Genomic DNA, 55153 nt, shown 5'->3' on the forward strand with positions numbered 1-55153 from the left:
ACATTGGTCTCGACATCGGTGTTGTTATAGGCCGTGTTCACGGCCTTGTTGAAGGCGTCGTTGGTCGCATCATTGCGCGCGTCATTGTTCGCGTCGTTATGCGCATCGTTGCTGGCGTCGTTGTCGGCCTTGTTCTTGGCCGCATTGCCAGCCAGGTTGCCGGCCGCATTGGCGGCGGCGTTATAGGCATGCGTCTCGGATGCGCTGCTGTTCGAGTTCGCATTGGCATTCGCGTTGTCGTTCGCGTTGCTCTGGCTTTGGTGCTGGCCCTGTCCCTGATCCTGGCCCTGGTCTTGGCCTTGATCCTGACCCTGGTCCTGACCCTGGGCCTGCTTGTTCAGCTGCCCCTGGCCTTGCCCCTGGCCCTGGCCTTGCCCCTGGCCCTGACCTTGGCCCTGCTCTTGCTCCTGGTCCTGATTGTCGATCGGCCAGGCGAATAGATTCATGTTACGGCTGCCAGCCATCGTCGTTACCTCCTGTCAGAGGCGGGTGAAATGCGGCCAGATCATTCACAAGCACGCTTGCCCGCCCGGTTCCGGTGGATGAAGGCAAGCCGGGGCCGCTCGCCGGGCTAGCGCCCACCGTCGCGACGGCACGACCGTCCTCGTCTTGCTGCTGATCGCGGATGACCGCACGCCACCTCGGGCGGCACCCGTTCGGCCGGCGCGGGACTGCCCGAGACCGACCTTCAGGAAGGCTACGCCCGGGTCACCGATTCGGCCTAGCTGCACGAAGAGGCTAGGTCTGGGCAGTCCGAATTCAGGGGGATTCCGCCTCGGGGCTGTAGCCAGGCGGCCCCGGCCGCTCCGGAGATCCCCCAAAAGGATTAATCCCTTCCGTCAGGGAAACCGGCGCCGCTCCCGCCGCTCCGGCGCCCAAGGGGCAGGCCCGGTCACGGTTCTCTACCCTAGATGGTGCGAGCCGGTAATATTACAACTAAGCCACGGTGATTCTTGAACTTATCTTGCTCTCTCGCCTTTCAGGCTCGGCGAAATTTTGCTAGGCTGAGCCCGATCGATCGGTTTGGGAGGACCGATCGGGACGAGGGGGAAGTCCATACGCAAGAAGGTAGCAATGACATGAACATGGCATTTTGCGATGGCGTATCACATGAGATTCATACGTTGTCAGACCGGCCCGCACGCGGAACGGCAGAGGTTCTCTTTGTCGGTACGCAGTGCAATTTTTCGCATAGCCTGATCTCGGTAACCAGTCAGGAGTTGGGACATATCACCGTCGCCGCTGCGCCGTCCTTCGACGATTTCCGCAGCCTGTCCGAATTGACCAATGAAAGGCCGACGCTGCTGGTTCTGGACGAACCGACCATGCGCGGCCTGACAAAAGAGGATCGCGCCTATCTGCTGGAACTGACCGATGTGGCGCTGGCCGTTGCCTTCTGCACCGGCGCCTTCGGCCGCGCCTGCTATGACGATGAGGAACTGCGGCAGCGCGGGATCAGCATCGTGCCGCTGAATATCCGGCTCGACGTCTGGCTTTCCGTCATCAAGCTGGTCGCGCATGGCGGCAATTACATCTTCCCCGAGATCATTTCGCCGGCCGGGATCGCGATACCCCCTCCCCTGGTCCCGGACGAGCTTGGCCTGACCCAGCGGCAACAAGACGTGCTGCGCCTGGTCGCCGATGGCCAGTCGAACAAGCGGATCGCGTCGACGCTGGGTCTGTCGGTCCATACGGTCAAGCTGCATCTTCGCAATGCCAGCCTGCGCCTGGGGGCCCATAACCGCACCGAGGCGGCGATGCGCTATCGCGCCTTGCGGTCGTGACCGACCCGCCGCCGATATCGGGGGCCGCCGCGCTCGAACCCGACCTGGATGCGGTACTGCTGCGCGTGGGGCGTCTGAACTATGCCTGGAGCAACACGGAAAGCCTGCTGATCCACATGCTCGCCGGGCTGACCGGAATGGACAAGGGGGCCGCCGTGGTGGTCTTCCTGTCGGTCTCCTCGACTCGCGGCCGGATCGAGATGGTCGAGCGTCTCGCGAAACTGCGCCTGCCGGCCGGGCAGGAGCAACAGGAACTGCTGGAGCTGACGGCCCGTTTCGCCAAGCTGTCCGCCGTCCGGCACCGCTACAATCACAGCATCTGGTCCTTTCAGGAGGATGGCTCGGTCTCGACCATCCTGATGCGGATCGCCGACCGGCGCGACCGCATCCATATGGGCCGGAAGCAAACCCTCGGCAGCGACGAAATGCAGCGGCTGGATCAGGACCTTGACATGCTGTCCCAGCTCAACCGCAATATCTGGCGTTTCCTGCTGCAATACGGCTATCCGGTCGAGTGAAAGAGGCCGGCAATCCATGCCGGCCTTCCGATCCGCCCGGAATCCGACCTGACAACCCCGAGCCCGAAGGCTGCGGACGGTCGTTGCGTTCCCGGCCCCCGGCGCAGCGGCCGTGGGCCCGGGAGGCGTCCTCGTCCCCCATCCCCATATGACGGCGGCGGCTCAGACCTCGATGAACTCGCGCACGAAGGGCGTCGCCGGCCGGGCACGGATGTCCTGCGGGCGGCCGACCTGCTCGATCCGGCCCATGGACATCACCACCACCAGGTCCGCGAGCTCCATCGCCTCGTCCTGGTCATGGGTGACGAAGACCGTGGTCAGGCCGGTGGTGTCATGGATCTCGCGCAGGCCCTGGCGCAGCTCCTTGCGCACCCGGGCATCGAGCGCGCCGAAAGGCTCGTCCAGCAGCAGCATGCGGGGCTCGATGGCCAGCGCCCGGGCCAGGGCCACGCGCTGGCGCTGGCCGCCCGACAGCTGGCTGGGGAAGCGCTTGGCGATCTGCGGCAGCTGGATCAGCTCCAGCAGCTTTGTCACCCGGCGCTCGATCTCGGCCTGCGGCGGGCGGGTGCGGCGCGGGCGGGCGCGCAGCCCATAGGCGATGTTCTCGAACACGGTCATGTGCCGGAACAGCGCATAGCTCTGGAACACGAAACCGGCGCGGCGTTCCTGCACGGAAAGCCCCGTCGCGTCCTGCCCGTCGAACAGCACCCGGCCCGAGGTCGGGAATTCCAGCCCGCCCAGGATGCGCAGCAGCGTGGTCTTGCCCGAGCCGGACGGCCCCAGCAGCGCCACCAGCGCCCCCGAGGGGATGGCCAGGCTGACCGGGTGCAGCGCGGTGGTCGACCCGAAACTCTTGGCGATTTCGTCGATTTCGATATGCATGATGGACCTCGATTGTTCAGTGCCGGCGGCCGGCGGCCAGCTGGTCGGCATGGCGCCATTCCAGCACGGTCTTCAGCGTCAGCGTCAGCAGCCCGAGCAGGGCCAGCACCCCGGCCAGGCTGAAGGCGGCGACCGAGAGATATTCGTTGTAGAGCATCTCGATGGTGATCGGCATGGTGGCGGTCTGGCCACGGATCTTGCCCGAGACCACGGCCACGGCGCCGAACTCTCCCATGGCCCGGGCGTTGCACAGCAGCACGCCATAAAGCAGCGCCCATTTGATGTTGGGCAGCGTCACGGTCAGGAAGGCGCGCCAGCCCGAGGCGCCCAGCGTCAGCGCCGCCTCCTCCTCGGCCCGGCCCTGCTCGATCATCACCGGGATCAGCTCGCGCGCGACGAAGGGAAAGGTGACGAAGATCGAGGCCAGCACGATCCCCGGCAGGGCGAAGATGATCGGGAAGCCGCTGACGACCAACCAGCCGCCGATCAGGCTGTTGGTGCCGAACAGGAGCACCAGCGCCAGGCCCGCCACCACCGGCGAGATGGAAAAAGGCAGGTCGATCAGCGTGATCAGGAAAGCCTTGCCGCGGAAGTCGAACTTGGTGATCGTCCAGGCGGCGGCGATGCCGAAGACGGCATTCACCGGCACCGAGATCGCCGCGACGATCAGCGTCAGCCGGATGGCCGAGGTCGCCTCGGGCCGGGCCAACGAGGCGAGCGCCTGGCCGGCGCCCCGAGCCAGCGCCTCGGCAAAGACCACCACAAGCGGCGCGAGCACCAGGATGGCGAGCCCGCCCAGCGCCAGGGCGATCAGGACCAGCCGGGTGAGCCGGCTTTCCTCGGTCACCGGGCGCCATTTCGCGGGTTTTTCGGCCGCGGCTGCGTTCAGCGTGCTGTCAAACATGGCCGATCCTCCGCCGGCTCCAGATCTGGATCAGGTTGATCGCCAGCAGCATGCTGAAGGAAATCAGCAGCATGGCGATACCGATGGCCGCCGCGCCGTCATAGTCGAACTCCTCGAGCTTGATGACGATCAGCAAGGGCGCGATCTCGGTTTTCAGCGGCAGGTTGCCGGCGATGAAGATGACCGAGCCGTATTCGCCGACCGCGCGCGCCAGCGACAGCGCAAAGCCGGTCAGCGCCGCCGGCAGCAGCATGGGCAGGATCACCCGGCGCAGGGTGTAGAACCGCCCTGCCCCCAGGGTGGCCGAGGCCTCCTCCACCTCCTGCTCGATCTCGGCGATCACCGGCTGCACGGTGCGGGTGACGAAGGGCAGGCCGACGAAGATCAGCGCGATCAGGATGCCCCATTGCGTATAGGCGATCTTGCCGCCCAGATCCCGAACGATGCTGCCGAAGACGCCGTTCGGCGCGTAAAGCGCGGTCAGCGCGATGCCCGCCACCGCCGTCGGCAGGGCGAAGGGCAGATCGACCAGCGCATCGACCAGCCGCCGGCCCGGAAAGTCATAGCGCGCCAGCACCCAGGCCAGCAGCGTGCCAAAGACCAGGTTGAACAGCGCGGCCAGAAAGGCCAGCCGGAAGGACAGATACAGCGCCGCCCAGACCCGCGGGGTGTTGATGGCAGTCCAGACCGCCTCGGGGCCATAGCTGATGCCGCGCGCCAGCAGCGCGCCGACCGGCAGGATGACGATCAGCGACAGCATGGCCAAGGTGATGCCCATGCCGAGCCCGAAGCCCGGCATGGGAGATTTCTGCAAGCGGAATGCCAGCGCCATCGGTCATTGCCCCGAATAGATCTGGTCGAACGTGCCGCCGTCGCCGAAATGCTCGGGCTGGGCCTGTTTCCAGCCGCCGAAATCGGCGATGGTCACCAGATCGAGTTGCGGAAAGCGCGCCACGTCCTCGGGATTGGCGGCGCTGTCGTCCCAGGCGCGATAATAGTGCTTGTAGGCCAGCGCCTGGCCTTCCGGCGAATAGAGGAAGGCCAGATAGGCATCGGCCAGCGCCTTCTGCTCGTCATCGGCGATGTTCTTGTCCACGATGGCGACCGGGGGCTCGGCCAGGATCGAGACCGAGGGCACGACGATGTCGAACCGATCCTCGCCCAGCTCGTTCAGCGCCAGATAGGCCTCGTTCTCCCAGGCCAGCAGCACGTCGCCGATCTCGCGCTGGGTGAAGGTGGTGGTCGAACCGCGCGCGCCGCTGTCAAGCACCGGGACATGCTTGAACAGCTCGCCCACGAAGGCCTTGGGGTCCTGGCCGTTCTTCTGCGCCCAGGCCCAAGCGGCGAGATAGTTCCAGCGCGCCCCGCCGCTGGTCTTGGGGTTCGGGGTGATCACCTCGACGCCTTCCTTGACCAGGTCGCCCCAGTCCTGGATGCCCTTGGGATTGCCCTCGCGCACCAGGAAGACGATGGTCGAGGTATAGGGTGAGCTGTTATGCGGCAAGCGCGACTGCCAGTCCTCGGGCAAAAGGCCGCGGGACGCGATCTGGTCGATATCCGAGGCCAGCGCCAGCGTCACCACCTGCGCCTTGAGCCCGTCGATCACCGAGCGCGCCTGCGCGCCCGAGCCGCCATGCGAGGTCTCGATGGTCGGCGCCTTGTGGCCCTCGGCCTGCCATTTCGCAGCGAAGGCGGCGTTGACCTCGCGGTAAAGCTCGCGCGTCGGGTCGTAGCTGACATTCAGCAGGGTGTTGTCGGCATGGGCCTGACCAGCCAGGCCAAGACCGGCCACGGTCACCATCATCGCCACGGCGCGCCGCATCGAGAAGCCCAGGCAGCGGTCCCAGAATCCGGGATTCAGCGGATAGCCGGTCATGCGCTTGGTGCCGTCCTCGACCGTGACGCGACCGTCGAGATGGCGGCGAATCACCCGGCCATGGGCCAGCTGGCTGTCGGTCACGCGAATGCTGCGGATCATGATGCCTTGTCCTCCTTACTCTGCCTTGAGGGACTCTTCCCATATCCATAATTACGACAGAGTTTATCGTTTATTTCAAGAGAAAGACGTGTTCACCCATCGTTTTTTATATTATTGTTTGTCAATGGCTTGAGAAGCTCCTGCGATCTACGGCCGTTCGTCCGCATGACTCGGCCACCGAAAACCTTGCCGGTTTGGGTCGGCGGCAGGGCCTTGCGAAGCGTGACCGATGTCCCGCTTTGCACCCGGCGGCATGCAGCATTCCGGCATGCCCGGAGCAACGGCGCCAACGGCCGCACATGCGGGACGAATGCGCCCCCGGGGGACGGAATCGCGGACCGCTTGCCGGGCGCGCTCCTCGACGCGCATCGATGGGGCGCAATAGCACATCCGTGCTAGAAGCGGCCGCCCCCGGCCGACGCTAGACTGGGCGCATGAACGAGCAGACGCCCTTCTTCCGCCGCGAGGTCGAGGCGGCCCGCCGATCCGACTGGCTGGGCCGGCCGATGCTGGTGAACGGGCCTTCCGCCGGGGCGGTGGCGCTGTTTTCGGCCGTTTTCGTGATCGCGGCGCTCTGCTTCGTCATCTTCGGGGACTATACCCGGCGAGTGCGTGCCTCGGGGGTGATCCTGCCGGCCGGCGGGCTGACGCGGCTGGTCGCGCCGCAGCCCGGCTGGGTCAGCGAACTGGCCGTGAACGAGGGCGACCGCGTGCGTCGCGGACAGATGCTTTACGCGCTGGACATCGACACCGCGACCGCGCGCGGCAATACGCAGGACGCGGTGACGGATATCCTGGAACGCAAGCGGACCGAATTGCACCGCGCGCTGGCGGCGCAGCGGGAATTCGACCAGGCCGCCCGCCAGCGGTTGCAGGACCAGCTGGCCAGCCTTGGGCGCGAACTGCCGCAGCTGCGCGCCCAGATCCAGACGGCCGAGGATTTCGCCGGCCAGCTTGAGGATTTCGCCGAGCGCCAGCGCCGCAACCTCGACCGCGGCATGGGGCTGGCGAGCGATTACGAATCGCGCCTGCAAGCCTTGCAGGCGCAGCGCGCCGAACTGGCCCGGCTGCGGCGCGAAGAGGTGCAGCTGGCCGGCCAGCGCGACGCCCTGACCAGCGAGCTTGCCGGCTTCGACCCCGAGGCCGAGGCGCGGCTGGCGGCGCTGCAAGCCCAGCTTCTGGACGTCGAACAGCAGCTTTCCGAGGCCGAGGCCCGCCGCGCCTTGCGCATCACCGCGCCGCGCGACGGCATGGTGACGGCGATCATCACCCGCGCCGGGCAGACCGTGGCAGAGGGCACGCCGCTGCTGACCATCGTGCCGGACGACCAGCCGCTGGTTGCGCAGCTGGTGGCGCCCGGCGGCTCGGTCGGGTTCCTGCGCGAGGGGGCGGACGTGCTGCTGCGCTATCCGGCCTTTCCCTATCAGAAATTCGGACAATATCCGGGACGGATCAGCGTGATCTCACGCGCGAACCTGCGCGGCGACGAGGTCGCCGACCTGGCCCCCGCCGCCGATCCCGACAAGGGGCCCAGCCTGTTTCGCGTCACCGTCGCGCCCGACCGGCCCTTCGTCATGGCCTATGGCAAGCCCGAGCCCCTGCAGGCCGGCATGCAGGTCGAGGCGCATCTGCTGCTGGACAGCCGCCCGATCTGGCAATGGATCCTGGAACCGCTGTTCGGCCTGAAGGGCGCCTTTGCCCAGGCCGCGCCGGAGCATGCGCATGAGCCGTGAGCTGCTGTCCCGCCTGTCGTCGCGCATCACCAGCCGGACGCCGGTGATCCTTCAGGGCGAGGCGGCGGAATGCGGCCTAGCCTGCATGGCGATGATCGCCGGGCATCACGGCCACCGGCTGGACCTGCCGGCGATCCGCCGCCGCATCGCGCTGGCGATGGGCGGCGCGACGCTGAAGGATCTGGTGCAACTGGGCGGCCGGCTGGGGCTGGCCACGCGGGCGCTGCGGCTGGGCATGGACGACCTGCGCCGGCTGCGCCTGCCCTGCATCCTGCATTGGAACCGCCGGCATTTCGTGGTGCTGACCCGGGTGACGGGGCGCCATGCCCATATCCACGACCCCGCCATCGGCCTGCGCCGGCTGCCGCTGGACGAGGTCTCGGCCGCCTTCACCGGCATCGCGCTGGAGGCCTGGCCGACGGGCGAGTTCCGGCGCTGCGACGAACGCGCCCGCATCCGCCTGACCGATCTGGTGCTGCGCACCGCCGGCATCGGCCGGGCGGCGGTGCGGGTGCTGGCGATCTCGGCGTTGATCGAACTGGTGACCATCGCGCTGCCCATCGGCTTCCAGCTGGTGCTGGACGAGGTGATCGTGGCGGCCGACCGTGACCTCTTGACGCTGATCGCCATCGCGCTGGCCATGCTGCTGGTCTTGCAGGTCGGCGCCAACCTGGCGCGGACCTGGATCGCCATGCTGGTCGGCTCCAGCCTGATCCTGCAATGGCGGGTGGCGCTGTTCGACCGGCTGATGCGTCTGCCGCTGGGCTTTTTCGAGAAACGCCATGTCGGCGACATCGTCTCGCGGTTTTCCTCGGTGGACAGCGTGCAGCAGGTGCTGACCACCAATGCCATCCAGTCGCTGCTGGACGGGGTCATGTCGGTGCTGCTGGTGGCGATGATGTGGCTATACGGCGGCTGGCTGGCCGCCGTCGCGCTGGCCGGCACGCTGGCCTATGCGCTGTTCCGGCTGGCCTCGTATCGCGCCTTCCGCCGCATGTGCGAAGAAGGGATCATCCACGCGGCCCAGGAAAGCACGCATTTCATGGAATCGGTGCGCGGCATCGCCAGCGTCAAGGTGCTGGGCCTGGAACCGCGGCGGCGCGGCACCTGGATCAATCATCTGGTCGAGCGCATCAACGCCGAATTGCGCGTGCAGCGGCTGGAGACCTGGTATCAGGCCGCCGGGGGCTTGCTGTTCGGGCTGGACCGGGTGCTGATCATCTGGCTGGGCGTGCGGGCGGTGATCGAGGGGCCGCTGTCGGTCGGCATGTTCGTGGCCTTCCTGGCCTACAAGGACCAGTTCGCCACCCGCATCGTCGCGCTGATCGACACCGGGCTGCAATTCCGCATGCTGTCGCTGCATGGCGAGCGGATCTCGGACATCGCGCTGGCCGAGCCGGAGGAGCCGGACGAAAGGCACGCCCTGCCCGCGCCCCCCGTCGCGGCCGGCGGCGCTGCGGCGCTGGAAGTGCGCGACCTCAGCTATCGTTATGCCGAGACCGAGCCGATGCTGCTGCGCGAGCTGAACCTGACCGTGGCGCGGGGGGAATGCCTGGGCATCGCCGGACCCTCGGGCGTGGGCAAGACGACGCTGCTGAAACTGCTCTCGGGGCTGGCCGCGCCCTTGCAGGGGCAGATCCTGATCGACGGCGTTCCGGTGGGCAGCATGGGGCTGGCGGCCTATCGCGCCCGCATCGGCTGCGTGTTGCAGGACGACCGGCTGTTCGCCGGCTCGATCCGCGACAACATCGCCGGCTTCGACAGCGCCGTGCCGCAGGACTGGCTGCACGAATGCGCCCGCATGGCTGCGATCCACGACGACATCATGGCGCTGCCCATGGGCTATGAGACGCTGGTCGGCGACATGGGCAGCACGCTGTCGGGCGGGCAGAGGCAGCGGGTGGTGCTGGCGCGCGCGCTGTGCCGGCGGCCGGCGGTGCTGTTCCTGGACGAGGCGACCAGCCATCTCGACAGCGCCAACGAACAGGCGATCAATGCCGCGGTCAGGCGCCTGCCGATGACGCGGATCATCGTGGCGCATCGCGACACGACGCTGGCGACGGCCGACCGGGTGCTGCGGCTGGACGGCTCGGGCGGGCTGGTCGCGGTGCCGCATGGCCCGCGCCTGCCGCTGCGCAGCGCCGATGCGCCGGTTTCGGCCGAGGGCTGAGCGACTAGTGCATCTGTGCTAATGGCCAGGCCGGGGGGCGCCTGCCAGTCTGATCCTTGGGCCGAAGGCTGCACGACACCGCCGCCTTCGTCCGGCGAACCGCCGGGAAAGTCCCGGCCAGACCCAGCCAAGGAGAGAGGAGACCCACATGAGCCTTCGCAAAACCCTCGCCAATCGCGTGTCCCGGCAGAACGACCAGCCCGATGCGCCGCCGGCCGACCTGCAATTCCTGACCGATGACGAGATGGCCCTCGTTGCGGGCGGGCAGGTCTGCTTCGGCCGCTCCGAGTTCCTGCGCGGCAACGGCCATTCCAAGACCACGACCACGGGCGAATGCCAGCAATGATCTGAACCGCGCCCGGCCGGCATGAACGTCACCAAGGAGGATCGTCGATGGAAAGCCGCGAAGCGAAATCTCTGGACCTGATCGTCAAGGTGGCCGAGCGCTGCAACATTGCCTGCACCTATTGCTATTTCTTTTTCGGCGGCGATGAGAGTCACAAGTTCCATCCGCCCTATGTCAACGAGGACACCGCCGCCGAAATCGAAGCCTTCCTGGACCGCATCACCGCCGACGGCGCGGTCGAGAACCTGATGATCTATTTCCACGGCGGCGAACCGATGATGGCCCCCAAGCCGGTGATCGCCCGCATCGCCCGCGCCGCGCGCCGCCTGTCCGAAAGCGGCCGGGTGGCCGAGCTGGGCCTGTCGATGCAGACCAACGGCATGCTGGTCAACGACGCCTGGATCCGCTTTTGCGCGGATCTGGGGATCGGGGTCGGCGTCAGCCTGGACGGCGACGAGGCCGCGAACGACCGCTTTCGCATCGACAAGAAGGGGCGCGGCACCTATCACCGCGCGGTGCAGGGCTTTCGCCGCCTCGCGGGCGAGAACGGGGCCGGCATCGACCTGCATCCCGGCCTGCTCAGCGTGATCGACCCCGAGGGCGACGGCGGCCAGCGCCTGGAGCATTTCTCGGGCGAGATCGGCGCGCAGCGGATGAACTTCCTGCATCCCGACGGCGGCCACGACCAGGGCATTGCGCCGGCGCAGGTGGCGGGGGTCGAGAGTTTCATGATCGGCGTGTTCCGCGCCTGGGTGCGACGGCGCGACAGCGGGCTGCGCGTGCGCTTCATCAAGGATCTGCTCGACACCCTGCTCAGCGACGAGGGGGCCCGCACCTGCACGGATTCGGCGCGCCGGCTGTCGCGCATCCTGACGATTTCCTCGAACGGGATGCTGGGCGCCGAGGATACCGCGCGCACGCTCGACGCGCGTTTCCGCGACATCGGCCATGTGCGCGATTTCGACAGCGTGGCGCAGATCTTCGCCACGCCGGCGCTGCTCGAGATGCAGCAGGCCGCCGCCACGCCGCCGGCAGCCTGCGCCGCCTGCCCCTGGTGGGGCACCTGCCGGGGCGGCACCTTCACCAACCGCTATTCGGCGCAAAACGGCTTCGACAATCCCAGCGTCTATTGCAACGCGCTCCAGGCGTTCTTCGAAGAGGTCGCCGCCTGGCTGGTGCGCGGCGGCATCCCGCTCGAGGATATCGAGCGGCGGCTGATCCTGGCCGGCTCGGCCTCCGAGGCGGTTCTGGACACCCCCCGGGCCGAGCCGGAACCCCTGCGGGCCTGACCAGCGCATTGCCCTTGCACCGCAGGGGCGACTAGGCTGGATGTCGTGAACGATGGCGGGGGCAAGGCGAATGGGGATGCTGACGGCTGCACGCCTGCGCCGCGCCATATCCGGCACCCGCCGGCCCGACAGCAGCTATGACGCCGAGGCCGGGCAGTCGCTGGTCCGGGTGGTGCTGACCGTCGTGGTCGCGGCCTATGCCATGATCGGCAACCTGCTGGAACTGGTGGACGAAACCGCCGATCTGGTCTTTCAGATCTACATGCCGGTCTTCATGACCGTCACCTGCCTGCTGTTCGCCGCGATCCGCCTGTGGCCCGGCGTCTATCACTGGCGCCGGATCTTCTGCATGGTGCTGGACTTCGGCACGCTGACGCTGCTGATGACGCTGGGCGGGCCGTTCATGGCGCCGATGGCCTCGCTGCTGCTTTGGGTGACTGTCGGCTTCGGCATGCGCTACGGCACGCGCTATCTGGTCGGCGCGACCGTCGCGGCGCTGGTCAGCCTGATGCTGATCGCCGTCTTCAGCCCGTTCTGGCGCGCCCAGCCCTATCTGGTGGCGACCTTCGTGCTGACCTCGCTGATCGTGCCGTTCTATGCCAACCTGCTGCTGGCCGACACGCGCGAGGCCTATCGCTCGGCCGATGCGGCCAACCTGGCCAAGTCGCGCTTTCTGGCCCAGGCCAGCCACGACCTGCGCCAGCCGATCCACGCCATCAGCCTGTTCACCAATTGCCTGCGCGAGGCGGGACTGGCCCCGTCCGAGCGGCAGATGGTCGAGAATATCGAGCATTCGCTGCAAAGCGTCCGGCGCATGTTCCGGTCGCTTCTGGACATCGCGACGCTGGACAGCGGCGGCGTCGTGCCGCGCATGCAGGCGGTGCCGCTGGGCGCGATCCTGCGCGACGTCGTCACCCAGCACCAGGAGGCCGCCCGCCGCGCCGGGGTCGAGCTGCGGCTGGTCGAAACCGGGCTGACGGTGGAAAGCGATCCGGGCCTGCTGACGGTGATGCTGCAAAACCTGGTCTCGAACGCGGTGAAATATGCGCCCGGGGCCCGGGTGCTGATCGGCTGCCGCAGGCGCGGGCCCGGAATCGACGTGCTGGTGATCGACCGCGGCATCGGCGTCGCACCCGAGCACCAGCCGCATCTGTTCGAGGAGTTCTATCGCGTCCAGCCGCCCGGCCGCGATGTCGAGGGCGTGGGGCTGGGCCTTGCCATCGTGCAGCGCATGGCCCAGCTGATCAGCGCGGGGGTCGAGCTGCGCTCGGTCCCCGGACGCGGGACCACGGTGGCGCTGACCGGGCTGTGCGTGACCGAACCGCCGCCCGCGCCGTCCCGACCCGACGGCCGCCCGCGCAGCAACCCGCCGCAAAGCCTGCTGCAAGGGCTGCGCGTCCTGCTGATCGAGGACGATCCGGCGGTGCTCCTGTCCACGCAGATGCTGATGGAACGCTGGGGCTGCACGGTCCACGCCCATCAGCAGCCGCCCGAACAGGTGCCGCCCTGCGACATGATCGTCGCCGATTTCGACCTGAACGGCCCGCTGACCGGCGGCGACGCCATCGCCATCGCCCGCGCCGCCCTTGGCGCGCCGATCCCCGCCATCGTCATCACCGCCCATGACGAGGCCCGCGTGCGCGAACGGTTGGGCGACCCCGGCCTGCCGATCCTGCCCAAGCCCATGCGCCCGGCCGAGCTGCGGGCGCTGATGCTGTCGCTGCGGCTGGCGCGCGGCGGCTAAAGCACCCCCTGCGCCGCCCGTGCCGCCGCGGCCGCCCGCGTCGGCACCTCCAGGACGCGCAGTATGGCCGAGACATGGATGCGCACGGTGAAGGGCGAGATGTCCAGCGCGCGCGCGATCTCCTTGTTCGAGGCACCGCGGGCGATCAGCCGCAGCACTTCCTTTTGCCGCGGGCTCAGCGCCTCGATCCCATCGTCGGGCGCGGCCGGCAGCGGGCCGCCGCTGCTTTGCCGGATCACCACCTCGCCCTCGCGGATCAGCCGGATGGCCTGGGCCACGTCCTCGGGGGTGACGGCCTTGCCGATGAAGCCGTCGGCGCCGGCCTGCATGACGCGGGCCACCGTGCGGTCGTCATCGACCATCGAGATCACGATGATCGTCGCGCGCGGATAGCCGCGGCGCAGGGCGGCGATGCCGTGCTCGGGGTCGAAGCCGGGAAACAACAGATCCAGCAGAAAGGCCGCAGGCGCCTCGCCCGCCGTGGCCAGGGCCTCGACCTCGGCGAAACTGGCGGCCTCGGACAACTCGGCCCCCGGCACGACCCGGGCCACGATGCGCCGCAACCCGTCCCGAAACACCGGGTGGTCGTCCGCAAGGATGATGCGTTCCGCCGTCACGTCCTGTCGTCTCCGCCTGTCATCGGATCAGCGGGCGGCGATCCCGCCGCCCCGTCCCAGGCCAACGTGGCAGGCCGGACGCGCGTTCCCCCGTCCCGGCAAGCCGGCCTAGCTTTCGCGGGTCGCCCCCACCGGCGGCGTGATCGTTCTGCGTCTCAGCTTCGCCTCGCGCCAGGTGATGTAGCTGATGGCGCCGATCATGATGGCACCGCCCACCAGCACCCACAGATCGACCGGCTCGGCAAAAATCACCGCGCCCAGCAGGCTGGCCCAGATCAGTTGCAGGAAGGTGACCGGCTGCGTCACCGTCAGCGGCGCCGCAGCAAAGGCCCGCGTCATGGCGTAATGGCCGGCGGTAGCGAAGAATGCCGTACAGGCCAGCACCGCATATTGCCCCGGCGTCGGCGGCACCCAGACCAGGGCCGCGACCGGCGCCAGCCCGATGCAGACGGTCAGCGACATCATCGCCACCACCACCGTGGCCGGCACCAGTTCCGACAGCCGCTTCGCCACCAGATAGGACAGGCCGAAGATCACCGAGGCGCCAAGCTGCGCGACATGCCCCGGCTCCAGCACCCGGATGCCCGGGCGCAGCACGATCATCGCCCCCGCCAGCGCCACGGCGATGGCCAGGGCCCGCCGCCACGAGATCCGCTCGCCCATCAGCAGCGTCGCGCCCAGCGTGACCACGATCGGGTTGAGAAAGCCGATGGCGGTGACCTCGGCCACGGTGATGCGCGCCATGGCATAGAACCACAGGATCACCGCCAGCACATGCAGCCCGCCGCGCAGCGCGAACAGCGCCCAGATGCGCGGCGCGAACCCCCGCCGCAAGGCCGGCGCCAGCGCCGGGACCAGGAACAGCAGGCCGAAGGCGAAACGGATAAAGGCGCCCTCGGCCGCCGGCAGCGCCTGGCCCAACCAGCGCACCGTGCCGTTGACCCCGACAAAGCACAACCCGGCCGCCAGCATCCACAGGATGCCCGGAAGGTCGCTGCGCGTGATATGGCCTGCCCTGCTCATCCGCCCAGCCATGCCCCGCCCGCACCGGCAGCGCAAGGCTCAGCCGTTCAGCACCAGCCCCAGCGCGATCGACCACATCACCAGCCCGACCAGCCCGTCCAGCACCCGCCAGGCCCCGGGCCGCGCGAAAACCGGCGACAGCCAGCGCGCGCCGTAACCCAGCGCAAAGAAGAACAGCACCGAGCCCGAGACCGCACCGGCGACGAAGCCCGGCTTGTCCTCCCACCCCGCCGAGATCGAGCCGATCAGCACCACCGTATCCAGCCAGACATGCGGGTTGAGCCAGGTCAGCGCCGCCAGCACCGCCAGCGTCGCGCCAAGCCCGGTCGTCCCCTGCCCGGCCCGCAAGGCTTCGCCGCCGCGCCAGGCGGCGCGAAAGGCCCGCGCGCCATAGGCCAGCAGAAAGACCGCGCCGCCCCAGCGCATCGCCTCCAGGAACCAGGGGGCGCGGGCGGCAAGGGCGCCGGCGCCCAGCACCCCCGCCGTGATCAGCACCGCATCCGACAGGGCGCAAAAGGCGCAGGTTGCCAGCACATGCCGGCGCATCAGCCCCTGCTTCAGCACGAAGGCGTTCTGCGCCCCGATGGCGACGATCAGCGACAGGGCGGTGCCAAGGCCGGCGAAATAGGCGTGCATGCGGCTCTCCTTTGCGCCCTCTTGCCCGCCGGCCGGCATTCAGGCAAATTCAAAATCATTACGCTGATTAAGACTGCCTTAATGCTCGACTACGCCGCCCTTGCCGCCCTGTCCGAAATCATCCGCCGCGGCAGCTTCGAGGCGGCGGCCGCGGCGCTCGGCGTCACCCCTTCGGCGGTGTCGCAACGCATCAAGGGGCTGGAGGAGCGGCTGGGCCAGGTTCTGATCCATCGCGGCCCGCCCGCCAGCGGAACCGCAACGGGACTGCGGCTGATGCAGCATCTCGACCAGGTGCGGCTGCTGGAAGGCACGCTCGCCGCCAGCCTGCGCCCCTCGGGCGGGCCGGCGGTGCTGCGGCTGGCGGTCAATGCCGACAGCCTGGCGACCTGGTTCCCGCCGGTGATGACGGCGTTGCCGGTGCTCTATGACCTGGTGCTGGACGACCAGGACCATGCGCGCGACTGGCTGCGCCAGGGCCAGGTCTCCGCGGCGATCAGCTCGGACCCCGACCCGGTGCCGGGCTGCGATGCGCTGCCGCTTGGCGCCATGCGCTATCAGGCGCTGGCCACGCCGGATTTCCTCGCCCGGCATTTCCCGGACGGCGTGACCGAGGCCAGCCTGCGTGCCGCCCCGGCGGTCATCTTCAACGCCAAGGACGCGCTGCAATCCCGCTGGGCGCAAAAGGCCACCGGCAAGCGCCTGCACCTGCCGGGCCACCGGATCCCGGCCTCGGAACCCTTTGCCCGCGCGGTCGCACTCGGCATCGGCTGGGGCATGATCCCCGAGAGCATGGCCGCAGCGGCCCTGCGCCAAGGCCGCCTGCAACCGCTGGTCCCCGACCTGCCGCTGGACGTGGCGCTGCATTGGCATGTGCAGCGCGCCATGGCCCCCGCCCTCGCCCCGCTGACGGCCGCCATAAGAAAAAGGGCCGCAGCAGAACTGCGGCCCTGATTTCTCTGTTGTCCAAATACCCCCGCCGGAGGCAAAAGATCAAAGCTGCGCCGCCACATCCTCGGGAATGTCGAAATTCCCGGTGACGTTCTGCACGTCGTCGTCCTCTTCCAGCGCATCGATCAGCTTCATCAGCCGCGTGGCCGTCTCCAGGTCGATCTCGGTCGGCGCCTGCGGCTTCCAGATCAGCTTGGCATGCTCGGATTCGCCCAAGGACGCCTCCAGCGCATTCGACACCTCGGCCAGGTCGGTATCCGAAGTATAGATCCAGTGCCCGTCCTCGTCGCTTTCGACATCCTCGGCCCCGGCCTCGATCGCGGCCATCATCACCGTGTCGGCATCGCCCGCCTCGGGCTTGTAGAGGATCTCGCCTTTGCGGTCGAACATGAAGCTGACCGAGCCGGTCTGGCCCAGGTCGCCGCCGTATTTGGTGAAATAGCTGCGCACGTTGGACGCCGTGCGGTTGCGGTTGTCGGTCATCGCCTCGACGATGATGGCGATGCCGTTCGGGCCATAGCCCTCGTAACGGATCTCGTCATAGTTCTCGGCGTCGCCACCCTGCGATTTCTTGATGGCGCGGTCGATCACGTCCTTCGGCATCGAGTTCGACTTGGCTTCCTTCACCGCAAGGCGAAGCCGCGGGTTCTTTTCGGGGTCAGGGTCGCCCATCTTGGCGGCGACGGTGATTTCTTTGGCCAGTTTCGAAAACAGCTTCGAGCGCAGCTTGTCCTGCTTGCCCTTGCGATGCTGGATATTGGCCCATTTGGAATGGCCTGCCATGGTATTTCCCGGAATTTGGATATGTGCTGCGGCTTTTAGTCAGCCAGGGCCGGGGCCGCAAGCTTTACGCCCGATTCTTGACGATCTCGGCCAGCACATACAGCCGCAAGGCGGTGGCCAGCCCCACCTCGGGCGGGCGGGCGGCGTCGATCTCGGCGATCAGCGCCGCGGCGGTGCGGCCCCCGGCGCGGGCCAGCTCGCGCAGCTCGCGCCAGAACGCATCCTCGAGGCTGACCGAGGTGCGATGCCCGCCGATGGTGACCGAGCGCTTGATGGGCGCCGACATCGGCGGCAGAGCCAGGGGCAAAGGCCCCGCGGCAGGTGGATCATTCGTCGCCATTCTCGGGATCCTCGCGGCGGTGCTGGTCCAGATGGCGGGCGGCACGCGCGGCGGCGTCCTTCTCGGCGAGCTTCTGGGATTTGTTGCGGCCGAACTTCGCCGCATTCTCGTCGCCCTGCTTGCGGGCGGCATCGCGGGCGGCGGATTTGCGCGCCGCCCGCAGGTTCACGACCTTGTCTGAACCAGACCCGGCCAAGATCAGTCTTCCGGGCCGATCATCTGCTCGGGGCGGACGATGCTGTCGAAGGTCTCGCCATCAACGAAGCCGAGCGCGATCGCCTCCTCGCGCAGCGTGGTGCCGTTCTTGTGCGCAGTCTTGGCCACCTTGGTCGCATTGTCATAGCCGATGGTCGGCGCCAGGGCCGTCACCAGCATCAGCGATTCCTTCATCAGTTTCTCGATGCGCGGGATGTTCGCCTGGGTGCCGACCACCATGTTGTCGGTGAAGGACCCCGCCGCGTCGCCCAGAAGCTGCATGGATTGCAGCACGTTGTAGCTCATCATCGGGTTGTAGACGTTCAGCTCGAAATGGCCCTGCGACCCGGCGAAGCCGATGGCGGCGTCATTGCCCATGACATGGGCGCAAACCATGGTCAGCGCCTCGGCCTGGGTCGGGTTCACCTTGCCCGGCATGATCGACGAGCCCGGCTCGTTCTCCGGCAGGATCAGCTCGCCCAGACCCGAGCGCGGGCCCGAGCCCAGCAGCCGCATGTCGTTGGCGATCTTGAACAGCGCAGCCGCAACGGTCTTCAGCGCGCCCGAGAAGAACACCATCGCGTCATGCGCGGCCAGCGCCTCGAACTTGTTCGGCGCGGTGACGAAGGGCAGGCCGGTGATCTCGGCGATCTTGGCGGCGATGGCCGTGTCCCAGCCCTTCTTGGTGTTCAGGCCGGTGCCGACGGCGGTGCCGCCCTGCGCGAGTTCATAGATGTCGCCGAGCGCCAGCTTCACCCGTTCGATGCCCTTGGCGACCTGATGCGCATAGCCGCCGAATTCCTGGCCCAGCGTCAGCGGCGTCGCGTCCTGGGTATGGGTGCGGCCGATCTTGATGATGTCCTTGAACTCTTCCGACTTCGCGACCAGCGCCTTGTGCAGCTTTTCCAGCCCCGGCAGCAGCACGTCGCGCGCCTGCATGGCGATGGCGACATGCATGGCGGTCGGGAAGGTGTCGTTCGAGCTTTGGCCCATGTTCACATGGTCGTTCGGATGAACCGGCTTCTTCGAGCCCATCTCGCCGCCCAGGATCTCGATGGCGCGGTTCGAGATCACCTCGTTGGCGTTCATGTTCGACTGGGTGCCCGAGCCGGTCTGCCAGACCACCAGCGGGAAGTTGTCGTCGAACTTGCCGGCGACGACTTCCGCGGCCGCCTGCACCATGGCCTTGCCGATCTCCGGGTCCAGCTTGCCCGTGGCCATGTTCACCTCGGCCGCGGCCTGCTTGATCGCGCCCAGGGCGCGGATGATCGGCACCGGCTGCTTCTCCCAGCCGATCGGGAAGTTCTGGATCGAGCGCTGAGTCTGGGCGCCCCAATATTTGTCGGCGGGCACCTCCAGCGGGCCGAAGCTGTCGGTTTCGGTGCGGGTGGTCTTGGTCATGGCATGCTCCCTCACGGTGTTGCGGGGGTTCTAGGCCCGATGGCGGGGATTCGCAATCGGCATGCCGTGGTATGCCATGCGCTAACAGTGGATCATTTGCGCCATTTATCCAGGCTGACCACCTCGGCACCGCCCTTGGGACTGTCCTCGCCCGGGCCCTCGGGCTCGGCCTCATCCTCGTCTTCGGGCTCGTCCTCGTCTTCCTCGTGGTTCTCGAAGCGCAGCCCGAACTCGACCGAAGGGTCCACGAAGGTGCGCAACGCGTCGAAGGGAATATAGAGCGGCTCGGGCGAATTGCCGAAATTCAGCGTGATGTGGAATCCCTCCGGCGTGACCGAGAGATTCTCGAACCAATGCTGGATGACGATGGTCATTTCCTCGGGATAGCGCTCGCGCAGCCAGTCGGCCATCTCGACATCCGAATCGCGTGTGTCGAAGGTGATGAAGAAATGATGCTCGCCCGGCAGCCCCTCTTTCGCCACCGTCTCCAGCACATCCGCGATCAGCCGCTGCATGGCCCGGTGCATCATTCCGCCGTAATCTATTCCGCGTGCCATGGCGTCCTCCGTCGTGTTGGGGGCCAGCATAGGGAATTGAGACGGCTTGAAAAGCCCCTAGCGCCGCTTGGAAGCACGACCGCCGGCCGGCGTCTTCGTTCCCCAAATACTCAAAAAGCCGCGCCGGAAGCGCGGCTGCGAAGCCATGGACAATCAAGGGGAAAGATGGCGCGGTTGACGGGGCTCGAACCCGCGACCCCCGGCGTGACAGGCCGGTACTCTAACCAACTGAGCTACAACCGCGCATCTTTTCGGCGATATATGGTGGTGGTGGCGCGGTTGACGGGGCTCGAACCCGCGACCCCCGGCGTGACAGGCCGGTACTCTAACCAACTGAGCTACAACCGCGCAGACCACTTCCCCCGGATCGCCGTCCGGGGTGCGAGGGGGTTTACGCATGGGGGCGGGTGGCGTCAAGGCCGATCTTGCGCAAAAAACGCCGGGGCGCCCCGAAAGGCGCCCCGCTCCGGTTCGGAAATGGCCCGAGTCCTTATTTCCGCACGGTCTTTTCGTCGAAGTCCGGCAGCGCTTCCAGCTCGGCCTTGGTGTAGTTGGTGGCAAAGAAGGTGTCGTTGCCGATGGTCACCAGATGGATCGCATCCACGCCCAGCAACACCTTCTTGGCGCCGATGCCCAGGAAGCCGCCGATATCGGCGACATAGCCGACGACCTGGCCCGAATCATCCAGCACGATGTCGTTCACCTTGGCGATGTCCTGCCATTCGGCCGGGCGCTCCTCGACCGCGGGATCGACCCATTCGGTGGTCGAGGGCTGGTTGGTGGTCCAGATCCGGCGGCTGGTCAGCCAGCTCGACAGCACGCCCGGCTCGGCCTCGGAGATCGCCGGCGGATTGACGTCGGGCGGCGTGACCGGCGCCTCAGCCGCCGCATCCGCAGCAGCATCGGCGGCGTCGCTTGCGGCATCGGCAGCATCCTCGGCCGCCTCGGGCACCGCATCGCCGGCGGGTGCATCCGGGGCCATTCCGGTTTCCGCGGCAGCCCCGGTCGCATCATTGGCGGCATCGCTGGCCGCGTCGGCGGCATCGGCCGCATCATCGGCGGCCTGGGCGGCGGCGTCGCCGGTTTCCTCGGCAGCCTGATCGGCGGCCTGTTCCGCCTGTTCGGCGGCCTGCTCGGCCTGATCGGCGGCGCTTTCGGCCGCGGTGGCGGCATCCTCGACCTGCTCGGCCGGCATCTCGGGCGGCGGGGTGGTTTCGGTCTGGGCAAAGACGGGGCTGGCCAGGGCCAAGGTGGTGGCGGCGATGACAAGAGGTTTCATGGACGATGTCCTTTCCGGTTGTCGTTGTTACGGACGGCGCAGAGCCGTCATATGTCCGCCCAACGCCCGCATTCGCGGCATCGTTCCCATGAAATGGTGCCGAAACAATCACAAGGCGGAAATCCGCTTGTGAACGTGACGCGGCTTTCGGCCGGCCTCAGCGCCGCGGCGGATGGCTGATCCGCCCGCCGCAGACCGGCCCCGGCGCCCCCGTGGTGCCGGGCCCCGAGGTCGGCAGGCCGCGCAGCACCCGCACCGCCAGCCAGCCGAAGGCCTGCGCCTCGAGCATGTCGCCGTCGAGCCCGGCCTCCTCGACCGGGGCGACCCGGACCGGCAGCCGCTGCGCCAGCGCCGCCATCATCGCGACATTGTGACGGCCGCCGCCGCAGACCAGGACCAGTTCCGGCGCCCGGTCCAAGACCGCCACCCCCGCCGCCACCGCCGCCGCCGCCGCATGGGTCAGCGTCGCCGCCGCATCGGCATCGGACAGCCCCGCGACCTCGGCCGCGAGCTCCGGAAACGCGTCACGATCCAGCGATTTCGGCACGGGCCGGGCGAAATGCGGATGGCGCAGGAAGCGGGCGATGACCCTCTCGTCCGGACGGCCCTGCATGGCGAGCCGCCCGCCCTCGTCCCGCGCCAGCCCGCGCCGGGCGCGCATCAGGTCGTTCACCGGCGCATTGGCCGGTCCGGTGTCAAAGGCGATGCAGGCCCCCGACGCCTCGGGCGCCCCGGCGCCCGGATCGACCCAGGTCAGGTTGCCCACCCCGCCCAGGTTCAGGAAGCCGACCGGGGCACGCGGCAGAAGCCCCTGCCCCATCGCCCATTCCGCGCAAGCCCAGTGAAAGAAAGGCGCCAGCGGCGCGCCCTCGCCGCCCAGCCGCACATCCTCGGACCGGAAATCCCACACCACCGGCCGGTCCAGCTTGCGCGCCAGCAACGCGCCGTCCCCGGCCTGATGCGTGCCGCGCCCCCCCGGATCGTGCGCCAGCGTCTGGCCGTGATAGCCGACCAGCTCCGCCTCGGGAAAACCCTCGGCCAGCGCGGCATGGGCGGCGACCGAAAGCTCGGCCGCCTCCGCCACGTCCGGCCCGTCCGGCCATTGCCCCAGCGCCGCATGCAGCAGCCCCGATTCATTGCCGGAATAGGCACGATAGGCGCTGCGGCCGAATCCGGCGATGCGCCGTCCGTCGGTCTCGATCATCGCCGCGTCCACCCCGTCCAGCGAGGTTCCCGACATCATCCCCAGCGCCCGGATCATCCTGCTTTCCCTTCGGCCTTTCCCCCGGTATATCCGCGCCAGTCGAAAGGAACAGCCCATGACCTACCGTGCCAAATCCGATTTCCTGAACGTGATGATCGAGCGTGGCTATCTGGCGGACTGCACCGACATGCAGGCGCTGGACGAAGCCCTCGTCAGCGGGCCGGTGACGGCATATATCGGTTATGACGCGACCGCGGCCAGCCTGCATGTCGGGCACCTCTTGAACATCATGATGCTGCGCTGGTTCCAGAAGACCGGCAACCGCCCGATCACGCTGATGGGCGGCGGCACCACCAAGGTCGGCGACCCCTCCTTCCGCAGCGAGGAGCGCCCGCTGCTGACCCCGGAGGCGATCCAGTCGAACATCGACGGCATGCAGCAGGTCTTCGCCCGCTACCTCGACTATGGCGAGGGACGCGCGATGATGCTCAACAACGCCGAATGGCTGGACAACCTGAACTATCTGGATTTCCTGCGCGACATCGGCCGGCATTTCTCGGTCAACCGGATGCTGTCGTTTGAATCGGTCAAGTCGCGCTTGGATCGCGAGCAGTCGCTGAGCTTCCTCGAATTCAACTACATGATCCTGCAAGCCTATGACTTCCTCGAGCTTTACCGGCGTTATGGCTGCCGGTTGCAGATGGGCGGCTCGGATCAATGGGGCAATATCGTCAACGGCATCGACCTGACCCGCCGGGTGCTGGATGCCGAGATCTGGGGCCTGACCTCGCCCTTGCTGACCACCTCGGACGGGCGCAAGATGGGCAAGTCGGCCGGCGGCGCGGTCTGGCTGAACGGCGCCATGCTGTCGCCCTACGAGTTCTGGCAGTTCTGGCGCAACACCACCGACGCCGATGTCGGCCGCTTCCTGAAGCTCTATACCGAGCTGCCGGTCGAGGAATGCGACCGCCTCGGCCGGCTTTCCGGCTCCGAGATCAACGCCGCCAAGATCATCCTGGCCAATGAGGTCACGACGCTGCTGCACGGCGCCGAAGCCGCCGCATCAGCCGAGGCGACCGCCCGCGAGGTTTTCGAACAGGGCGGCGCCGGCGGCGATCTGGAGGTGGTGACCATCGGCGCCGATGCGCTGGCCTCGGGCCTGACCGTAGTGCAGCTTCTGGCGCAGACCGGCATCACCGCCTCGGGGAAAGAGGCCAAGCGCCTGATCGCCGAGGGTGGGCTGCGGCTGAACAACGAGGCCGTGTCCGATCCCCAGCTTGCCGTCGATGCGGCGCTGATCGGCAACGGGCTGAAAGTCTCGGTCGGCAAGAAGAAACACCGCATGGTGCAGGTGGGATAAGCGAAGGGCGGGGCGATTCCGGCCTTTTTTAATCCCGGCTTTTTTAGATGACAGCGGCCACGCAAAACGTCGCAGTTACCGGCCGTTTGGCTGTCGAGAATATTCTTGATCTTTCCAGGTTCTTTATTTTTTCATATTAGATGATTCGTAACTTTAACAAAGGGTAGCGTTAATGCGTGGCAGCGTTCTGGACTTCGATCCGAGAAGTGGATCCGGGATCATCAGCGGGGGCGATGGCGTTCGGTATACGTTCAAGGGTGTGGACGTGCAGAATAATTTTGAGAAGATTCGCGCCGGGGTCAATGTCGATTTCGAGGCGGTTGAAGACCAGGCGACCGCCATCTACCCCGTTGCGCCTTCCGCGGGACAAGTAGGCGAAAAGTCCAAGGTGGCTGCGGGCCTGCTGGCGCTTTTCTTGGGCGGGCTTGGCATCCACAAGTTCTATCTGGGCCAAACGACTGCTGGCATTATCATGCTACTGGTTTCCGTGCTGGGTGCCATCCTGCTGTTCATTCCCACTTTCATAGTTGGAATTATCGCTTTCATCGAAGGAATAATCTATCTGACCAAGTCCGACGAGGATTTTTACCAAACCTATGAGATAGACAAGAAGGCTTGGTTCTGAAATCAGTTCCCGCCGCTGTGGCGGAAGCCTCGAAGCCAAGGCCAGGTTGGTCGTGTTGGGAACAGGGCTGTCTCGCTTCGGGGTGCGACACAAAAGGGGGGCTGCGCCGGACGGCCCCTCGCATCATCCGCCCTGCCAGGCCTTCACCGCCTCCAGCGGCCAAAGCAGCATCAGCACGTTCAGCGTCAGCCCGTCGCGGATCAGCCAGGTGGTCAGCGCCTCGAATCCGATCGCCATGGCGACCGAGGCCCAGACCGGCAACCGCGCCGCCAGCGCAAAGCCCAGCACCATCGCCACGATGTCGGCCACCGAATTGATCACGCTGTCGCCGTAATAGTCCAGCGAGATGGTCACCGCGCGATAGCGTTCGATGATCGCGTCGGAATTCTCGACGATCTCCCAGGCGGATTCGACCAGCGTCGCGATCGCCAGCCGCCAGCCGAAAGACAGGCGCCGCGCCACCAGCCACAACCCGGCATAGAACAACAACCCGTGGATGATGTGCGAGGGCGTATACCAGTCGGTCAGATGCTGCGAGTTCTCGGAACTCATCGTCTCGCCGTGCCAGAGCTTGACATAACCGCATGTGCAGATCGGCTCGCGCCCGATCCAGAGCAGCCAGGCGGTGGTCAGGAGGATGATGAGGAAGCTGGCCCAGTAAGGGGTGGATCGGCGTGTGAACATGATAGGCCCTGAAATCATCCCTGCGATACGCTGTCCATGGCCAGCGCCCTAGCCCGCGCGCAGCGCCGCCGCCATCACCCGGTCCAGCGATTGCAGGAACCGCGCCCGCTCGGGCTTGCCGAAACCGCCGCCCCGGCCCTGGTGGAACGGATCGGCGGCGCGGATGTCCTGCATCAGGTCCCGGGTGGCCAGCCGCGGACCGATATTGGCCGGGGTCAGCACCTCGCCGTCGGGCTGCACGACCTGCGCGCCGGCCTTGAGGCAGCGGTCGGCCAGCGGCAGGTCGGTGGTGACCACCACATCGCCGGGGCCGCAACGCGCCGCGATCCATTGATCGGCCGCATCCGGCCCCTCGGGCACGATCACCAGCGACAGCAGCGGATTGGCCGGCGGCCGCAGCCCGCCATTGCAGACCAGCACCATCGGCACGCGCAGCCGGGTCGCGACCCGTTCGGCCTCGGCCTTGACCGGACAGGCATCGGCGTCGATGTAAAGCGTGGTCATGCGGGAAGCTCCTTGAAGAAAAGCCCCGCACGGGGCGGGGCTTTCGGGTCGGGCGGCGGCCTTACTCCTCGACCGTCACCTTGACCATGTAGTCGGGCTCGACCACGGCGCCATTGGCGGCCGGATCGCCCTTCTTGATCGCGTTCAGCACGTCCCAGCCATCGACCAGCTGGCCGACTACGGTATATTGCCCGTCCAGGAAGGTCGCCGGTGCCAGGTCGATGAAGAACTGGCTGTTGGCGCTGTTCGGATCCTGCGAGCGCGCCATGCCCACGGTGCCGGCCTGGAAGCTGACATCGTTGAACTCCGCCGCCAGGTCCGGCATGTTCGAGCCGCCCATGCCCGCCCGCGCGGTGTCGCCGCCATGCTTGCCGAATGCGACATCGCCGGTCTGGGCCATGAAGCCGTCGATCACGCGATGGAACACCACGCCGTCATAGGCGCCCGATTTCGCCAGCGTCACCAGGCGTTCGACATGGTTAGGCGCCTTGTCGTTGTAGAGGTCCAGCACGATCCGGCCCTTGGCCGCGCCCTTGGCATCGGCGACCTCGATCACCAGGTTCGGGCCCGGCCCGTCGGTGACGCCCGGCAGGCCCTCGGCCCAGGCGGCGCCGGCCGACAGCAGCAGCGCGGAAACCAGCAGCTTATTCCACATCGGCCGCCACCTTCACCGAGATCATCCGGTCGGGATTCGCCGGCGGCTCGCCGCGGGCGATCTTGTCGACATGCTCCATGCCCTCGATCACCCGGCCGTAGACGGTGTATTGGCCGTTCAGGAAATGGTTGTCCTTGAAATTGATGAAGAACTGGCTGTTGGCCGAGTTCGGGTTCATCGAGCGCGCCGCGCCCAGCGTGCCGCGGTCATGCGGCAGACGCGAGAACTCGGCCGGCAGGTCCGGCAGGTCCGAGCCGCCGGTGCCGGCGCGGCCCGGATTGTAGTTGTTTTCCATGTTGGCATGTTCCACGTCGCCGGTCTGGGCCATGAAGCCCTCGATCACGCGGTGGAAGGCCACGTTGTCGTATTTCCCGGCCCGGGCCAGTTCCTTCATGCGCTCGGCATGCTTGGGCGCCACGTCGGGCAGCAGCTCGATCACCACCGGGCCGTCCTTCAGCTCGATGATGACCGTGTTCTCGGGATCCTTGATCTCGGCCATGGGGGTCTCCTTCTGATGGCTTGGCAAAAGGCATAAGCATTTCGCCCGGCCCATACAACGCCGCCATTGCCGGGCGGTTCGCCGCCGGGCAGGGTTGCGCGGCCGGTTGACGAAAATGTCATGATGCGGGAAAACCCGCACGGGCGCCGGAGCCCATCAGGAAAGGGACGAGAGCATGGCGGATTTCAACACGATCGACGACCTGGATCTTGACGGCAAGGTGGTGCTTGTCCGCGTGGACGTGAACGTCCCGGTCGAGAACGGCCAGGTCACCGATGCCACGAGGATCGAAAAGATCGTGCCGACCGTCAAGGACATCCAGGCCAAGGGCGGCATCCCGGTGCTGTTGGCGCATTTCGACCGCCCCAAGGGCCAGCGTGTGGACAGCATGAGCCTGAAGGTGGTGATCCCGGCGCTGGAGAAGGCGCTTGGCCAGCCGGTGAAATTCTCGGACGAGGCCATCGGCGGCCCCGCGAAGCGCGCCGTGGCCGATCTCGCCAAGGGCGACGTGCTGCTCTTGGAAAACACCCGCTTCTATCCGGGCGAGGAAAGCAACGACGCGACCTTCGCCGCCTCGCTGGCCGCGCTGGGTCAGGCCTATGTGAACGACGCCTTTTCCGCCGCGCACCGCGCCCATGCCTCGACCGAGGGGATCGCGCGGCTGCTGCCCGCTGCCGCCGGCCGGCTGATGGAGGCGGAGCTGAAGGCGCTGGACGCCGCGCTCGGCAATCCGCAGCGCCCGGTGGTGGCGGTGGTCGGCGGGGCCAAGGTCTCGACCAAGCTCGACCTGCTCGGCAACCTGATCGAGAAGGTGGACCACCTGGTCATCGGCGGCGGCATGGCGAACACTTTCCTGGTCGCCCAGGGCATCGAGGTCGGCAAGTCGCTGGCCGAGCGCGACATGGCCGACACCGCGCGCGACATCCTCGGCAAGGCCGAGAAGGCCGGCTGCACCATCCACCTGCCGGTGGACGTGGTGGTGGCGCGCGAGTTCAAGGCCGGCGCTGCCAGCGAGACCGTGGCGGTGGATGCCTGCCCGGCCGATGCGATGATCCTCGACGCCGGCCCTGCGACGGTGGCGAAGATCCGCGAGGTCTTCGAGACCTGCCGCACGCTGATCTGGAACGGCCCGCTCGGCGCCTTCGAAATCCCGCCCTTCGACGCCGCGACCAATGCCGCGGCGCAGGAGGCCGCGCAGCTGACCCGCGAGGAGAAGCTGATCTCGGTCGCCGGCGGCGGCGACACGGTGGCGGCGCTGAACAAGGCCGGCGTCTCGGGCGACTTCACCTTCATCTCGACCGCCGGCGGCGCCTTCCTGGAATGGATGGAGGGCAAGGAACTGCCCGGCGTGGCGGCACTGCGCAAACGCTGAAACCCGCCCGCTGGCGACAATGTGAAAAAGGGGCCTTCGCGGCCCCTTTTTCATCGATGGTCCAGCCAAGGTCACCGCAGGGCGATTCCCGCCAAGGCTGTGCAACACAAGGCTGTGCGACAGGGGCACGGGCGAGCCCCTGCCAGATGCGGGATCAGTTCCCCTGTGCCGGTGCGGCGTCACCCATAGTTGCGGCTTCGCCCGTCGGCGTTGCGGGCGCGGTCACGGCGGGCGGCGCGTTGCGCCCGACATCGCGCGAGTCGGTATCGAGGAACAGGATATAGAGAAAGGCCCCGATCGAAATCACGAAGGCCAGCCCCAGCACCAGGAAAAAGGGCCGGTTCTGGCGGATCTGTTCGGGAATGCCAGCGGGATCTTCGTTTGCCATGGGAATTCCCCCCAATTCTGACAGCGGAACAACGCCGAAATGCGGCCACGGGTTCCGTTAGCGCAATCGCGATTGCCCTTGCCGGCGGGTCTGCTAAGCAGCCCGCATTCAGACATGGAGTTCCCGATGCAGATGACCGATACCGTCCGCAAGATCCTCGCCAATTACGAGGGCGAAGCGCCGGGTGTGAAGGCCCAGCTGGCCCGCATGCTGATGACCGGCAAGCTGGCCGGCACCGGCAAGATGATCATCCTGCCGGTGGACCAGGGTTTCGAGCACGGCCCGGCGCGCAGCTTCGCCCCGAACCCGGCCGGCTATGACCCGCATTACCATTACCAGCTGGCCATCGACGCGGGGCTGAACGCCTATGCCGCGCCGCTGGGCATGATCGAGGCGGGCGCCGACACCTTCGCCGGCCAGATCCCGACGATCCTGAAGGTAAACTCGGCCAATTCGCTGATGTCCGACACCGCCGGCAAGAACCAGGCGATCACCGCCTCGGTCGATGACGCGCTGCGGCTGGGCTGCTCCGCCATCGGCTTCACCATCTATCCGGGCTCGGACATGGCGCTCGACATGATCGAGGAGATCGTCGAGATGCGCAAGGAAGCCGCCGCCAAGGGCGTGGCGACGGTGATCTGGTCCTATCCGCGCGGCGAGGCGATTTCCAAGGACGGCGAGACCGCCATCGACATCGCCGCCTATGCTGCCCAGATCGCGGCGCTGATCGGTGCGCATGTCATCAAGATCAAGCTTTCGACCGACCATCTTGAGCTGGGCGAGGCGAAAAAGGTGTATGAAGCCAAGGGCATCGACATCTCGACCCAGGCCAAGCGCGTCGAGCATTGCATGCAATCGGCCTTCAACGGCCGCCGCATCGTGGTGTTCTCGGGCGGCGCGGCCAAGGGCGCCGATGCGGTCTATGACGATGCGCGCGCCATCCGCGACGGCGGTGGCAACGGCTCGATCATCGGCCGCAACAGCTTCCAGCGCTCGCGCGAGGATGCACTGGAGATGCTGCAAAAGCTGGTGGACATCTACCTGAGCAAGGCCTGATTGCGCGCTCCGTGGGGCTCTGCCCCACACCCCGGGATATTTGGGCACGAAAGAAGGGGCGTCCGTTTCAGGGCGCCCTTTTCCTTTCGGACAAGAGTGCCTAGGTTCTGCCCGACAGACAGAAGGATGGGTGCATGTCGTTTTTCTCGAAGCTGCGCGACCGGCTGACACGGTCCTCGTCGAAGATCGGCGCAGGGCTGGACGACATCGTCTCGGACGGCGTGGACGGAGAAAAGCCGGCATCGGCACCCGACCAGCCTGCCGGGCTGGCGCCAGCGCCAGCCCCGGCGGCGCAGCCCATGCCGATCCCGACGCGGGAACCCCAGCCTGCCGCCGATCCTGCCGCATCGCCCGGCACGCGTCCGGGTGTGCTGGGGCGTCTGTTCGGCCACGCGCCCGCCCTTGCCGAGCCGCGCCGCGAGCTGGATGACGAGATGCTGGAGCAGCTCGAGGAGATGCTGATCCAAGCCGACATGGGCGTCGAGACCGCACTACGCGTCACCGCCAATATCGCCGAAGGCCGCATGGGCCGCCGCATCTCGGCCACCGAACTGAAGGAGCTGCTGGCCGGCGAGATCGCGCGGATCATGACGCCGGTGGCGAAACCCCTGCCGATCTATCCCAAGCGGCCGCAGGTGGTGCTGGTGGTGGGGGTGAACGGCTCGGGCAAGACCACGACCATCGGCAAGCTCGCCAGCCAGTTCAAGGCGGCGGGCAAGAAGGTGGTGATCGCCGCCGGCGACACCTTCCGCGCCGCCGCCGTCGAGCAATTGCAGGTCTGGGGAAGCCGCGCCGGGGTGCCGGTGATGACCGCGCCCGAGGGTGCCGACCCGGCCAGCCTCGCCTTCGACGCCATGGTGCGGGCCGAGGCCGAGGGCGCCGACCTCCTGATGATCGACACCGCCGGCCGCTTGCAGAACCGCCAGGACCTGATGGAGGAACTGGCCAAGATCGTTCGGGTAATCCGCAAGAAGGACCCCTCGGCGCCGCACAACACCCTGCTGGTGCTGGACGCCACCACCGGTCAGAACGCGCTGAGCCAGGTCGAGACCTTCCAGAAGCTGGCCGAGGTCTCGGGCCTGGTCATGACCAAGCTGGACGGCACCGCGCGCGGCGGCGTTCTGGTGGCGCTGGCCGACCGTTTCGGCCTGCCGATCCACGCCATCGGCGTGGGCGAGCAGATCGACGATCTCGACGCTTTCGACGCCAGGGACTTCGCCCGCGCCCTGGTCGGACTCGGGGACTGAGCATCTTCTCCGTTGTCTAAATACCCATGCGGCCGCGCAACCGGCGCGGCGTCACGGCTTGACGAGATGCGCGTCCGTCCGGGTGTCCTTGACCGGCGCGACATTGCCCACCGGGTCGGCCATCGGCCCGACCACATCCTGCGGCGGCGTGAAGGGCGCGGTCAGCTCGGCGGTCCCGGCCTGCTTGTCATAGATGCAGACATAGCGGTCCACCCCGCCATCGGCCAACGTGGTGATCAGCAACGCCGCACCGTAGCTTTCCGAGCCGAAGGGGTTGACCTCGATCGCCGTCTCGCCCGCATCGGGGGCGAGCGCGGTGCAGGCACTCTCGACATCCTGGCGGAACTGCTCCCAGGCTTCCTCGGAGGAGGCAAACGCGGGACTTGCGGACAGGATCAGCATCAGGGCGGCCAGGCGCATCGTCGTTCTCCATAGCGGTGCGAGGGCACAACGCCCCTGCCCGGCCGCGGGTTTCTAGAGCCCCAGCCGCACCGCGAAATCCCGCACCGCGGCCGCGTCCCCTGCCGAAAGCGAGCGCAAGAGCGTCGCCTGCGAGCGCAGGATCGGTTCCTCGCCGATGATCTTCAGATGGTTGGCGCGCAGCGTCTCCCCGGATGAGGTGATGTCGGCGATGGCCTCGGCGGTCAGGTTGGCGACCGTGCCCTCGGTCGCGCCCTGGCTGTCGACCAGCTGGTAATCCGCGACCTCCTCGGCCGAGAGCCAGGCGCGCACCAGCCGGTGATACTTGGTGGCGATGCGCAGGCGGAAGCCGTGCTCGGCGCGGAAATCCCGGGCGATGGTGGCGAAGTCGTCCAGGGTCTCGCAATCGCTCCAGCAGGCGGGCACGGCCAGGATCAGGTCGGCATGGCCGAAGCCCATCGGCGCCAGTTCCTCGACATGGCCGCGCCAGCCCGCCAGCTTCTCGCGGATCAGGTCGGTGCCGGTCACGCCCAGGTGGATGCGGCCGGCCATGAGCTCGCGCGGGATCTCGCCGGCCGACAACAGCACCAGCGCCACGTTTTCGGCGCCCTCGACCCGGCCGGCATATTCGCGCTCGGAGCCGGCGCGCGACAGCCGCACGCCGCGGGCGGCAAACCAGTCGAAGCACTGCTCCATCAGCCGCCCCTTGGACGGCACGCCCAGCCGGATCATGCGAGTCCCCCCAGTTCGTAGACCAGCCCCGGCCGGATGATGCCGCCGACCGCCGGGATCGACCGGCCCTGCGCCTGTCCCAGCACCGCCGCCAGCGCGTCGTAGCGGCCACCCGAGGCGACCGGCGGCCAGTCCTCGCGCCCGGCCGCCGCGAAGCTGAAGGTCATGCCGTCGTAATATTCCATCGTGTGCCGACCGTGGCTGGCGTCGAAATGCACGGCGCCGACGTCGATGCCACGCGCGGAGAGCGCCGCGAGGTTGCGTTCCAGCCGGTCCACGGCTGCGGCGATGTCGGGGATCTCGGCCGCCAGAGCGCGCAGCTGCCGCAGCGCCTCGGGCGCCGGGGCGCCGATCGCGAACAACCGCTCCAGCCGCTCGACCCATTGCGGCGGCAGCGGCGTCTCGGCGGCGTCGGCGCGCAGCCGGGCGATGCGGGCCTGCATCTCGGCGGGACTGCGCAACCCGGTCCAGGGCGCGGCGCTTTCGGGAAAGCGGCGCATCTCGGCCGGCGCCGCGAAGCGCGCCAGCAGCCGGGCAAAACGCCGCGGCCGCCAGATGTGGTGCAGAAGCGCGGCGCGGCGGGCCCCCGACAGCGGCAGGGCGCGCACCGCATCCATCAGCAGGTCCATGTCGCCCATCGTCGCCCGCAGCTTCAGTGGCGCCAGGATGCGGTGGAACAGCGCGAAGACCTCGGCATCGGCCTCCGGATCACGAGCGAAAAGCTCGAAACCGGCCTGCAGGTATTCGTTGTCGCGCGGATGCTCGGGCCGGGTCTCACCATGATCCTGCTTGCGGAACACCTCGCCCAGATAGCAATAGCGGGCCGGCTCGGCGCCGTTCGCCATATGCATCTGCACCACCGGCACGGTGAAATCCGGGCGCAGCATCATCTCGCCCCGGATCGGGTCTTGCGTGACATAGGCACGGGCGCGGATGTCCTCACCATAGAGGTCCAGGAGCGTGTCCGCCTCGAGCAAGATGTCGGGCGCCACCTCCTCGGCCCCGGCGGCGCGAAAGGCGGCGAGGATCTGCTGGCCGATGGCCTGTTTCTCGCGCTTGCTCATCCGAGGATACGCCGGACTTCCGCGACCAGATCGGCGCGGGCGACTTCGGTCTGGGCGGGCTGGGCCTTCCATTCCTCGTGGCTGGCCTCGGCGGCGATCTTCGCGCCCAGGATCAGGTCCTTGACCTGCACGACGTCGCGCGCCGCCTCGTCGCCGCCCTGGATGACCGCGACGGGGGCATTGCGCTTGTCGGCATATTTCAGCTGGTTGCCGAAGTTCTTGGGATTGCCCAGATAGACCTCGGCGCGGATGCCGGCGGCGCGCAGTTCCGCCGCCATGGCCTGGTAATCGGCCATGCGCTCGCGGTCCATGACGGTGACGACGACCGGGCCCTGTTCGGTGCCGCCCATCAGCCCCTTGGCGCGCAGCGCAGCCAGCAGGCGGTCCACGCCGATGGAAACCCCGGTCGCCGGCACTTTCTGGCCGGTGAAGCGTTCCACCAGCCCGTCATAGCGCCCGCCGCCGGCGACCGAGCCGAACTGGCGCTTGCGGCCCTTGTCGTCGAGGATCTCGAAGGTCAGCTCGGCCTCGAATACCGGGCCGGTGTAATAGCCCAGGCCGCGCACGATGGAGGGATCGATGATGGCGCGATCCTCGCCCACGCCCATGGCGGCGAGCATCGCGGCGATCTGGGCGAGCTCCTCGACGCCCTCGGCGCCGGCCTGCGAGGCGCCCACGGCGGCGCGCAGATTCGCCAGCGTCTCGGCGTTGTCCGCGCCCTTGGAGGTCAGGAAGGCGATGACCGGCCCGGCCTGTTCGGGCGAAAGGCCCACGCCCTCGATGAAGGCACCGGACTCGTCCTTGCGGCCGGTGGTCAGCAATTGCCGCACGCCCTGCTCGCCGACCTTGTCGAACTTGTCGATGGTGCGCAGCACGTCGTCGGCGGGCTTGCCCTCGGCCACGCCCATGGCTTCCAGGATGCCGTTCAGCACCTTGCGGTTGTTGATGCGGATCAGGTAGTCGCCGCGCCGGATGCCGGCATGTTCCAACGCCGCCGCCAGCATGGCGCAGATCTCGGCATCCGCCGCGACCGAGCCCGAGCCGACAGTATCGGCGTCGCATTGGTAGAACTGGCGGAAGCGGCCGGGGCCGGGCTTCTCGTTGCGCCAGACCGGGCCCATGGCATAGCGGCGATAGGGGCTGGGCAAGTCGTTGCGGAACTGCGCGGCCACGCGGGCCAGCGGCGCGGTCAGGTCATAGCGCAGCGCCAGCCAGTCGCCGGCCCCGCCGCCGGGGACCTCCGCCTCTTGCCAGGCGAAGACGCCGGCATTGGGGCGGTCCACATCGGGCAGGAACTTTCCCAGCGCCTCGACGGTTTCCACTGCACTGGTTTCCAGGGGCTCGAAACCGTGGCGATGATAGATCTCGGCGATGCGGTCGAGCATCTGCTTGCGCTCGGTCACGTCGGCGCCGAAATAGTCGCGGAACCCCTTGGGCGTCTCGGCCTTGGGACGGGGCTGTTTCTTCTGATCTTTCGCCATGGTTTGCCTCGGGCTTTTCCATGCGGCGGTCTAGCGGATGGAGGATGGATGGACAAGCAGACGCAAGAGCGGATCGAACGGCTGGAGGAAGCCGTGGCCTATCTGGCGCGCACCGTCGAGGACCTGTCGGGCATCGTGGCCCGGCAGGAAAGCGAGATCGCCCGGCTGGCGCGGCACGTCGGCATGCTGATGGAGCGCGAAGCGGAACGCGAGGCCGAGGCGGGAACGGTGCCGCTGTCGGACCAGCGGCCGCCGCATTGGTGAAGGAAGGGGCGCTGCCCCTCGCCCCCGTGCCGGGGGCTCACCCCGAAGTACTTGGAAAACGGTGAAATCAGCGGCTGGCCGGGCCGAGGCGCGGGCCGATGGGGGCCGGGGCCTGCGGGGCGGTCAAGGGCGGCTCGGCGACCCGGGCGCGGGTCTGGCTGTTCGGGGCGACCGGAGCCGCGGGTTTCGGCGTGGCGCGCATCGGCTGGCTGAAGGGACCGCGCGCCTGCGGTTGCGACGGGCTCTCCCCGGGCGCGGCGGTGTCTTCGGCGGCGGTTTCGACCATGGCCGGAGCGGGCTGCGGCTCGGCGGCGGCAGTGGAAGCGTATTGCTGGCCCGGCGCCGAGCGCGTGCGGCGGAAGACCAGCAGGTTGTGATAGACCGTGGTGCGGCTGGTCAGGCCCGAGCGTTCCTCGGCCGGCAGGGTCTCGGCCCGGACATAGTCCCAGCCGTCGCGCGCCATCTGGTTCAGCACATCGGTCAGGGTGGCGGCGAAACGCTCGATCCCGGTCTTGGCGCCTTTGGCCTTCTCGCCGCGCGAGGGCGCGGGGATAACGGTGTATTCGTGGCTGCTCATCGTCTTCTGCCTTTCCGTTTGGCGGCAGATTAGGTCAGATGGCCGCCAAGGAAAAGCCGGATGGAGGGCAAAGGGCCGTGAGGTTCCTGCCCCGGACTATTGCCCCAGCTTCTTCGCCACCAGCTCGTTCACTGCCGCCGGATTGGCCTTGCCGCCGGTCGCCTTCAGCACCTGGCCGACGAACCAGCCGGCGAGCTTGGGGTTGGCCTTGGCCTTTTCCACCTGCGCCGGGTTTGCGGCGATGATCTCGTCCACCGCCGCCTCGATGGCGCCGAGGTCGGTGACCTGCTTCATGCCGCGCGATTCGACGATCTCGGCCGGGTCGCCGCCCTCGGTCCAGAGGATCTCGAACAGCTCCTTGGCGATCTTGCCCGAGATCGCGCCCGAGCCGATCAGGTCGATCACGCCGCCGAGCTGGATGGCCGAGACCGGCGAGGTCTCGACCGTCAGGCCTTCCTTGTTCAGCCGGCCGAACAGTTCGTTGATGACCCAGTTCGCCGCCTGCTTGCCGTCGCGGCCCGCGGCGACCTGCTCGAAGTAATCGGCGCTCTCGACCTCGGCGGTCAGCACGCCGGCATCGTATTCGGACAGGCCCAGTTCGGTGACGAAACGCGCCTTCTTCTCGTCCGGCAGTTCCGGCATGGCGGAGGCGATGCCGTCCACCCAATCCTGCTCGATCTCCAGCGGCAAGAGGTCGGGATCGGGGAAATAGCGGTAGTCATGCGCCTCTTCCTTGGAGCGCATCGAGCGGGTCTCGCCCCGGTCAGGGTCGTAGAGCCGCGTTTCCTGCACCACCTTGCCGCCATCCTCGATGATGGCGATCTGGCGGCGGGCCTCGTAGTCGATGGCCTGCTGGATGAAGCGCAGCGAGTTCATGTTCTTGATCTCGCAGCGGGTGCCGAGATGGCTGAAATCCTGGGTTTCCTGATAGCGCTCATAGGCGCCGGGGGCGCAGACCGAGACGTTCACGTCGGCGCGCAGGTTGCCGTTCTGCATGTTGCCGTCGCAGGTGCCCAGGTAGCGCATGATCTGGCGGAGTTTCGCGACATAGGCCGCCGCCTCCTCCGGCCCGCGGATGTCGGGGCGGCTGACGATCTCCATCAGCGCGACCCCGGTGCGGTTCAGGTCGACGAAGGACATGTTCGGATCCATGTCGTGGATCGACTTGCCGGCATCCTGTTCCAGGTGAATGCGCTCGATGCGGACGCGGCGGGCGACGCCGGGGGCCATGTCCACGATCACCTCGCCCTCGCCGACGATGGGGTGGTAGAGCTGGCTGATCTGGTAGCCCTGCGGCAGGTCGGGATAGAAATAGTTCTTGCGGTCGAAGGCCGAGACCAGGTTGATCCGCGCCTTGAGGCCGAGGCCGGTCTTGACCGCCTGCGCCACGCAGAACTCGTTGATCACCGGCAGCATGCCCGGCATGGCGGCGTCGACGAAGGCGACATGGCTGTTCGGCTCGGCCCCGAAGCCGGTCGAGGCGCCCGAGAACAGCTTGGCGTTCGAGGCGACCTGGGCATGGACCTCCAGCCCGATGACCAGTTCCCAATCCTGTTTCGCACCCTGAATGATCTTCGGTTCCGGGGCGGTATAGGTCAGATGGTCGAGCATGGCATTTCCCCTGGCAAGGCTGCCCCGCCTTTTAGGGGCTTGGCGCCCGCCCGGCAAGGCCCGGCCCGTGGCGCGGCGACCAGGAGTATTTGGGAAACGGTGAAGGCGGACTCCCCCAGCCCTGTCCGGCAGCTTTCGGTTGCCCCCGCGCTTGCGATTTTGGGGAAACGGGGAAATCCCGCCGGGCCGGCGGCCGGTTCGCTTTCATCGTTTTACGAACATCCAGGCCCCGCCGGCCAGGAGCAGCGCCGCCGCCTCAGCGCCCGCCCGGACGGCCGGGGCGGGCCAGGCCATGCTCGGGCACCTCGTCCAGCTCGGCGGCGATGGGCGCGGCGCTGGGGCCATGGGCGAAGCGTTCCATCAGCGCGTTTTCAAGCTGCCGGTTCAGGTCGCGGCTGAGCGTCATGTATTCCGCGTTCTCATGCACCGGAACGCCCGGCTTCCAGACCTCGGCCAGCTCGCGCAGATGGGCGCGGTCCATGCGATAGAAGATGCGTTCCAGTTCGGAGGCCTCATAGGGCGAAAGGCCGAGATGCTCGAGCACATAGCGCCCGGCGCGCAGCGAGCTGTCGAAGGTCTCGCGCACGATATGGTCGGCACCGGCGGCATAGAGATGGAACACGTCAACCCGGTCCCGCGCCCGGGCGATGACCACGATCTCGGGGCGCTTTTCCTTGGCATAGCGGATCAGGCGCAGATTCGCCTCGGGATCGTCCAGCGCCGCGACCAGCACCCGTGCCTTGCCCAGCCCGGCGGCGGCCAGGATCTCCGGGCGGCTCGGATCGCCGAAATAGCCCTTGAAGCCGAAGCGGCGCATGAGCTGGATCACCTCGAGGTCATGGTCGATCACGGTGGTCTTGTAGCCCGACATGGTGACCAGCCGGTTCAGGACCTGGCCGAAGCGCCCCACCCCGGCGATGATGATCGGCTGCTGCTCGGAAATCTCGTCGGCGATGTCGCTGGCCCGCTCCTCGGCGATGCGGCGCGAGATGAAGTCCGAAAGGATGAACAGCAAGGGCGTCGCCAGCATCGACAGGGCGATCACCATCAGGAAGCCCTGCGCCAGCAGACGCGGCAGGATCGCCAGCGACACGGCATAGGAGATCAACACGAAGCCGAACTCGCCCGCCTGCGCCAGCGACAGCGTGAACAGCGTCCGGTCGCTGCCGCGCAGCCCGGTCAGCCGCGCGATCAGGTGCAGCACCAGCGCCTTGATGGCGATCACCGTCACGGTGATGCCGAGCACCGTCACCGGATATTCGAACAGCAGCCGGAAATTCATCCCGGCGCCGACGGTGATGAAGAACAATCCCAGCAGCAGGCCCTTGAAGGGCGCGATCTGGCCCTCCAACTCGTGGCGGAATTCGGAACCGGCCAGCATCACCCCGGCCAGGAAAGTGCCGAGCGCCGGCGACAGGCCGACGAATTCCATCAGCGAGGCGATGCCCACCACGATCAGCAGCGCCATGGCGGTGTCGAGCTCGTGCAGTCGGGCGGTATAGACCCAGCGAAACAGCGGCCGGATCAGATATTGCCCGATCAGCACGACGGCGGCCACCGCGCCCAGCGTGACCAGCGCCGCCGCCCAGCCGGGCAGGGAATGCATGAAGGCCTCGCCGATATGCTCCTCGGCCTGCGGCAGAGGCGCGAGGGTGGCCAGCAGCGGCATCAGCGCCAGCATGGGGATGACGGCGATGTCCTGGGTCAGCAGCACGGCAAAGGCGCTGCGCCCGCCCGGCGTGTGCATCAGCGATTTCTCGGAAAGCGTCTGGAGCACGATGGCGGTCGAACTGAGCGACAGGATCATGCCCAGCGTAACCGCAATATGCCAGTCCTGTCCCAGCGCCATGCCGACCAGCGCCAGCAGCGCCACCGTGCCCAGGATCTGCATGCTGGCCAGCCCGAGCAGGCGCTTGCGCATCTGCCACAGCGCCCGCGGCTCCAGTTCCAGCCCGATCAGGAACAGCATCATCACCACGCCGAACTCGGCGAAATGCTGCAAATCCGCCATCTCGCCCGGGGTTCCGGCGATGCCCAGCACCGGGCCGATGACGATGCCCGCGATCAGATAGCCCAGCACCGAGCCCAGTCCCAGCCGCGCCGACAGCGGCACGGCGATCACCATTGTCATCAGATAGACAGTGGCGATCAGCAGGAATGTCTCCATCAGCGCCCGTCCAGCATCCGCAGCTCATGGGTGCGGCCCGCCTTGACGTAGGTCAGCCGTCCGTCTCCGATGGAATTGATGGTCCCGCCGTCGATGCGGTCGCCCAGGCGGACGGTCACCACCTTGCCGTTGCGCAGCCGGATCAGCGCGCGGCTGGCCTTGCCGGCGCCGATGATGCCGATGACCGTGGTGCGGCCCATGTCGATGCCGCGGGACTGGGTCGCGGCCTTGGCCACGCTGGCCGAGGTCGAGCCCTTGGGCAGGGCGGCGGTGGCGATCTCGGGCTCGTTGTCGATCTCGGGCGGCTTGTACTCCTGGCGCTGAGCGCGGGCGGCGCGTTCCTCGGCCTCGGCCTGGGCGCGGGCGCGGGCTTCGGCCTGGGCGCGGGCCTCGGCCTCGGCCTTGGCATCGGCGGCGGCACGGGCGCGGATGCGGGCCTCGGCCTGGGCCTGCAACTGCTCGTCCAGCTTGCGGCGGGCGGCCAGCTCGGCCTCGCTGGGGCCGGCAGCGGCAGCCGGGGCCGCGGCGGCGGCGCTCTCGGGCGGCGGCGGATCGGCAGCGGCCTCGGGCGCGGCCGGCGGCCGCTCGCCGCGCCGGGGCGGCAGCGGCGACGAGGCCAGCGCCGAAAGCTGCACCCCGCCCGGCGGTGCGGGCGAAGCCGCGACCGCAGCAGAGATCGCGGCTTCGACCGCATCGCCCGAAACCGCAGCGGCGGCGCCGGCGGACGCGCCGGGACGGGCCCGCGGACGGACCGAACCATGCAAAAGCCCGCCCGAATCGCGGGCGGGCGCTGCGGCGGTTTCGGCGCGGTCGGGCTTGTCCGGTGGTGGCGTGGTCGCCGATCTCAGCGCGGCGTCAACGGCCGAAGGGCTGACCGCATCGCTGGCCGTGTCCGGCTTGCGCTGTGGCCGGGCCTGCGCCAGCCGCTCTCCCCGCGGCAAGGGATCCAGCGCGGCCAGCCCGTCACGCCCGAGATCGCGGACCAGGTCGCGCAAATGCTGCTGTTCGGCCGGGGTCAGGCTGTCGGCGGGCAGACCGACGCCCGGCAGCTCGGGGGTCGAACCCTCGGGGCGCGAGGGCGGCCGGGCCGAGCCGCGCAGCACCGCATTGCCGATCGCGGCGGCGGGCTGGGCCTGCGTCGGCGCCGGGGCCGCCGCCGGAGTCGGAGTCGGGGCTATGCGGCGGTGACGCTCGGGCGGGCGGGCGCTGCTGACGGGCTGGGCGCGGCGCTGGCTGGCCTCGAAAGGCAAGGGATCCGCAGGCAGGCGCGGCGCGCTATCGGCGCGCGGCACCGTGGTCTGCGGCGTGCTGCGGCGCGGCGCAAGCTGCGGCCGGGCCGAACTGGTCAGCCGGGTAGCGGCGGGTGCGGGCTGCGCCGGCGTCGCTGCGGGCCGGGCCTGCGTGGGCGCCGGCCGGGGGGGCGCCGCCGGGTCGGGTCGAACTGCCTGGCTGGCGGAGCTGGTGGCGCCGGCCAGCGCCGGAGCGGGGGATGCCGGAGCCGAGGGCGCCGCGGTCGAAGGCGGCACCACGGCAGCCGCCACCGCGGCGGCGGCAACGACGACGCGACGCCGTTCTTCCTCGGTCAGCGCAGAAGGCGGAACGGTGGGGGCGACGGCCGGCTGGGGCGCCGCCTGTTGCGGGGCTGCGGGCGCGGGGGCCGGCTCGGGCTGGACCGGTTCGACCGGGGTCGATGCGGTGGCAGCCGGCGCCGGGGCAGCCGGAGCGGGCTCTGGCGCCGGCGCTTGCGCGGGGGCGGGTTCGGCAGGCTGCGGTGTCGGAGCCTGATCGGACGAGGCAACGGCTGCAAGCTGCGCACCCTCCCGCTCCGGGACCAGGAAGGCCCAGATCAGGATCAGCCCGACGACCAGCGCGCCCAGCATGGCGATCAAGCCGGCAAGGCCGCCGCGCTCGCCCGGGCGGCGAGGCTGGGCCGGCGCGCTGCCGGCCGGGCGGGTCTGGCGGGCGCTGGCCGCGCGCTCATGCACGGCGCGGGCGCGCGGGTTCAACGCGGCGGCCGCCTGCGGCACGGCATCATGTTGCGCGGCGGGCATGGCATCCGCCGCGGTTGCGGCCGCTTCCGCCGAGTCCGGAACCTGATCCTGCATTGCCGCCTCGGCCTCGCCGGCGGCAGGGGTTCCGGCGGTTTTCGCAACGGCCTCGGCAGCGTCGTCTTGCTGCGCGACCGGGACCGGGTCGACGGCCTCAGCCGCAGATTCTGCCGGATCATCCGCCAGGCTTTCTTCTGAATTTCTGATGGTTTTTTCGGAATCATCGATATCTTCTACGCCATCGGCCTTTGCTGTCGCAGCCGCGTCCGGCCCATCGGTTTCCTCGCTGATGGTTAAGGAGACCGGTTCATCGGAGACGGGCTCCGCCTCGTCGCCCGGCCCCTGGGGCAAGGACAGGCTTTCGGCACCCTCATCCTCCGGCAGGTCGGACCGATCCCCCTCGAGGTCCAGCGCGTGCTGTTCCGCAGGCGGCTCCTCCTCGATCAGCAGCGCCGAGACGGTCACGCCGGCCTGCGCCGGGTCAACCTGCGGCCGGCTGCGCGGGGCGGGCTCCAGCACGAAGACCGGCTCGCCCGGATAAAGCCCCGCCGCGGGGGCCGAACAATAGCCCTGCCCCTCAAAGCCGTATTGCCGGGCGAAATCCCGCGCCTCGCGCAGGGTCTGGCGGGCCACGGCGGCGACGCGCACGCTGTCACCGTCGCCTTCCCAGTCGAAGGCCAGGTCCTCGATGGCATAGGGGGTCAGCCCGTCCAACGCCCGTCCAACGGCATGTTCGCGATCCGCACCGGGTGCGACGGTCAGCGTCGTGTAAAGGATCTGGTCGTCCGGAATGATGAGCGTGACGGGCAACGTCACCTCGGCCCCGGCGCCGGTCGCCATGGCGCGCAGGCGGGCAAGCTCCTCGTGAAAGCCGGGCGAGTCGAACTCGACCGAGCCCAGATGCCGCCAGCCCGCCGGGGCGGGACCGCCCTGTCGACCCAAATCCCGCTCGCGCCGTTCGAGATGCACGGCATCCTCGCTGAAGGAGAGGGCGTATTCGGTAGCGGAATCAAGCGACATCGACGGGCTTTGCTTTCGGTTCCGGGCGCCCGGGTCGTCCCCGGACGCATCTTCGTGATTGATGTTTCCGGACTAACCCAGAACGCGATCCGTGAAAAGCAGAACACCGGATTGTGAGGCATCCCGGAACGCATTTGCGGCGTTATAGGGGCTCGTAAAGACAACCGCGCAAGGGCAAAGCACCCGACGCGCCAAGGAGTAAAGACCCGATGCCCCAATTCCGACCCCTGATGGCTGCCGCGACGCTGATCGTTCTGGGCGCCGGCCCGCTGATGGCCCAGCCTGCCCCGACCGACGCGCCGCCGCCGCCCGCACAGATGGGACATCACGCCATGAAACATGCCGCCCCCTTCGCGAAACTGACGGTGACCGGCACCGGCCAGGCCACGACCCAGCCCGACATGGCCACCGTCACGCTGGGCGTCAGCACCCGCGCCGCCACCGCCGCCGAGGCCATGGCACAGAATGCCGAGCAGCAGGCCAAGGTCATCGAGACGCTGAAGGCCGAGGGGATCGAGGCCCGCGACATCCAGACCTCGGGGCTGAACCTGTCGCCGGTGATGGATTACTCCGACCAGGGCCAGCCGCCGAAGCTGACCGGCTACGGCGCGCAGAACAGCGTGACCGTGCGGGTGCGCGACATCGCGGGGCTCGGCGCGGTGCTGGACCGGCTGGTCGCCTCGGGCGCCAACGAGATCAGCGGCATCGCCTTCTCGCGCGAGGACATGGCCGAGGCCGAGGACCAGGCCCGCACCGAGGCCGTGGCCGACGCGCGCCGCCGCGCCGAGGTGATGGCCGAGGCGGCGGGCATGCGGCTGGGCCGGCTGCTCTCGCTGTCGGACGTGCAGATCGGCGGCGGGCCGCGCCCGATGATGGCGATGCGTGCCGAGGCGGCCGGCTCGGCCGATACGCCGATCGAGGCGGGCGAACTGGCCGTCAGCGCCAATGTCACCGCGGTCTTCGCCATGCACCCGGCCGATGCGCCGGAAGGCGGCGAGCCCCCTGCCCCCGAAGGCGAAGCGACGCCCGGAGAGGCCCCGGCGAACTGATCTGGCGGGCGGCGCAGCGATGCGCCGCCCGTCTCGCCTCAGGCGGTGGCGGCGGCCAGCGCCTGGTCCAGGTCGGCGATGATGTCCGCTGCGTCCTCGATGCCGATGGACAGCCGCACCACGTCCGGCCCCGCCCCGGCGGCGATCTTCTGCTCGTCCGTCAGCTGGCTGTGCGTGGTCGAGGCGGAATGGATCACCAGCGAGCGCGAATCGCCCAGGTTCGCCACGTGGCTGAACAGCTTCAGGTTATCGACCAGCTTCACCGCCGCGTCGTAGCCGCCGCTGATCGCAAAGGTGAACAGCGCCCCCGCCCCCTTGGGATAGACGCGCCGCGCCGTCGCGTTCCAGGGCGATGAGGCCAGCCCCGCATAGGTGACCGAGGTGACGCGCGGATCCTTCTCCAGCCATTCCGCGACCTTCTGCGCGTTCTCGACATGGCGCGCCATGCGCAGACCCAGCGTCTCGATGCCCATCAGCGTGTAATGCGCCGCCTGCGGGTTCATGGTCATGCCCAGGTCGCGCAGCCCGATGGCGATGCCGTGGAAGGTATAGGCCAGCGCGCCGAAGGTCTCGTGGAACTTCAGCCCGTGATAGGCGGGCTCGGGCTCGGACAGGCTGGGGAACTTGCCCGAGGCCGACCAGTCGAACCGGCCCGAATCCACGATCACGCCGCCGGTCACCGTGCCGTTGCCGGTCATGTATTTGGTCAGGCTGTGGACGACCAGCGTCGCGCCCATCTCGATCGGCCTGCACAGCCAGGGCGTGGCCAGCGTGTTGTCCACGATCAGCGGCAGGCCGACCTCGTCCGCAACCTTCGCCACCGCCGGAATGTCGGTGACATAGCCGCCCGGATTGCTGATCGATTCGCAGAAAATGGCGCGGGTATCTTCGTCCACCGCCGCCCGCAGCGCGTCGAGATCGTCCAGGTCCACGAACCGGCACGACCAGCCGAAGCGCTTGATGGTCTGGCTGAACTGGGTGATGGTGCCGCCGTAAAGCCGGGTCGAGGCGATCAGGTTCCTGCCCGGCCCCATCAGCGGGAACAGCGCCATGATCTGCGCCGCATGGCCCGAGGAACAGCAGACCGCGCCGGCCCCGCCCTCCAGCTCGGCCACGCGGGCCTGGAGCGCCGCGACGGTGGGGTTGGTCAGGCGGGAATAGATATAGCCGACCTCTTGCAGGCCGAACAGCCGCGCCGCATGGGCAGCATCCTGAAAGACATAGGCGGTGGTCTGATAGATCGGCACCTGCCGCGCCCCGGTCGCGGGATCGGGCGCGCTGCCTGCATGGATGGCGGTGGTGTCGAAACCCCATTTCTCGGACATGGAAACTCTCCCCTTCGGGTCCGTTGCTCGGGGCAGAGACTAGGCGCAAGCCGCGGCGCAAATCCACGGAAATCGGCAGGAAGCCGCGTGGAAAGAACACCGTATTGGCGCAGGAAGCCTCTGGAGAAAGGCCTTTTTCCAGCCCTCCGCCCAGGCAAGATCTCCATCCTTTCGCCCCCGACATCCTGGGTGGCAAGACCCCCGGAACCGGCCCGGCAAGGTTTCCAGCCCTTCTTTCGTGTTCAAATATCCTGGGGGAGTCCCGCAGGGACGGGGGCAAAGCCCCTCTTGCTCGACAGACGGCGGGCAAATGCCGCGCCGCTCGGGAGCTGCCAGAGCGATCATGGGCAAGGATCTGCTGTGTGAATTGGCCGCGCCGTCGCGGCAGCGGCGACAAAAGCGCGGATCCCCGTGGGGGACTGAGATGAAGAACAAGCTCACAGCGGTCAAGCTGAAGAAAGCCGCGAATGGAAAGCTGCAAATTGGCGGTGGCCTGATCCTGGTGAAGGCCGGCTCCACCGGGAAATGGGTCTGCCGAATATTCGCATCTCGGGAAAAGGCGAGAGATGGGCCTTGGGCAATGGCTGACGGTCGCTCTCGCCGAAGCCCGCAAGATCCGCGACGAAAGGGCGGCGGAGCTGGCTGTCGGAAGAGACTTTATCGTCATGAGGGGCGCCCAGCGCGCCGCCGAGACAGGGGAACGGGACAGGGAAGACCCGACCTTTGCTGATCGAAGATATTGTCGAGCCCCGCCTCGGCCAGGGAGCCGGCGGCGAGCTTATATCTGCTCGTTGATGAGACCCATGCAATTGGCCGCTGCCGGTTCCGCGGGCACTCAGTCAGGTTTGCATGGCTCGTTCCTCGAACGCCATAGGGCTTGGAGGTGGGATTACGCGACAGCCCCTAGCCCACGGCCCGGCGGTAAAGATGCCATGTCGCGTGGCCAAGGATGGGCAACACCACGATCAGCCCGGCGAAAAGCGGGATCATCCCCAGCACCAGCGAGACGGCGACGATCAGCCCCCAGAGCGCCGTCGCTCTCGGGTTGCGGCGCGCGACGGCGAGCGAGGTCGCCAGCGCCACCGGCACGCCCACCGGCCGGTCGATCAGCATCGGGAACGACACCAGGCTGACGCAAAGCACCACGGCCGCGAAGACGAAGCCGACGCCGGCCCCGGTGAGGATCATCGTCCAGCCCGCGCTGGTGGTGAAGCTGTCGCGCAGAAGGACGAGCAGGCTGTCATAGGGCCCGGGCCCCAGGGTGACGACCCAGATCGCATGCGCGGCGAGAAGCCAGAAGGCGAAGATCACCGCGAGCAGCAAGCCCAGCATCAGCACCGGCCCCAGCACCCGGCCGGTCAGCGTCGCCAGAACCGCGCCCCAATTCGTATCCTCGCCCCGCTCGCGCCGCCGGCTCATCTCGTAAAGGCCGATCGCCGCGACCGGCCCGACCAGCGGAAAGCCAGCGGCCAGCGGAAACAGCAGATGCACCTGCCCCGCGTTGAACGCCCAGGCGGCAAGAACGAAGCCGATCACCGGGTAAAGCGCCACCGCGGTGATCACGTCGGTGCGCAGCGCGGCGAAGTCCTCGACGCCCTTGCGAAGCGCCGCGCGGATGTCGCCCAGGCCGATCTGCTTGACCTCGGGCAGGGTCCTCTCGTGGCTGCCGATCCCGTCTACCGCCGCGCCGGCGCTGCGGCCTATGCCGGCCAGCCTCTGCGCGCTCCAGCTCAGCGGGTTTCCAATCGTTTCTCGGTGCATGGCTGCATCCTCCCTTCCTGGAGGGCCCAAGACCGGGCGAGGCGTCAGCCGGGAAATCCGGCCCCCGCCCGCGAACATGCCGGGCCGAACCGTCCTCAACAAATAGTTTAACAGATACAGCGCGAGGTTGCACTCGGGGAATCGCGTGCCTTGTCCTTTGCCGGGAGAGGCTGCCGCGCTCAGGGCATGGTGTTCATGGTGACCTGCTGCCGCACCGGGCGAAAGGCCGCCTGACGGCGGACGCAAGATCGGATGGCGGCCGCTCGCCCAAGCACGCCAGCACGAGGGCCAGCGGCGTTACGCACGAGAAAGCCGGCTGACGCGAGGCCGAGTTCGGGATGACGTTGCCGCCCCCGCTCCTTCAGGCACCGCATGGGGCTGCGGTCAGAAAGTCCTTCAAGGCGATGTCGAAGCGCAGCGCCGATTCCCGGTTCAGGATATGCCGCCCTGGCAGGGACAGGTGACGTCCGCAGCGCACCGCCCCGGCGATCATGGCCAATTCGGCGGGCGGGCAGACCGGATCGTCGTCGCCGGAGATCGCCAGGAGGGGATTGGCGATCTGGGGAAGGCGGTCGCGAAGGTCCGCTCCGGCAAGCGCCGCGCAGCATCCCACATAGCCATCGACCGAGGTTGCGGCGAAACTGGCCAGGATCGCCTTGACCTTGGCAGGATCGGCCGCGCGAAAGCCGGGCGTGAACCAGCGTTCCGCAGTCGCGGGAACAAGACCGCCGAGGCCGTTGGCCCGGACCTCGTCGATGCGGGCATGCCAGCTTTCGGCGCTGCCGATCCGGGCGGCCGTCGCGCAAAGAACGATGCGCTCCAGCCGCGCCCCGGCGTGGATGCCCAGCCATTGCCCGGTCAGCCCGCCGATGGACAGGCCGCAGAAATGGCTGCGCCTGATGGACAGCGCGTCCCACAGCGCGATCACGTCGCCGGCAAGATCGGCCAGGCCGTAAGGCGGCACCGGCGCGCCGGACCTGCCATGGCCGCGGCGATCATAGCGCAGGATGCGGAAATCCTGGGAAAGGCTTGCAACCTGGGCATCCCACATGTGCAGGTCGGTGCCCAGGGAATTGCAGAAGGTCAGCCACGGCTTGTCCCCTGCCTTGCCGTCGATGCGATAGTGAAGCCGGTGGGTGGGCAGGTCCAGATAGGGCATGGTCGGCCTTTCATGCGGATTTTGGCGCGCGGCGAGGGGCCGCGCGCCTGGTTGCGGGGCTGTCAGGCGGCGGCAAGCCGCGTTGCGTCGCGAGCGCGCCCGTTGGCAAGCGCAAAGACCAGCATCGCCAGGGCCGAGATCGCCGCCGGGATGGCGAAGAGCAGGAAGTTCTGCCCCAGCGGCAGCTCCCGCGCTAGCAGCACCCCGCCCAGCGTCGGCCCGACGATGGCACCGATCCGGCCCACGCCCGAAGCCCAGCCCAGCCCGGTCGAGCGCACCGACAGGTTATAAAGCTGCGCGACGCTGGCATAGAGCAGGATCTGCGTGCCGATGGTCGTGGCCCCTGCGACGAAGACCAGCAGGAACAGCACCGTCGGCGCCGGGTTGAAGCCGATCAGGGCGATGGATGCCCCGGCCGCGGCGAAGAAGGCGACCACCACCTTCGGCAGGCCGAAGCGGTCGCCCATCCTGCCGCCGGCGATCGCCCCCGCCATGCCGCCGAAATTCAGCGAGAACAGCGACAGAAGGCTGGCCCGTTCGGCATATCCGGCCTCTTGCAGCACCTTGGGCAGCCACGACGACAGCAGGTAGACCAGCAGCAGGCAGCAGAAGAAGGACAGCCACAGCATCAGCGTGCGCAGCGTCCGGCCGTGGCGGAACAGTTCCGCGACGGATGCCGAGGCGCCCTTGCTCTCGCTGAAGACCAGCCGGTCCTCGGGGGCCAGGGGCGTAGCCGGGTTGATGCGGCCGAAGATGCGCCGCGCCTCGTCCTGCTTGCCCTGGCGGATCAGGAAGCCCAGCGATTCCGGCAGCTTCCACAGCACCAGCGGCAACAGCAGCAGCGGCACGGCGGCGATGAAGAACATCGGCTGCCAGCCGAAGGAGGGGATCAGCCCGACACCCAGCCCCGCCGCGACCATGCCGCCGACCGAATAGCCCGAAAACATCAGCGCGACCATGGTGCCGCGCAGGCGTTTGGGCGCATATTCGTTCATCAGCGCCACCGCGTTCGGCATCAGCCCGCCGCAGCCCAGGCCGGCGATGAAGCGGAAGATCTTGAACTGCTCGGGCGAGTTGGCAAAGCCCGTCAGCACGGTGGCCGAGGTGAACAGCACGAAGCTGATCGCGACGCCCTTCTTGCGGCCGATCCGGTCGGCCAGCGGGCCAAGGATCAGCGCCCCGAACATCATCCCGAACAGCGCCCAGGCTTGCAGCGCGCCCGCCTGCGGCTTGGTCAGGCCCCATTCCGCGATCAGCGTGGGCAGCACCGTGCCCGCCACGAACACGTCGTATCCATCGACCACCAGCAGCGCCCCGCAAAGCGCCACCACCATCCATTGAAAGCTGCCGAACGGGCCTTGGTCTATGGCCTCGTTCACGTCTATGTTGCGCATTCCTTGTCTCCTCCCTGTTCTGTCGTTGAAATCGCGATCAGCCGGTGTCGCCCCCCGCGACGCTCATCCTGTGTCGCCTCCGGCGACGGGCAGGACCGAGCCGGTGATGTAGGACGCCTCGTCCGAGGCCAGGAACAGGATCGGCGCGGCCTGTTCCTGAATGCTGCCATAGCGGCGCATGAAGGCGGATTGCTTGACCTGGTCCACGACCTCGGCCATCCATTGCTGTTCGGCAAGGCTGTCGCCCTCGGCATTGCGCGGGACGCGGCGCGGCGGCGCCTCGGTCCCGCCGGGGGCGGTGGCGACGACGCGGATGTTCTGGGCCGCCATCTCCATCGCCAGGGATTGCGTGATCGCGTTGACGCCGCCCTTGGCCGCCGAATAGGGCACGCGGTGAATGCCCCGGGTGGCGTTTGACGAGACGTTGACGATGGTGCCGCCGCCGCGCGCCAGCAGATGCGGCAGGACCGCATGGCAGCAATACAGCGTCGGCATCAGCGAGCGCCGGATCTCGGCGTCGATCTGGGCCGGTTCGAATTCGGCAAAGGGCCGCATCCGTATCGCGCCACCGACATTGTTGATCAGGATGTCGATGCCGCCGAAGGTGCGGGCCGCATGGCGCATCGCGGCATCGGCGCCATCCCAGGTTTCCAGATCGGCGGTGAAACCCGCGGCTTCGCCTTCCGCCGCCGCCGCCACCTCGGCCACGAAATCGGCGCGGTCCACGAACAGCACCCGCCCCCCTTCGGCCGCCGCGCGCAAGGCCACGGCGCGACCGATGCCTTGCGCGGCCCCGGTCACCACCAGCACCTTGCCCGCGAAGCGGTTGGCAAAGACGGCCCCGGTCATGCGATGGCCTTCAGCGGCGCGTTGGGGGTGAACTTCTCGTAATGGAAGCTGGCGGGCGCGATCCCCTGCTCGTCCAGGTAATGCCGCACGGCATCGACCATCGGCGGCGGGCCGCACAGATAGACATCGACCCCGCCGGCGGCCAGCATGTCGCCCGGCATGTGCTGCGTCACCCAGCCCTTGCGGGGATGGTCGGATGCGGGGTCGGCCACCACCGTCGCAAAGGTGAAATTCGGCAGTCGCTTGGCATAGGCCGCAAGCTCATCGACCAGCACCAGGTCTTGGTCGCGCGTCACGCCATAGATCAGATGGATCTGGCGCCGCGACCCGGCCCGCGCCAGAACCTCCAGCATCGACAGGAAGGGCGCAAGGCCGGTGCCGCCCGCCAGGAACAGCAGCGGCCCTTCGCCGTCGCGCAGATAGAAGCTGCCCATCGGCCCGGTCAGGTCCAGCCGGTCGCCCGGCTTGGCGCGGGCCAGCCAGCCGCCCATCAGCCCGCCGGGGATCTTCTTGATCAGGAAGCCCAGGCCGCGCTCGCCCGGAGCGGAGCTGAAGGAATAGGAGCGGTGGTCGCCGCTGCCCGGCACGGCAATGTTGACATATTGTCCCGGCAGAAAGGCCGGCGTCTCATCCTCCACCGCCAGTTCCAGCACCACGGCGGCGTCCTGATGCGGCTCGATCCGCGTCACGGTGGCGGTGAAGACCTGCTGGCCGGTCTTGCAGGCCAGCGAGGTCGTCGGCACCGACAGCACGCAATCCGAGGACGGCACCATCTGGCAGGTCAGCACCAGCCCCTCGGCGGCTTCGTCCTCGGTCAGGGCGTCGTCGATATAGTCCTCGCCCATGTCATAGGCGCCGCTTTCGGCGCGGCACTTGCAGGTGCCGCAGACTCCGTCCGAGCAGTCCATCGGCAGGTTGATCTTGTTGCGGAACGCGGCATCGAGAACCTTCTCGCCCGGCTTGCAATCGACGAAGCGGGTCACCCCGTCCTCGAAGTTCAGTGCGATGCGATAGCACATGGTCGCCTCCTCCTTGCGGTTGTGCTGGGACGGGTCAGACGTGATAGACGTCGATGACCTGGCGGATGTAGTCGTTCTTCAGGACGATCTTCTTGGCGGCGATGACCAGCCCGTCGCCATGCTTGCGCAGGGTCACGAAGATGGTGCCGAAGAACTGGTCTGTGACCTTGTAACGGTGGTTCAGCGTGTGGAAGTTGTAGCGGACATCCACCTCGGTCCCGCGATCTTCCACCACTTCGACGTTCAGGACGGCGTGGCTGGTGCGCGGTTCCGGGGTGGAGGCACCCGACCGTTCGGTCTTGATGCGGAAGACGCGGTCCTCCAGCCCCTCGCGGTTCGGGTAATAGATCAGCGAGATCTGCGATTGCGGGTCCTCGGTGATCTGGTCGTTGTCGTCCCAGGCAGGCATCCAGTAGGACGCATCGGGCGCATAGCAGGTCAGCCATTCGTCCCATTGCCGGTCATCGAGCAGGCGCGCCTCGCGATAGAGGAAGGCGCAGATGGCGTTGTAATCCAGGCTCGTTCTGGTGGTGTCGCGATCCAGGCTCATGCGGCTTCTCCGGTCTTCTCGGCCGCCAATGCCTTGCGCATCATCTCGGCCCAGTATTCGTGCTGGCAGACGAACAGCCCCTCGTCCTCGCTGCGTTCGCCGGACAGAAGCGGCTTCAGCCCCATGCGCCGGGCGTTCTCGTCCGGCCCGTCGATCCACAGCGGCGCGCCGCGCGACATGTCGTTCCACAGCGCCAGGCTGCCGGCATAGGCGGTCTGGCAGGCGCGGAATTCCTCGAGGTCGTCCGAGGTGCCCATGCCCGACACGTTGAAGAAATCCTCGTATTGGCGGATGCGATGGGCGCGGTCCTCGGCGGACTCGCCCTTGGGCGCGAAGCAGAAGATGGTGACTTCGGTCTTGTCTACGGAAAGCGGGCGCACGACGCGGATCTGGGTGCTGAACTGGTCCATCAGGAACACGTTCGGATAGAGGCAGAGGTTGCGCGTCTGGTTGATGATGAAGCCGGCCTTGTCCTCGCCCAAACGGGCGGCGATTTCCTCGCGGCGATTATAGACCGGACGGACCTCGGGGTTCCTGGTGTTGGTCCAGAGCAGGATATGGCCGTTCTCGAAGCCGTAGACGCCGGCCACCGACTTCGACCAGCTGTTGGCGTCCACCGCCTTGGTGCCGGTTTCGCTGCGCCGGTCCATGGTGGTGGCATAGTTCCAATGCACCGAACTGACATGATAGCCGTCGCAGCCGTTCTCCATCTGCAACTTCCAGTTGCCGTCGTAGATGTAGGAGGAATTGCCGCGCAGCACCTCCAGCCCTTCGGGGGCCTGGTCGACGATCTGGTCGATGATGACGGTGGTTTCGCCCAGGAACTCCTCCAGCGAGGCCACGTCGGGATTGAGGCTGCCGAACAGGAAGCCGCGATAGCTCTCGAACCGCGCCACGCGGGTCAGGTCGTGCGAGCCGTCCTTGTTGAACTGCTCGGGATATTGCGTGGTCTTGGCGTCCTTGACCTTCAGAAGCTTGCCGGTGTTCGAGAAGGTCCAGCCGTGGAACGGGCAGGTGAAGCTGCCCTTGTTGCCCTGCTTGCGGCGGCACAGCATCGCGCCCTTGTGGGCGCAGGCATTGATGACCGCGTGCAGCGTGCCGGTCTTGTCGCGGGTGATGACCACCGGCTGGCGGCCGATCCAGGTCGTGTAATAGTCGTTCGGTTCGGGGATCTGGCTTTCATGCGCCAGATAGACCCAGTTGCCTTCGAAGATGTGCTTCAGCTCCAGCGCGAACAGGTCCTCGTTGGTGAAGATGTCGCGGCGGCAGCGGTAGAGGCCGGCCTCCTTGTCGTCCTGCACGGCGGTCGCCAGAAGATGATCCAGATCGCGTGCCTTCTCGATGATCGCGGACATGAGCTTTCCTCCCCAGGGGATGCGCCTTGCGGGCCGGCCCCTGCCAGATGTCGGTGATGGTTGATCGGGTTCGGAACGGGGCGGCCTGCGGCGGCCGCCCATCAGCATCGGTCAGGCGGCAGCGCGACGGCGCTGTTCGTTGGCCTGGTTGTCGACGCCATCGACCAGGGCGGTCAGGTGGATGTCGAATTCGATCTCGGCGAAGGGACCGTTCAGCCCGTTGGCATGAATGCTTTCCTCGTCAGTGCGCTCGACGACATGCGGCACCAGCCCCTCGCGGGTCGCATAGGCGAAATCGTCGTCGATCAGCGGGTCGCCCTCGATATTGATCTGCGTGGTCAGCTTGCGGTGACCATCGGCGCTGACGAAGAAGTGGATATGCGCCGGCCGCTGGCCGTGGCGGCCAAGCGCCGACAGCAGCGCCTCGGTCGGGCTGCCGGGGGGCACGCCATAGCCACTGGGCAGGATGCTCTGGAACCTGTAGCGGCCTTGATCGTCCGCGATGATCGTGCGGCGCATGTTGAAGGGCGCCTGCTTGCCGGTCGGGTCGAAATGCGAATAGAAGCCGCGGGTGTCGCAATGCCAGACCTCGACCTTGGCGCCGGGCAGCGGCTGGCCGTCGGCGCCGTGCACGACCCCGTGCATGATCAGCGTGTGGCCGTCGGTGTCGGTGCCGTCGTCGAGCCGCGCGAAGCCCACCGATTCCGGGGCGCCCGCGACATAGAGCGGCCCCTCGATGGTGCGCGGCGTGGGGTTCTCGATACCCAGCGAGGCGTCGATGGCGTCGAGCCGTTCGTCCAGGAAATGGTCGATGCCGAGTCCGGGCGAGATCAGCCCCGCCTGCCCGGCCGCGCCCAGATCGTTCAGCCAGGCCACGCCCGTCCAGTATTCGTCGGGGGTGATGTTCAGGTCGTCGATGGCCCGGAACAGGTCGGACATCAGCCGGTGCACGATCTGCTTCATGCGCGGATCGCCGTCGTCATTCGTCAGGCCGCTTAGCACCTTCAGGAAATCCTGTACGTCGGGCCGGTCGAAAATCTTGACAGTCATGGTCTCTCCTCCTGGATTCTCGTGGAAACTGGGACGGGTCGGCTCCTCCGCCGGCCCTTCGGGAATGATGGCTCTAGCGGTCGTCCTCGCGGATCGAGGAAGGGTGGCGCAGCAGCGGCGTCACCTCGATCTTCATGAACGGAAACAGCGGCAGGCCCGACAGGATCTCGTGCAGTTCGGCATTGTCCCGGACGTCGAGAATGCTGAAATTCGCGTATTCGCCGGCGATGCGCCAGATGTGCCGCCACTTGCCGCTGGCCTGCAACTGCTGCGCATAGGCCTTTTCCCGGGCGATGATCTCGGCCGCCTCCTCGGCGGGCAGGTCGCGGGGGATCTTCACATCCATCCGAACGTGGAACAGCATGGCGGTCCTCCTCAGCCGGCGGGGTGGGTCTTGCGGTGCAGGCCGTCGCGGGCGAAGAACGCCACGCGGTCGTCGTCCAGCTGGATGCCGAGGCCCGGCCCGGATGGGACCGTCAGCGCGAAGTCGCTGTAATCCAGCGGCTCGCGCAGGATCTCCTCGGTCAGCAGCAGCGGACCGAACAGCTCCGTGCCCCATTGCAGGTTGGCGAAGGTCGAGAAGGCATGAGCCGAGGCGATGCTGCCCACCGCGCCTTCCAGCATGGTGCCGCCGTAAAGGCCGATCCCCGCCGCATCGGCGATGGCCGCGACGCGCAGGGCGTTGAAGCAGCCGCCGCATTGCTCGATCTTGACGGCAAAGACATCGGCGCCATGCACCCGGGCAAGCTCGAAAGCCGATTCCGGGCCCGAGAGCGATTCATCGGCCATCAGCGCCGTGGGAAAGCGGCGCACCAGCCGCACCAGCCCCGCGGCCGTGGCGACCGGCTGCTCGACCAGCTCGCAGCCGGCATCGGCCAGCGCCGCCATGCCATGGGCCGCCTCGGTCTCGCTCCAGGCCATGTTCACGTCGACCCGCACCGCGGCGCGTTCGCCAAGCGCGCGCTTGATCGCCGCGACATGGGCAATATCGTCGCGGATGTCCCGAGCGCCGATCTTCAGCTTGAAGATGCGGTGGCGGCGCAGGTCCAGCATGCGCTCGGCCTCGGCGATGTCGGTTGCCGTATCTCCCGAGGCCAGCGTCCAGGCCACGGCGAGCCGGTCGCGGCGCCGGCCGCCCAGCAGCTCGCTGACCGGCAGGCCCAACCGCTTGCCATGTGCATCCAGAAGCGCGGTCTCGACGGCGCTCTTGGCGAAGCGGTTCTCCTTGACCGCCTTGCCGATGCGCGCCATCAGCGCCTGGATGCGGGTCGCGTCCTGACCCAGCATCATGGGCGCGAAATAGGTGTCGATCGCCAGCTTCATGCTCTCGGGGCTTTCGCCGCCATAGGCCAGCCCGCCGATCGTGGTGCCTTCGCCGAGGCCGATCACGCCGTCGCTGCAATGCAGCTTGACCAGCATCAGGGTCTGGCCGTTCATCGTCGCGACCGACAGCTTGTGCGGCCGGATGGTCGGCAGATCGACCAGGATGGTCTCGACCCGGTCGATGACGGGGCTGACGGCGGTGGTCGGGGCAAGG

At 67.8% G+C, this 55153-nt stretch carries 53 protein-coding genes, 2 tRNA genes and 2 pseudogenes (1 of these 57 cut by a window edge); 16 read left to right on the forward strand and 41 right to left on the reverse strand.

Translation table 11 applies throughout. From position 1 onward, the window contains the following. Positions 1 to 464, reverse strand: a pseudogene (locus AQY21_RS29170) (hypothetical protein); the annotation flags it as partial. A gap of 756 nt (positions 465 to 1220) precedes the next feature. Here AQY21_RS29170 and AQY21_RS07615 point away from each other — a divergent pair. Both AQY21_RS07615 and AQY21_RS07620 read left to right on the forward strand, forming a co-directional pair. Then, positions 1221 to 1784: a response regulator transcription factor gene (locus AQY21_RS07615; RefSeq protein WP_058097115.1), complete on the forward strand. Its 564-nt coding sequence runs from the start codon at positions 1221 to 1223 to the stop codon at positions 1782 to 1784. Beyond that, positions 1781 to 2302 (forward strand): hypothetical protein, encoded by a 522-nt coding sequence (locus tag AQY21_RS07620; protein WP_238986715.1) that lies wholly within the window; start codon positions 1781 to 1783, stop codon positions 2300 to 2302. The genes AQY21_RS07615 and AQY21_RS07620 overlap by 4 nt, the downstream gene beginning before the upstream one ends. Positions 2303 to 2464: 162 nt before the next feature. Here the strand turns inward: AQY21_RS07620 and AQY21_RS07625 are convergent, their stop codons facing one another. Genes AQY21_RS07625 through AQY21_RS07640 form a run of 4 tightly spaced genes read right to left on the reverse strand, consistent with a single transcriptional unit; the run spans position 2465 to position 5892 of the window. Then, positions 2465 to 3184: a sulfate/molybdate ABC transporter ATP-binding protein gene (locus AQY21_RS07625; protein WP_082658030.1), complete on the reverse strand. Its 720-nt coding sequence runs from the start codon at positions 3182 to 3184 to the stop codon at positions 2465 to 2467. A gap of 16 nt (positions 3185 to 3200) precedes the next feature. Next, positions 3201 to 4088: a sulfate ABC transporter permease subunit CysW gene (cysW, locus tag AQY21_RS07630; protein ID WP_058097117.1), complete on the reverse strand. Its 888-nt coding sequence runs from the start codon at positions 4086 to 4088 to the stop codon at positions 3201 to 3203. After that, complete coding sequence (cysT, locus tag AQY21_RS07635) at positions 4081 to 4920, reverse strand: sulfate ABC transporter permease subunit CysT (protein WP_058097118.1); 840 nt, start codon at positions 4918 to 4920, stop codon at positions 4081 to 4083. Before cysT ends, cysW begins: the two co-directional genes overlap by 8 nt. A 3-nt stretch (positions 4921 to 4923) precedes the next feature. Then, positions 4924 to 5892: a sulfate ABC transporter substrate-binding protein gene (locus AQY21_RS07640; RefSeq protein ID WP_238986718.1), complete on the reverse strand. Its 969-nt coding sequence runs from the start codon at positions 5890 to 5892 to the stop codon at positions 4924 to 4926. 608 nt (positions 5893 to 6500) lie between these two features. Between AQY21_RS07640 and AQY21_RS07645 the strand changes: the two genes are divergently transcribed. The 5 genes from AQY21_RS07645 (at position 6501) to AQY21_RS07665 (ending at position 13348) form a co-directional block, all read left to right on the forward strand. Next, entirely contained in the window at positions 6501 to 7799 is a 1299-nt protein-coding gene (locus tag AQY21_RS07645) for an HlyD family secretion protein (protein ID WP_058097120.1), read from the forward strand. Continuing rightward, positions 7789 to 9969 carry a peptidase domain-containing ABC transporter gene (locus tag AQY21_RS07650; protein WP_058097121.1) on the forward strand — a complete coding sequence of 727 codons (2181 nt, stop codon included), beginning with the start codon at positions 7789 to 7791 and terminating at the stop codon, positions 9967 to 9969. Before AQY21_RS07645 ends, AQY21_RS07650 begins: the two co-directional genes overlap by 11 nt. A 148-nt stretch (positions 9970 to 10117) precedes the next feature. Next, positions 10118 to 10315 (forward strand): hypothetical protein, encoded by a 198-nt coding sequence (locus AQY21_RS07655; RefSeq protein ID WP_058097122.1) that lies wholly within the window; start codon positions 10118 to 10120, stop codon positions 10313 to 10315. 47 nt (positions 10316 to 10362) lie between these two features. Then, positions 10363 to 11604: a radical SAM protein gene (locus tag AQY21_RS07660; protein WP_058097123.1), complete on the forward strand. Its 1242-nt coding sequence runs from the start codon at positions 10363 to 10365 to the stop codon at positions 11602 to 11604. Positions 11605 to 11680: 76 nt separating this feature from the next. Further along, on the forward strand, positions 11681 to 13348 hold the full coding sequence (locus AQY21_RS07665; protein ID WP_238986716.1) for a hybrid sensor histidine kinase/response regulator: 1668 nt from the start codon (positions 11681 to 11683) through the stop codon (positions 13346 to 13348). Here the strand turns inward: AQY21_RS07665 and AQY21_RS07670 are convergent. The 3 genes from AQY21_RS07670 to AQY21_RS07680 form a co-directional block, all read right to left on the reverse strand. After that, positions 13345 to 13965, reverse strand: coding sequence for a response regulator transcription factor (locus tag AQY21_RS07670; RefSeq protein ID WP_058097125.1), 621 nt, complete (start codon positions 13963 to 13965; stop codon positions 13345 to 13347). The two genes, AQY21_RS07665 and AQY21_RS07670, sit on opposite strands and share 4 nt — an antisense overlap. Positions 13966 to 14073: 108 nt before the next feature. After that, positions 14074 to 14988, reverse strand: a complete 915-nt coding sequence (locus tag AQY21_RS07675) for a DMT family transporter (protein ID WP_082658026.1) — start codon at positions 14986 to 14988, stop codon at positions 14074 to 14076. Between the two features lie 39 nt (positions 14989 to 15027). After that, positions 15028 to 15624, reverse strand: coding sequence for a LysE/ArgO family amino acid transporter (locus AQY21_RS07680; RefSeq protein ID WP_058097167.1), 597 nt, complete (start codon positions 15622 to 15624; stop codon positions 15028 to 15030). Positions 15625 to 15705: 81 nt separating this feature from the next. On the opposite strand from AQY21_RS07680, the gene AQY21_RS07685 reads away from it, so the two are divergent. Then, entirely contained in the window at positions 15706 to 16575 is an 870-nt protein-coding gene (locus AQY21_RS07685; protein WP_058097127.1) for a LysR family transcriptional regulator ArgP, read from the forward strand. Between the two features lie 39 nt (positions 16576 to 16614). On the opposite strand, the gene AQY21_RS07690 is transcribed toward AQY21_RS07685, so the two are convergent. From AQY21_RS07690 to AQY21_RS07730, 9 genes are all read right to left on the reverse strand, one after another. Further along, positions 16615 to 17355 (reverse strand): YebC/PmpR family DNA-binding transcriptional regulator, encoded by a 741-nt coding sequence (locus AQY21_RS07690; RefSeq protein WP_058097128.1) that lies wholly within the window; start codon positions 17353 to 17355, stop codon positions 16615 to 16617. A 64-nt stretch (positions 17356 to 17419) separates the two neighbouring features. Then, positions 17420 to 17695 (reverse strand): ribbon-helix-helix domain-containing protein, encoded by a 276-nt coding sequence (locus tag AQY21_RS07695; protein ID WP_082658027.1) that lies wholly within the window; start codon positions 17693 to 17695, stop codon positions 17420 to 17422. Further along, positions 17682 to 17891 carry a DUF4169 family protein gene (locus tag AQY21_RS07700; RefSeq protein ID WP_058097129.1) on the reverse strand — a complete coding sequence of 70 codons (210 nt, stop codon included), beginning with the start codon at positions 17889 to 17891 and terminating at the stop codon, positions 17682 to 17684. The genes AQY21_RS07695 and AQY21_RS07700 overlap by 14 nt, the downstream gene beginning before the upstream one ends. A 2-nt stretch (positions 17892 to 17893) precedes the next feature. Then, positions 17894 to 19291 carry a class II fumarate hydratase gene (gene fumC, locus AQY21_RS07705; RefSeq protein ID WP_058097130.1) on the reverse strand — a complete coding sequence of 466 codons (1398 nt, stop codon included), beginning with the start codon at positions 19289 to 19291 and terminating at the stop codon, positions 17894 to 17896. Between the two features lie 92 nt (positions 19292 to 19383). Next, entirely contained in the window at positions 19384 to 19848 is a 465-nt protein-coding gene (locus AQY21_RS07710) for an SspB family protein (RefSeq protein WP_058097131.1), read from the reverse strand. A gap of 166 nt (positions 19849 to 20014) precedes the next feature. Next, positions 20015 to 20091 (reverse strand) — tRNA-Asp (locus AQY21_RS07715). Positions 20092 to 20119: 28 nt separating this feature from the next. Next, positions 20120 to 20196: transfer RNA gene (locus AQY21_RS07720), tRNA-Asp, on the reverse strand. A 142-nt stretch (positions 20197 to 20338) separates the two neighbouring features. Next, positions 20339 to 21127: a PRC-barrel domain-containing protein gene (locus AQY21_RS07725; protein WP_058097132.1), complete on the reverse strand. Its 789-nt coding sequence runs from the start codon at positions 21125 to 21127 to the stop codon at positions 20339 to 20341. Between the two features lie 157 nt (positions 21128 to 21284). Next, positions 21285 to 22388 carry an anhydro-N-acetylmuramic acid kinase gene (locus tag AQY21_RS07730; protein WP_058097133.1) on the reverse strand — a complete coding sequence of 368 codons (1104 nt, stop codon included), beginning with the start codon at positions 22386 to 22388 and terminating at the stop codon, positions 21285 to 21287. A 58-nt stretch (positions 22389 to 22446) separates the two neighbouring features. On the opposite strand from AQY21_RS07730, the gene tyrS reads away from it, so the two are divergent. Beyond that, entirely contained in the window at positions 22447 to 23691 is a 1245-nt protein-coding gene (gene tyrS, locus AQY21_RS07735; RefSeq protein WP_058097134.1) for a tyrosine--tRNA ligase, read from the forward strand. Positions 23692 to 23863: 172 nt separating this feature from the next. Next, the gene (locus tag AQY21_RS07740) at positions 23864 to 24316 is read left to right on the forward strand and encodes a TM2 domain-containing protein (protein WP_058097135.1); all 453 of its coding nucleotides are present in this window, start codon (positions 23864 to 23866) and stop codon (positions 24314 to 24316) included. Between the two features lie 123 nt (positions 24317 to 24439). Here AQY21_RS07740 and AQY21_RS07745 read toward each other — a convergent pair whose 3' ends face one another. The 4 genes from AQY21_RS07745 to AQY21_RS07760 form a co-directional block, all read right to left on the reverse strand. After that, positions 24440 to 25000 (reverse strand): DUF2585 domain-containing protein, encoded by a 561-nt coding sequence (locus AQY21_RS07745; protein ID WP_058097136.1) that lies wholly within the window; start codon positions 24998 to 25000, stop codon positions 24440 to 24442. A 48-nt stretch (positions 25001 to 25048) separates the two neighbouring features. Further along, entirely contained in the window at positions 25049 to 25504 is a 456-nt protein-coding gene (locus AQY21_RS07750; protein WP_058097137.1) for a YaiI/YqxD family protein, read from the reverse strand. A 61-nt stretch (positions 25505 to 25565) separates the two neighbouring features. Then, positions 25566 to 26159: a peptidylprolyl isomerase gene (locus AQY21_RS07755; RefSeq protein WP_058097138.1), complete on the reverse strand. Its 594-nt coding sequence runs from the start codon at positions 26157 to 26159 to the stop codon at positions 25566 to 25568. Then, positions 26149 to 26658: a peptidylprolyl isomerase gene (locus tag AQY21_RS07760; RefSeq protein ID WP_011748208.1), complete on the reverse strand. Its 510-nt coding sequence runs from the start codon at positions 26656 to 26658 to the stop codon at positions 26149 to 26151. The genes AQY21_RS07755 and AQY21_RS07760 overlap by 11 nt, the downstream gene beginning before the upstream one ends. A 175-nt stretch (positions 26659 to 26833) precedes the next feature. Here AQY21_RS07760 and pgk point away from each other — a divergent pair, with 175 nt between their 5' ends. Beyond that, positions 26834 to 28030: a phosphoglycerate kinase gene (gene pgk, locus AQY21_RS07765; protein WP_058097139.1), complete on the forward strand. Its 1197-nt coding sequence runs from the start codon at positions 26834 to 26836 to the stop codon at positions 28028 to 28030. Positions 28031 to 28184: 154 nt separating this feature from the next. Here the strand turns inward: pgk and AQY21_RS07770 are convergent, their stop codons facing one another. Beyond that, the gene (locus AQY21_RS07770; RefSeq protein ID WP_058097140.1) at positions 28185 to 28418 is read right to left on the reverse strand and encodes a hypothetical protein; all 234 of its coding nucleotides are present in this window, start codon (positions 28416 to 28418) and stop codon (positions 28185 to 28187) included. A 126-nt stretch (positions 28419 to 28544) separates the two neighbouring features. Here AQY21_RS07770 and AQY21_RS07775 point away from each other — a divergent pair, with 126 nt between their 5' ends. Then, positions 28545 to 29474, forward strand: coding sequence for a class I fructose-bisphosphate aldolase (locus AQY21_RS07775; protein ID WP_058097169.1), 930 nt, complete (start codon positions 28545 to 28547; stop codon positions 29472 to 29474). Between the two features lie 134 nt (positions 29475 to 29608). Then, the gene (gene ftsY / locus AQY21_RS07780; RefSeq protein ID WP_058097141.1) at positions 29609 to 30721 is read left to right on the forward strand and encodes a signal recognition particle-docking protein FtsY; all 1113 of its coding nucleotides are present in this window, start codon (positions 29609 to 29611) and stop codon (positions 30719 to 30721) included. 51 nt (positions 30722 to 30772) lie between these two features. On the opposite strand, the gene AQY21_RS07785 is transcribed toward ftsY, so the two are convergent. Genes AQY21_RS07785 through hisS form a run of 4 tightly spaced genes read right to left on the reverse strand, consistent with a single transcriptional unit; the run spans position 30773 to position 34418 of the window. Next, a complete protein-coding gene (locus tag AQY21_RS07785) occupies positions 30773 to 31141 on the reverse strand; it encodes a hypothetical protein (protein ID WP_058097142.1) in 369 nt (122 codons plus the stop codon). A 54-nt stretch (positions 31142 to 31195) separates the two neighbouring features. Next, a complete protein-coding gene (hisG, locus tag AQY21_RS07790; protein ID WP_058097143.1) occupies positions 31196 to 31873 on the reverse strand; it encodes an ATP phosphoribosyltransferase in 678 nt (225 codons plus the stop codon). Beyond that, positions 31870 to 32937 (reverse strand): ATP phosphoribosyltransferase regulatory subunit, encoded by a 1068-nt coding sequence (locus tag AQY21_RS07795; protein ID WP_058097144.1) that lies wholly within the window; start codon positions 32935 to 32937, stop codon positions 31870 to 31872. The genes hisG and AQY21_RS07795 overlap by 4 nt, the downstream gene beginning before the upstream one ends. After that, complete coding sequence (gene hisS / locus AQY21_RS07800) at positions 32934 to 34418, reverse strand: histidine--tRNA ligase (protein WP_058097145.1); 1485 nt, start codon at positions 34416 to 34418, stop codon at positions 32934 to 32936. Before hisS ends, AQY21_RS07795 begins: the two co-directional genes overlap by 4 nt. A gap of 48 nt (positions 34419 to 34466) precedes the next feature. Here hisS and AQY21_RS07805 point away from each other — a divergent pair, with 48 nt between their 5' ends. Then, the gene (locus AQY21_RS07805; protein ID WP_058097146.1) at positions 34467 to 34682 is read left to right on the forward strand and encodes a SlyX family protein; all 216 of its coding nucleotides are present in this window, start codon (positions 34467 to 34469) and stop codon (positions 34680 to 34682) included. Positions 34683 to 34749: 67 nt separating this feature from the next. On the opposite strand, the gene AQY21_RS07810 is transcribed toward AQY21_RS07805, so the two are convergent. The 4 genes from AQY21_RS07810 to AQY21_RS07825 form a co-directional block, all read right to left on the reverse strand. Next, positions 34750 to 35259, reverse strand: a complete 510-nt coding sequence (locus AQY21_RS07810) for a hypothetical protein (protein WP_058097147.1) — start codon at positions 35257 to 35259, stop codon at positions 34750 to 34752. Between the two features lie 96 nt (positions 35260 to 35355). Further along, complete coding sequence (gene gatB, locus AQY21_RS07815) at positions 35356 to 36870, reverse strand: Asp-tRNA(Asn)/Glu-tRNA(Gln) amidotransferase subunit GatB (protein ID WP_058097148.1); 1515 nt, start codon at positions 36868 to 36870, stop codon at positions 35356 to 35358. Positions 36871 to 37126: 256 nt separating this feature from the next. Then, a complete protein-coding gene (locus AQY21_RS07820; protein ID WP_058097149.1) occupies positions 37127 to 39037 on the reverse strand; it encodes a monovalent cation:proton antiporter-2 (CPA2) family protein in 1911 nt (636 codons plus the stop codon). Then, positions 39037 to 42105: a hypothetical protein gene (locus tag AQY21_RS07825; RefSeq protein ID WP_058097150.1), complete on the reverse strand. Its 3069-nt coding sequence runs from the start codon at positions 42103 to 42105 to the stop codon at positions 39037 to 39039. Before AQY21_RS07825 ends, AQY21_RS07820 begins: the two co-directional genes overlap by 1 nt. 209 nt (positions 42106 to 42314) lie before the next feature. Between AQY21_RS07825 and AQY21_RS07830 the strand changes: the two genes are divergently transcribed. Next, entirely contained in the window at positions 42315 to 43154 is an 840-nt protein-coding gene (locus tag AQY21_RS07830) for an SIMPL domain-containing protein (protein WP_058097151.1), read from the forward strand. Positions 43155 to 43192: 38 nt separating this feature from the next. Here AQY21_RS07830 and AQY21_RS07835 read toward each other — a convergent pair whose 3' ends face one another. Further along, on the reverse strand, positions 43193 to 44479 hold the full coding sequence (locus tag AQY21_RS07835; protein WP_058097152.1) for an O-acetylhomoserine aminocarboxypropyltransferase/cysteine synthase family protein: 1287 nt from the start codon (positions 44477 to 44479) through the stop codon (positions 43193 to 43195). A 551-nt stretch (positions 44480 to 45030) separates the two neighbouring features. Between AQY21_RS07835 and AQY21_RS30175 the strand changes: the two are divergent. After that, positions 45031 to 45135, forward strand: a pseudogene (locus AQY21_RS30175) (integrase arm-type DNA-binding domain-containing protein); the annotation flags it as partial. A gap of 247 nt (positions 45136 to 45382) precedes the next feature. Here the strand turns inward: AQY21_RS30175 and AQY21_RS07840 are convergent. The 10 genes from AQY21_RS07840 to AQY21_RS07885 form a co-directional block, all read right to left on the reverse strand. Beyond that, the gene (locus AQY21_RS07840) at positions 45383 to 46240 is read right to left on the reverse strand and encodes a DUF2189 domain-containing protein (RefSeq protein ID WP_058097153.1); all 858 of its coding nucleotides are present in this window, start codon (positions 46238 to 46240) and stop codon (positions 45383 to 45385) included. A gap of 361 nt (positions 46241 to 46601) precedes the next feature. Beyond that, positions 46602 to 47399, reverse strand: a complete 798-nt coding sequence (gene pcaD / locus AQY21_RS07845) for a 3-oxoadipate enol-lactonase (protein WP_058097154.1) — start codon at positions 47397 to 47399, stop codon at positions 46602 to 46604. A 62-nt stretch (positions 47400 to 47461) separates the two neighbouring features. Continuing rightward, entirely contained in the window at positions 47462 to 48793 is a 1332-nt protein-coding gene (locus AQY21_RS07850) for an aromatic acid/H+ symport family MFS transporter (RefSeq protein WP_058097155.1), read from the reverse strand. Between the two features lie 63 nt (positions 48794 to 48856). Further along, positions 48857 to 49642 (reverse strand): benzoate diol dehydrogenase BenD, encoded by a 786-nt coding sequence (gene benD, locus AQY21_RS07855; RefSeq protein ID WP_058097156.1) that lies wholly within the window; start codon positions 49640 to 49642, stop codon positions 48857 to 48859. After that, positions 49639 to 50661 carry a benzoate 1,2-dioxygenase electron transfer component BenC gene (gene benC / locus AQY21_RS07860; protein WP_058097157.1) on the reverse strand — a complete coding sequence of 341 codons (1023 nt, stop codon included), beginning with the start codon at positions 50659 to 50661 and terminating at the stop codon, positions 49639 to 49641. Before benC ends, benD begins: the two co-directional genes overlap by 4 nt. A gap of 34 nt (positions 50662 to 50695) precedes the next feature. Continuing rightward, entirely contained in the window at positions 50696 to 51211 is a 516-nt protein-coding gene (gene benB / locus AQY21_RS07865; RefSeq protein ID WP_058097158.1) for a benzoate 1,2-dioxygenase small subunit, read from the reverse strand. Then, positions 51208 to 52566 (reverse strand): Rieske 2Fe-2S domain-containing protein, encoded by a 1359-nt coding sequence (locus tag AQY21_RS07870; protein WP_058097159.1) that lies wholly within the window; start codon positions 52564 to 52566, stop codon positions 51208 to 51210. The genes benB and AQY21_RS07870 overlap by 4 nt, the downstream gene beginning before the upstream one ends. Before the next feature lie 111 nt (positions 52567 to 52677). Further along, complete coding sequence (gene catA, locus AQY21_RS07875) at positions 52678 to 53616, reverse strand: catechol 1,2-dioxygenase (RefSeq protein WP_058097160.1); 939 nt, start codon at positions 53614 to 53616, stop codon at positions 52678 to 52680. A 73-nt stretch (positions 53617 to 53689) separates the two neighbouring features. Then, the gene (catC, locus tag AQY21_RS07880; RefSeq protein ID WP_058097161.1) at positions 53690 to 53980 is read right to left on the reverse strand and encodes a muconolactone Delta-isomerase; all 291 of its coding nucleotides are present in this window, start codon (positions 53978 to 53980) and stop codon (positions 53690 to 53692) included. A gap of 11 nt (positions 53981 to 53991) precedes the next feature. Then, positions 53992 to 55153 carry the 3' portion of a muconate/chloromuconate family cycloisomerase gene (locus AQY21_RS07885; RefSeq protein WP_058097162.1) on the reverse strand. The gene runs 20 nt beyond the window's last position, so 1162 of the gene's 1182 nt are visible here — the last part of the coding sequence; its start codon lies beyond the right edge, outside the window; it ends in the stop codon at positions 53992 to 53994.

Source organism: Paracoccus sp. MKU1 (assembly GCF_001447385.1).
Taxonomy (GTDB): domain Bacteria; phylum Pseudomonadota; class Alphaproteobacteria; order Rhodobacterales; family Rhodobacteraceae; genus Paracoccus.

Excerpts from the sequence above, each read along its gene's own strand:
- AQY21_RS07695 (WP_082658027.1), bottom strand. The coding sequence starts at position 17,695 with ATGGCGACGAATGATCCACCTGCCGCGGGGCCTTTGCCCCTGGCTCTG.
- cysT (WP_058097118.1), bottom strand. The coding sequence starts at position 4,920 with ATGGCGCTGGCATTCCGCTTGCAGAAATCTCCCATGCCGGGCTTCGGG.
- AQY21_RS07675 (WP_082658026.1), bottom strand. The coding sequence starts at position 14,988 with ATGAGCAGGGCAGGCCATATCACGCGCAGCGACCTTCCGGGCATCCTG.
- AQY21_RS07655 (WP_058097122.1), top strand. The coding sequence starts at position 10,118 with ATGAGCCTTCGCAAAACCCTCGCCAATCGCGTGTCCCGGCAGAACGAC.
- AQY21_RS07645 (WP_058097120.1), top strand. The coding sequence starts at position 6,501 with ATGAACGAGCAGACGCCCTTCTTCCGCCGCGAGGTCGAGGCGGCCCGC.
- benB (WP_058097158.1), bottom strand. The coding sequence starts at position 51,211 with ATGAGCCTGGATCGCGACACCACCAGAACGAGCCTGGATTACAACGCC.
- AQY21_RS07850 (WP_058097155.1), bottom strand. The coding sequence starts at position 48,793 with ATGCGCAACATAGACGTGAACGAGGCCATAGACCAAGGCCCGTTCGGC.
- benC (WP_058097157.1), bottom strand. The coding sequence starts at position 50,661 with ATGTGCTATCGCATCGCACTGAACTTCGAGGACGGGGTGACCCGCTTC.
- AQY21_RS07665 (WP_238986716.1), top strand. The coding sequence starts at position 11,681 with ATGCTGACGGCTGCACGCCTGCGCCGCGCCATATCCGGCACCCGCCGG.
- AQY21_RS07625 (WP_082658030.1), bottom strand. The coding sequence starts at position 3,184 with ATGCATATCGAAATCGACGAAATCGCCAAGAGTTTCGGGTCGACCACC.
- benD (WP_058097156.1), bottom strand. The coding sequence starts at position 49,642 with ATGACCGGGGCCGTCTTTGCCAACCGCTTCGCGGGCAAGGTGCTGGTG.
- AQY21_RS07690 (WP_058097128.1), bottom strand. The coding sequence starts at position 17,355 with ATGGCAGGCCATTCCAAATGGGCCAATATCCAGCATCGCAAGGGCAAG.
- AQY21_RS07680 (WP_058097167.1), bottom strand. The coding sequence starts at position 15,624 with ATGCACGCCTATTTCGCCGGCCTTGGCACCGCCCTGTCGCTGATCGTC.
- AQY21_RS07745 (WP_058097136.1), bottom strand. The coding sequence starts at position 25,000 with ATGTTCACACGCCGATCCACCCCTTACTGGGCCAGCTTCCTCATCATC.
- AQY21_RS07740 (WP_058097135.1), top strand. The coding sequence starts at position 23,864 with ATGCGTGGCAGCGTTCTGGACTTCGATCCGAGAAGTGGATCCGGGATC.
- AQY21_RS07830 (WP_058097151.1), top strand. The coding sequence starts at position 42,315 with ATGCCCCAATTCCGACCCCTGATGGCTGCCGCGACGCTGATCGTTCTG.
- AQY21_RS07795 (WP_058097144.1), bottom strand. The coding sequence starts at position 32,937 with ATGAGCAAGCGCGAGAAACAGGCCATCGGCCAGCAGATCCTCGCCGCC.
- AQY21_RS07660 (WP_058097123.1), top strand. The coding sequence starts at position 10,363 with ATGGAAAGCCGCGAAGCGAAATCTCTGGACCTGATCGTCAAGGTGGCC.
- AQY21_RS07805 (WP_058097146.1), top strand. The coding sequence starts at position 34,467 with ATGGACAAGCAGACGCAAGAGCGGATCGAACGGCTGGAGGAAGCCGTG.
- AQY21_RS07840 (WP_058097153.1), bottom strand. The coding sequence starts at position 46,240 with ATGCACCGAGAAACGATTGGAAACCCGCTGAGCTGGAGCGCGCAGAGG.
- cysW (WP_058097117.1), bottom strand. The coding sequence starts at position 4,088 with ATGTTTGACAGCACGCTGAACGCAGCCGCGGCCGAAAAACCCGCGAAA.
- AQY21_RS07750 (WP_058097137.1), bottom strand. The coding sequence starts at position 25,504 with ATGACCACGCTTTACATCGACGCCGATGCCTGTCCGGTCAAGGCCGAG.
- AQY21_RS07685 (WP_058097127.1), top strand. The coding sequence starts at position 15,706 with ATGCTCGACTACGCCGCCCTTGCCGCCCTGTCCGAAATCATCCGCCGC.
- pcaD (WP_058097154.1), bottom strand. The coding sequence starts at position 47,399 with ATGCCCTATCTGGACCTGCCCACCCACCGGCTTCACTATCGCATCGAC.
- hisG (WP_058097143.1), bottom strand. The coding sequence starts at position 31,873 with ATGATCCGGCTGGGCGTGCCGTCCAAGGGGCGGCTGATGGAGCAGTGC.
- ftsY (WP_058097141.1), top strand. The coding sequence starts at position 29,609 with ATGTCGTTTTTCTCGAAGCTGCGCGACCGGCTGACACGGTCCTCGTCG.
- AQY21_RS07810 (WP_058097147.1), bottom strand. The coding sequence starts at position 35,259 with ATGAGCAGCCACGAATACACCGTTATCCCCGCGCCCTCGCGCGGCGAG.
- AQY21_RS07640 (WP_238986718.1), bottom strand. The coding sequence starts at position 5,892 with ATGATGGTGACCGTGGCCGGTCTTGGCCTGGCTGGTCAGGCCCATGCC.
- gatB (WP_058097148.1), bottom strand. The coding sequence starts at position 36,870 with ATGCTCGACCATCTGACCTATACCGCCCCGGAACCGAAGATCATTCAG.
- AQY21_RS07785 (WP_058097142.1), bottom strand. The coding sequence starts at position 31,141 with ATGCGCCTGGCCGCCCTGATGCTGATCCTGTCCGCAAGTCCCGCGTTT.
- AQY21_RS07760 (WP_011748208.1), bottom strand. The coding sequence starts at position 26,658 with ATGGCCGAGATCAAGGATCCCGAGAACACGGTCATCATCGAGCTGAAG.
- AQY21_RS07710 (WP_058097131.1), bottom strand. The coding sequence starts at position 19,848 with ATGGCACGCGGAATAGATTACGGCGGAATGATGCACCGGGCCATGCAG.
- AQY21_RS07730 (WP_058097133.1), bottom strand. The coding sequence starts at position 22,388 with ATGATCCGGGCGCTGGGGATGATGTCGGGAACCTCGCTGGACGGGGTG.
- AQY21_RS07775 (WP_058097169.1), top strand. The coding sequence starts at position 28,545 with ATGCAGATGACCGATACCGTCCGCAAGATCCTCGCCAATTACGAGGGC.
- AQY21_RS07770 (WP_058097140.1), bottom strand. The coding sequence starts at position 28,418 with ATGGCAAACGAAGATCCCGCTGGCATTCCCGAACAGATCCGCCAGAAC.
- AQY21_RS07650 (WP_058097121.1), top strand. The coding sequence starts at position 7,789 with ATGAGCCGTGAGCTGCTGTCCCGCCTGTCGTCGCGCATCACCAGCCGG.
- catA (WP_058097160.1), bottom strand. The coding sequence starts at position 53,616 with ATGACTGTCAAGATTTTCGACCGGCCCGACGTACAGGATTTCCTGAAG.
- AQY21_RS07755 (WP_058097138.1), bottom strand. The coding sequence starts at position 26,159 with ATGTGGAATAAGCTGCTGGTTTCCGCGCTGCTGCTGTCGGCCGGCGCC.
- AQY21_RS07725 (WP_058097132.1), bottom strand. The coding sequence starts at position 21,127 with ATGAAACCTCTTGTCATCGCCGCCACCACCTTGGCCCTGGCCAGCCCC.
- fumC (WP_058097130.1), bottom strand. The coding sequence starts at position 19,291 with ATGACCAAGACCACCCGCACCGAAACCGACAGCTTCGGCCCGCTGGAG.
- AQY21_RS07825 (WP_058097150.1), bottom strand. The coding sequence starts at position 42,105 with ATGTCGCTTGATTCCGCTACCGAATACGCCCTCTCCTTCAGCGAGGAT.
- tyrS (WP_058097134.1), top strand. The coding sequence starts at position 22,447 with ATGACCTACCGTGCCAAATCCGATTTCCTGAACGTGATGATCGAGCGT.
- AQY21_RS07820 (WP_058097149.1), bottom strand. The coding sequence starts at position 39,037 with ATGGAGACATTCCTGCTGATCGCCACTGTCTATCTGATGACAATGGTG.
- AQY21_RS07870 (WP_058097159.1), bottom strand. The coding sequence starts at position 52,566 with ATGTCCGCGATCATCGAGAAGGCACGCGATCTGGATCATCTTCTGGCG.
- catC (WP_058097161.1), bottom strand. The coding sequence starts at position 53,980 with ATGCTGTTCCACGTTCGGATGGATGTGAAGATCCCCCGCGACCTGCCC.
- AQY21_RS07835 (WP_058097152.1), bottom strand. The coding sequence starts at position 44,479 with ATGTCCGAGAAATGGGGTTTCGACACCACCGCCATCCATGCAGGCAGC.
- hisS (WP_058097145.1), bottom strand. The coding sequence starts at position 34,418 with ATGGCGAAAGATCAGAAGAAACAGCCCCGTCCCAAGGCCGAGACGCCC.
- pgk (WP_058097139.1), top strand. The coding sequence starts at position 26,834 with ATGGCGGATTTCAACACGATCGACGACCTGGATCTTGACGGCAAGGTG.